This window comes from Pseudomonas sputi (assembly GCF_021603585.1).
GTDB lineage: Bacteria > Pseudomonadota > Gammaproteobacteria > Pseudomonadales > Pseudomonadaceae > Aquipseudomonas > Aquipseudomonas sputi.
This window is the reverse complement of record NZ_BQHI01000010.1, coordinates 1-56,008: the sequence shown is the minus strand read 5'-3', so window position 1 is coordinate 56,008 and position 56,008 is coordinate 1. Positions and strand designations below refer to the sequence as shown.

General features: G+C 58.9%; 57 protein-coding genes, 1 tRNA gene and 1 pseudogene (1 of these 59 cut by a window edge). 38 read left to right on the top strand and 21 right to left on the bottom strand.

Features of this window, described 5'->3' with window-relative positions:
• The 6 genes from L6D81_RS15985 to L6D81_RS29515 form a co-directional block, all read left to right on the top strand.
• Positions 1-128: the final stretch of a hypothetical protein gene (locus L6D81_RS15985; RefSeq protein WP_236180892.1), read on the top strand. Its footprint begins 190 nt before the window's first position; the window shows 128 of its 318 coding nt (coding positions 191-318); its start codon lies off the left edge, out of view; its stop codon occupies positions 126-128.
• Positions 129-306: 178 nt separating this feature from the next.
• Positions 307-708 carry a hypothetical protein gene (locus tag L6D81_RS15980; RefSeq protein ID WP_236180890.1) on the top strand — a complete coding sequence of 134 codons (402 nt, stop codon included), beginning with the start codon at positions 307-309 and terminating at the stop codon, positions 706-708.
• A gap of 203 nt (positions 709-911) precedes the next feature.
• On the top strand, positions 912-2,111 hold the full coding sequence (locus L6D81_RS15975; protein WP_236180888.1) for a glycosyltransferase family 4 protein: 1,200 nt from the start codon (positions 912-914) through the stop codon (positions 2,109-2,111).
• Positions 2,112-2,157: 46 nt separating this feature from the next.
• Positions 2,158-3,018, top strand: a complete 861-nt coding sequence (locus L6D81_RS15970; RefSeq protein ID WP_236180886.1) for a hypothetical protein — start codon at positions 2,158-2,160, stop codon at positions 3,016-3,018.
• Positions 3,019-3,020: 2 nt separating this feature from the next.
• The gene (locus tag L6D81_RS15965; RefSeq protein WP_236180883.1) at positions 3,021-3,635 is read left to right on the top strand and encodes a hypothetical protein; all 615 of its coding nucleotides are present in this window, start codon (positions 3,021-3,023) and stop codon (positions 3,633-3,635) included.
• Entirely contained in the window at positions 3,628-8,430 is a 4,803-nt protein-coding gene (locus tag L6D81_RS29515) for a calcium-binding protein (protein WP_276574214.1), read from the top strand. The genes L6D81_RS15965 and L6D81_RS29515 overlap by 8 nt, the downstream gene beginning before the upstream one ends.
• 77 nt (positions 8,431-8,507) lie before the next feature.
• Here L6D81_RS29515 and L6D81_RS15940 read toward each other — a convergent pair whose 3' ends face one another.
• Positions 8,508-9,620 (bottom strand): enoyl-CoA hydratase/isomerase family protein, encoded by a 1,113-nt coding sequence (locus L6D81_RS15940; RefSeq protein WP_236180881.1) that lies wholly within the window; start codon positions 9,618-9,620, stop codon positions 8,508-8,510.
• 132 nt (positions 9,621-9,752) lie between these two features.
• On the opposite strand from L6D81_RS15940, the gene ung reads away from it, so the two are divergent.
• Positions 9,753-10,448 (top strand): uracil-DNA glycosylase, encoded by a 696-nt coding sequence (gene ung / locus L6D81_RS15935; RefSeq protein ID WP_064384152.1) that lies wholly within the window; start codon positions 9,753-9,755, stop codon positions 10,446-10,448.
• Positions 10,449-10,516: 68 nt separating this feature from the next.
• Here the strand turns inward: ung and L6D81_RS15930 are convergent, their stop codons facing one another.
• The 4 genes from L6D81_RS15930 to L6D81_RS15915 are packed head-to-tail and all read right to left on the bottom strand — an operon-like array spanning position 10,517 to position 14,555.
• Complete coding sequence (locus L6D81_RS15930) at positions 10,517-11,554, bottom strand: AbrB family transcriptional regulator (protein WP_236180879.1); 1,038 nt, start codon at positions 11,552-11,554, stop codon at positions 10,517-10,519.
• On the bottom strand, positions 11,547-13,061 hold the full coding sequence (locus L6D81_RS15925) for a tripartite tricarboxylate transporter permease (RefSeq protein WP_236180877.1): 1,515 nt from the start codon (positions 13,059-13,061) through the stop codon (positions 11,547-11,549). The genes L6D81_RS15930 and L6D81_RS15925 overlap by 8 nt, the downstream gene beginning before the upstream one ends.
• A 1-nt stretch (position 13,062) precedes the next feature.
• A complete protein-coding gene (locus L6D81_RS15920) occupies positions 13,063-13,521 on the bottom strand; it encodes a tripartite tricarboxylate transporter TctB family protein (protein WP_236180875.1) in 459 nt (152 codons plus the stop codon).
• 56 nt (positions 13,522-13,577) lie between these two features.
• A complete protein-coding gene (locus L6D81_RS15915; protein ID WP_236180873.1) occupies positions 13,578-14,555 on the bottom strand; it encodes a Bug family tripartite tricarboxylate transporter substrate binding protein in 978 nt (325 codons plus the stop codon).
• Between L6D81_RS15915 and L6D81_RS15910 the strand changes: the two genes are divergently transcribed.
• The 3 genes from L6D81_RS15910 to L6D81_RS15900 all read left to right on the top strand — a co-directional run bounded on the left by L6D81_RS15910 (position 14,554) and on the right by L6D81_RS15900 (position 17,054).
• Positions 14,554-14,811 (top strand): hypothetical protein, encoded by a 258-nt coding sequence (locus tag L6D81_RS15910; RefSeq protein ID WP_236180870.1) that lies wholly within the window; start codon positions 14,554-14,556, stop codon positions 14,809-14,811. The genes L6D81_RS15915 and L6D81_RS15910 overlap by 2 nt on opposite strands.
• 193 nt (positions 14,812-15,004) lie before the next feature.
• On the top strand, positions 15,005-15,676 hold the full coding sequence (locus L6D81_RS15905; protein WP_085683189.1) for a response regulator: 672 nt from the start codon (positions 15,005-15,007) through the stop codon (positions 15,674-15,676).
• Positions 15,669-17,054, top strand: coding sequence for a sensor histidine kinase (locus L6D81_RS15900; protein WP_236180868.1), 1,386 nt, complete (start codon positions 15,669-15,671; stop codon positions 17,052-17,054). Before L6D81_RS15905 ends, L6D81_RS15900 begins: the two co-directional genes overlap by 8 nt.
• Here the strand turns inward: L6D81_RS15900 and L6D81_RS15895 are convergent, their stop codons facing one another.
• Both L6D81_RS15895 and ygfZ read right to left on the bottom strand, forming a co-directional pair.
• A complete protein-coding gene (locus L6D81_RS15895; protein WP_236180861.1) occupies positions 17,055-17,876 on the bottom strand; it encodes an HDOD domain-containing protein in 822 nt (273 codons plus the stop codon).
• A gap of 35 nt (positions 17,877-17,911) precedes the next feature.
• Positions 17,912-18,853, bottom strand: a complete 942-nt coding sequence (gene ygfZ / locus L6D81_RS15890) for a CAF17-like 4Fe-4S cluster assembly/insertion protein YgfZ (protein WP_236180859.1) — start codon at positions 18,851-18,853, stop codon at positions 17,912-17,914.
• Between the two features lie 149 nt (positions 18,854-19,002).
• Between ygfZ and L6D81_RS15885 the strand changes: the two genes are divergently transcribed.
• Complete coding sequence (locus L6D81_RS15885) at positions 19,003-19,257, top strand: FAD assembly factor SdhE (protein WP_007957989.1); 255 nt, start codon at positions 19,003-19,005, stop codon at positions 19,255-19,257.
• Positions 19,241-19,693, top strand: a complete 453-nt coding sequence (locus L6D81_RS15880; RefSeq protein WP_236180857.1) for a protein YgfX — start codon at positions 19,241-19,243, stop codon at positions 19,691-19,693. The genes L6D81_RS15885 and L6D81_RS15880 overlap by 17 nt, the downstream gene beginning before the upstream one ends.
• On the opposite strand, the gene nadB is transcribed toward L6D81_RS15880, so the two are convergent.
• A complete protein-coding gene (gene nadB, locus L6D81_RS15875) occupies positions 19,662-21,278 on the bottom strand; it encodes an L-aspartate oxidase (protein ID WP_236180855.1) in 1,617 nt (538 codons plus the stop codon). The two genes, L6D81_RS15880 and nadB, sit on opposite strands and share 32 nt — an antisense overlap.
• A 557-nt stretch (positions 21,279-21,835) precedes the next feature.
• On the opposite strand from nadB, the gene rpoE reads away from it, so the two are divergent.
• The 4 genes from rpoE (at position 21,836) to L6D81_RS15855 (ending at position 25,662) form a co-directional block, all read left to right on the top strand.
• Entirely contained in the window at positions 21,836-22,417 is a 582-nt protein-coding gene (gene rpoE, locus L6D81_RS15870) for an RNA polymerase sigma factor RpoE/AlgU (RefSeq protein WP_003172477.1), read from the top strand.
• Between the two features lie 31 nt (positions 22,418-22,448).
• A complete protein-coding gene (locus L6D81_RS15865; protein WP_236180853.1) occupies positions 22,449-23,036 on the top strand; it encodes a sigma-E factor negative regulatory protein in 588 nt (195 codons plus the stop codon).
• Positions 23,037-23,044: 8 nt separating this feature from the next.
• Positions 23,045-24,007 carry a MucB/RseB C-terminal domain-containing protein gene (locus L6D81_RS15860; protein ID WP_236180851.1) on the top strand — a complete coding sequence of 321 codons (963 nt, stop codon included), beginning with the start codon at positions 23,045-23,047 and terminating at the stop codon, positions 24,005-24,007.
• Between the two features lie 284 nt (positions 24,008-24,291).
• Positions 24,292-25,662 carry a DegQ family serine endoprotease gene (locus L6D81_RS15855; protein WP_236181085.1) on the top strand — a complete coding sequence of 457 codons (1,371 nt, stop codon included), beginning with the start codon at positions 24,292-24,294 and terminating at the stop codon, positions 25,660-25,662.
• Between the two features lie 78 nt (positions 25,663-25,740).
• Here the strand turns inward: L6D81_RS15855 and L6D81_RS15850 are convergent, their stop codons facing one another.
• Entirely contained in the window at positions 25,741-27,174 is a 1,434-nt protein-coding gene (locus L6D81_RS15850; protein WP_236180849.1) for a M48 family metalloprotease, read from the bottom strand.
• A 97-nt stretch (positions 27,175-27,271) separates the two neighbouring features.
• Here L6D81_RS15850 and L6D81_RS15845 point away from each other — a divergent pair, with 97 nt between their 5' ends.
• The gene (locus L6D81_RS15845) at positions 27,272-27,511 is read left to right on the top strand and encodes a sulfurtransferase TusA family protein (RefSeq protein ID WP_236180848.1); all 240 of its coding nucleotides are present in this window, start codon (positions 27,272-27,274) and stop codon (positions 27,509-27,511) included.
• Between the two features lie 32 nt (positions 27,512-27,543).
• Positions 27,544-28,614, top strand: coding sequence for an AI-2E family transporter (locus tag L6D81_RS15840; RefSeq protein ID WP_039772670.1), 1,071 nt, complete (start codon positions 27,544-27,546; stop codon positions 28,612-28,614).
• 34 nt (positions 28,615-28,648) lie between these two features.
• Here the strand turns inward: L6D81_RS15840 and L6D81_RS15835 are convergent, their stop codons facing one another.
• Complete coding sequence (locus tag L6D81_RS15835) at positions 28,649-29,122, bottom strand: peroxiredoxin (RefSeq protein ID WP_236180846.1); 474 nt, start codon at positions 29,120-29,122, stop codon at positions 28,649-28,651.
• Positions 29,123-29,132: 10 nt separating this feature from the next.
• Positions 29,133-29,693, bottom strand: a complete 561-nt coding sequence (locus tag L6D81_RS15830) for a glycine cleavage system transcriptional repressor (protein ID WP_007958014.1) — start codon at positions 29,691-29,693, stop codon at positions 29,133-29,135.
• A 313-nt stretch (positions 29,694-30,006) separates the two neighbouring features.
• Here L6D81_RS15830 and dapA point away from each other — a divergent pair, with 313 nt between their 5' ends.
• From dapA to L6D81_RS15800, 6 genes are all read left to right on the top strand, one after another.
• Positions 30,007-30,885 (top strand): 4-hydroxy-tetrahydrodipicolinate synthase, encoded by an 879-nt coding sequence (dapA, locus tag L6D81_RS15825; protein ID WP_236180844.1) that lies wholly within the window; start codon positions 30,007-30,009, stop codon positions 30,883-30,885.
• Between the two features lie 17 nt (positions 30,886-30,902).
• On the top strand, positions 30,903-32,018 hold the full coding sequence (gene bamC, locus L6D81_RS15820; protein WP_011332910.1) for an outer membrane protein assembly factor BamC: 1,116 nt from the start codon (positions 30,903-30,905) through the stop codon (positions 32,016-32,018).
• Between the two features lie 4 nt (positions 32,019-32,022).
• Positions 32,023-32,784 (top strand): MBL fold metallo-hydrolase, encoded by a 762-nt coding sequence (locus tag L6D81_RS15815; protein ID WP_011332911.1) that lies wholly within the window; start codon positions 32,023-32,025, stop codon positions 32,782-32,784.
• Between the two features lie 28 nt (positions 32,785-32,812).
• Positions 32,813-33,526, top strand: coding sequence for a phosphoribosylaminoimidazolesuccinocarboxamide synthase (purC, locus tag L6D81_RS15810; RefSeq protein WP_007958019.1), 714 nt, complete (start codon positions 32,813-32,815; stop codon positions 33,524-33,526).
• A gap of 84 nt (positions 33,527-33,610) precedes the next feature.
• Positions 33,611-33,700 (top strand) — tRNA-Ser (locus L6D81_RS15805).
• Positions 33,701-33,948: 248 nt separating this feature from the next.
• A complete protein-coding gene (locus L6D81_RS15800; protein WP_236180842.1) occupies positions 33,949-34,500 on the top strand; it encodes a YfbU family protein in 552 nt (183 codons plus the stop codon).
• 39 nt (positions 34,501-34,539) lie between these two features.
• Here L6D81_RS15800 and L6D81_RS15795 read toward each other — a convergent pair whose 3' ends face one another.
• Together L6D81_RS15795 and L6D81_RS15790 are read right to left on the bottom strand one after the other, a co-directional pair.
• The gene (locus L6D81_RS15795) at positions 34,540-34,842 is read right to left on the bottom strand and encodes a tyrosine-type recombinase/integrase (RefSeq protein ID WP_476748321.1); all 303 of its coding nucleotides are present in this window, start codon (positions 34,840-34,842) and stop codon (positions 34,540-34,542) included.
• 149 nt (positions 34,843-34,991) lie between these two features.
• Positions 34,992-35,282 carry a DUF3077 domain-containing protein gene (locus L6D81_RS15790; RefSeq protein ID WP_236180840.1) on the bottom strand — a complete coding sequence of 97 codons (291 nt, stop codon included), beginning with the start codon at positions 35,280-35,282 and terminating at the stop codon, positions 34,992-34,994.
• Positions 35,283-35,767: 485 nt separating this feature from the next.
• Here L6D81_RS15790 and L6D81_RS15785 point away from each other — a divergent pair.
• A pseudogene (locus L6D81_RS15785) lies at positions 35,768-35,977 on the top strand (type II toxin-antitoxin system HicB family antitoxin); the annotation flags it as partial.
• A 53-nt stretch (positions 35,978-36,030) separates the two neighbouring features.
• Here L6D81_RS15785 and L6D81_RS15780 read toward each other — a convergent pair.
• Both L6D81_RS15780 and L6D81_RS15775 read right to left on the bottom strand, forming a co-directional pair.
• Entirely contained in the window at positions 36,031-36,927 is an 897-nt protein-coding gene (locus tag L6D81_RS15780) for a DUF2950 domain-containing protein (protein WP_236180838.1), read from the bottom strand.
• Positions 36,924-38,324 (bottom strand): DUF3300 domain-containing protein, encoded by a 1,401-nt coding sequence (locus L6D81_RS15775; RefSeq protein WP_236180836.1) that lies wholly within the window; start codon positions 38,322-38,324, stop codon positions 36,924-36,926. Before L6D81_RS15775 ends, L6D81_RS15780 begins: the two co-directional genes overlap by 4 nt.
• Positions 38,325-38,582: 258 nt before the next feature.
• Here L6D81_RS15775 and ppk2 point away from each other — a divergent pair, with 258 nt between their 5' ends.
• Positions 38,583-39,407: a polyphosphate kinase 2 gene (ppk2, locus tag L6D81_RS15770; protein ID WP_236180834.1), complete on the top strand. Its 825-nt coding sequence runs from the start codon at positions 38,583-38,585 to the stop codon at positions 39,405-39,407.
• 60 nt (positions 39,408-39,467) lie between these two features.
• Here the strand turns inward: ppk2 and L6D81_RS15765 are convergent, their stop codons facing one another.
• Positions 39,468-39,659, bottom strand: coding sequence for a YegP family protein (locus L6D81_RS15765; RefSeq protein WP_064383113.1), 192 nt, complete (start codon positions 39,657-39,659; stop codon positions 39,468-39,470).
• A 276-nt stretch (positions 39,660-39,935) separates the two neighbouring features.
• Between L6D81_RS15765 and L6D81_RS15760 the strand changes: the two genes are divergently transcribed.
• From L6D81_RS15760 to L6D81_RS15735, 6 genes are all read left to right on the top strand, one after another.
• Entirely contained in the window at positions 39,936-40,904 is a 969-nt protein-coding gene (locus L6D81_RS15760) for a glycosyltransferase family 2 protein (protein ID WP_236180832.1), read from the top strand.
• 3 nt (positions 40,905-40,907) lie between these two features.
• Positions 40,908-41,618: a class I SAM-dependent methyltransferase gene (locus L6D81_RS15755; protein WP_236180830.1), complete on the top strand. Its 711-nt coding sequence runs from the start codon at positions 40,908-40,910 to the stop codon at positions 41,616-41,618.
• Complete coding sequence (locus L6D81_RS15750) at positions 41,615-42,001, top strand: GtrA family protein (RefSeq protein ID WP_236180829.1); 387 nt, start codon at positions 41,615-41,617, stop codon at positions 41,999-42,001. The genes L6D81_RS15755 and L6D81_RS15750 overlap by 4 nt, the downstream gene beginning before the upstream one ends.
• A complete protein-coding gene (locus L6D81_RS15745) occupies positions 41,998-44,094 on the top strand; it encodes a DUF6311 domain-containing protein (RefSeq protein ID WP_236180827.1) in 2,097 nt (698 codons plus the stop codon). Before L6D81_RS15750 ends, L6D81_RS15745 begins: the two co-directional genes overlap by 4 nt.
• A gap of 72 nt (positions 44,095-44,166) precedes the next feature.
• Positions 44,167-45,093 (top strand): LysR substrate-binding domain-containing protein, encoded by a 927-nt coding sequence (locus tag L6D81_RS15740; protein WP_236180826.1) that lies wholly within the window; start codon positions 44,167-44,169, stop codon positions 45,091-45,093.
• 57 nt (positions 45,094-45,150) lie between these two features.
• A complete protein-coding gene (locus L6D81_RS15735) occupies positions 45,151-45,516 on the top strand; it encodes a 5-carboxymethyl-2-hydroxymuconate Delta-isomerase (protein ID WP_236180824.1) in 366 nt (121 codons plus the stop codon).
• A gap of 3 nt (positions 45,517-45,519) precedes the next feature.
• Here the strand turns inward: L6D81_RS15735 and L6D81_RS15730 are convergent, their stop codons facing one another.
• The gene (locus L6D81_RS15730; protein ID WP_236180822.1) at positions 45,520-46,455 is read right to left on the bottom strand and encodes a LysR family transcriptional regulator; all 936 of its coding nucleotides are present in this window, start codon (positions 46,453-46,455) and stop codon (positions 45,520-45,522) included.
• Between the two features lie 198 nt (positions 46,456-46,653).
• Entirely contained in the window at positions 46,654-47,838 is a 1,185-nt protein-coding gene (locus L6D81_RS15725) for a cyanate transporter (protein ID WP_236180815.1), read from the bottom strand.
• 297 nt (positions 47,839-48,135) lie between these two features.
• Between L6D81_RS15725 and L6D81_RS15720 the strand changes: the two genes are divergently transcribed.
• The 4 genes from L6D81_RS15720 (at position 48,136) to L6D81_RS15705 (ending at position 52,378) form a co-directional block, all read left to right on the top strand.
• A complete protein-coding gene (locus tag L6D81_RS15720; protein ID WP_236180813.1) occupies positions 48,136-49,785 on the top strand; it encodes a phosphoethanolamine transferase in 1,650 nt (549 codons plus the stop codon).
• A gap of 130 nt (positions 49,786-49,915) precedes the next feature.
• Positions 49,916-51,049: a ribonuclease D gene (gene rnd, locus L6D81_RS15715; protein WP_007958043.1), complete on the top strand. Its 1,134-nt coding sequence runs from the start codon at positions 49,916-49,918 to the stop codon at positions 51,047-51,049.
• Entirely contained in the window at positions 51,046-51,339 is a 294-nt protein-coding gene (locus L6D81_RS15710; RefSeq protein ID WP_007958052.1) for a YcgL domain-containing protein, read from the top strand. Before rnd ends, L6D81_RS15710 begins: the two co-directional genes overlap by 4 nt.
• Positions 51,340-51,445: 106 nt before the next feature.
• Complete coding sequence (locus L6D81_RS15705) at positions 51,446-52,378, top strand: D-2-hydroxyacid dehydrogenase (protein ID WP_236180811.1); 933 nt, start codon at positions 51,446-51,448, stop codon at positions 52,376-52,378.
• A 50-nt stretch (positions 52,379-52,428) separates the two neighbouring features.
• Here L6D81_RS15705 and L6D81_RS15700 read toward each other — a convergent pair whose 3' ends face one another.
• Positions 52,429-53,022: a nitroreductase family protein gene (locus L6D81_RS15700; RefSeq protein ID WP_236180809.1), complete on the bottom strand. Its 594-nt coding sequence runs from the start codon at positions 53,020-53,022 to the stop codon at positions 52,429-52,431.
• Positions 53,023-53,301: 279 nt separating this feature from the next.
• Between L6D81_RS15700 and L6D81_RS15695 the strand changes: the two genes are divergently transcribed.
• Both L6D81_RS15695 and L6D81_RS15690 read left to right on the top strand, forming a co-directional pair.
• Positions 53,302-53,751, top strand: coding sequence for a YcgN family cysteine cluster protein (locus tag L6D81_RS15695; RefSeq protein ID WP_236180807.1), 450 nt, complete (start codon positions 53,302-53,304; stop codon positions 53,749-53,751).
• A 20-nt stretch (positions 53,752-53,771) separates the two neighbouring features.
• Positions 53,772-55,001 carry a hypothetical protein gene (locus L6D81_RS15690; RefSeq protein WP_236180806.1) on the top strand — a complete coding sequence of 410 codons (1,230 nt, stop codon included), beginning with the start codon at positions 53,772-53,774 and terminating at the stop codon, positions 54,999-55,001.
• 3 nt (positions 55,002-55,004) lie between these two features.
• Here the strand turns inward: L6D81_RS15690 and L6D81_RS15685 are convergent, their stop codons facing one another.
• Both L6D81_RS15685 and L6D81_RS15680 read right to left on the bottom strand, forming a co-directional pair.
• Positions 55,005-55,382 (bottom strand): YgaP family membrane protein, encoded by a 378-nt coding sequence (locus tag L6D81_RS15685; RefSeq protein ID WP_134022975.1) that lies wholly within the window; start codon positions 55,380-55,382, stop codon positions 55,005-55,007.
• Between the two features lie 81 nt (positions 55,383-55,463).
• The gene (locus L6D81_RS15680; RefSeq protein ID WP_007958066.1) at positions 55,464-55,934 is read right to left on the bottom strand and encodes an RNA methyltransferase; all 471 of its coding nucleotides are present in this window, start codon (positions 55,932-55,934) and stop codon (positions 55,464-55,466) included.
• Between the last annotated feature and the right edge of the window lie 74 nt (positions 55,935-56,008).

The window sequence follows — 56,008 nt, the reverse complement described above, 5'->3', positions numbered from 1 at the left end:
ATTACTACGGTGGTTATTACGGTCCGCGTTACTACGGTGGCGCCCGCTATTACTACGGCGGCCATGGCTATCGCGGTGGTTACGGACGGGGTTATCACGGCGGCGGATACCATGGCCGGCACCATTAATCAGCGGCTGAATGACGGCGTTTTTGCATGAACAAGGTTTCATGAATCACTTGTTTCAAGTTGTTGCAGAAACGCACCGGATGCCGAAATCGCTGTCAGATATTTCGTCAGTCGCCGAATGAAAGACTGACGCCTGCCAGCGTCGCTGGTGTGGCTACCCGCGGTCCAGGAGGCCGCCATGTATCGCCGAATTCTTCTGTTTACCGTGATGCTTTTTTCCCTTGGCGGATGCGTCCCTTATTCCTACGGAGATGGCTACTACAGCTCAGAGGTCTACACATCGCAGGCACCTTCGTATTACAGCGGTGGCACTTATTACACCGGCGGCAGCACGTATTATTCGGCGCCGCGCTACTACCAGCCAGCACCGCGCTATTACCAACCGGCTCCACGCTACTACTCGGCGCCTCGTTACTACCAACCGGCCCCGCGCTATCACGAGAACCGTCGCTGGCACGGTCATGATCGCGGACGCTGGGATGACCATCGTCGCGGTGGCTGGGATGACCGCCGGGGTCGTGGCCACTACGACCGTCACAGTGGACGTGGCGACTACAACCGACACGGCAACCGCTGGTAACCCCCCGCAAAAAAGCGGCGCATTGAGCGCCGCTTTTTTTGTGCCTGTTTTTTATGTTGGTGTGAATTGCACCATCTCCTAGGAGGTTCTCGGAACCCTCCTACAGTTTTATTTCTGACCATTTGTTAGCGTTTGTATGCACATGTTGACGTTGAAAAACTTCAATTTCATGGAGGTGTATAAGCGCGGGTTATTGCTCAGATATGAATCTTCTTATCATTCATCAGAATTTTCCCGGTCAGTTTCGTCATGTGGCGTTGGAAGCATTGCGCAGGCGTCTTGGCGTCATTGCAATTGGACGCGATACAGCGCCAGGTATTGCCGGGGTAAAGTTATTTCGATATCGACCCTCAAGGAAGATGATTAATGGCGTTCATAACTATTTGTACAGATACGAAGAGGCTGTTTCGGACGGGCAACAAGTTCAACGAATATTGAAGAGGATCAGTCAGGCAGGCTTTCGGCCTGACGTAGTTCTCGCTCATCCTGGGTGGGGTGAATCGCTATTCGTCAAAGATGTGTATCCCGATGTACCTCTGGTTCATTTCTGTGAGTACTATTACCGAGCGCACGGGGCCGACTCTGGTTTTGATCCTGAATTTTCCAGTGCGATGGACGCGACTTCAAGGCTTAGAGTCTTGAACTCGATGCATCTCCTGAATGTTGAACAGTGTGATGCCGGGATTGCACCTACACAATGGCAGCGCGGTCTTTTTCCTAAAACATATCAGTCTAAAATTCGTGTCATTCACGAAGGCATTGTTCAATTTGCCGAATCAGAAAAGGTCGAGTCTGTAACGCTGCCGAGTGGGCGCGTGATAAGAGCAGGTCAGCCTATTGTGACTTATGTCGCCAGAAACCTCGAACCTTACCGAGGCTTTCATAGTTTTATGAGATCCATTCCCTATATTCAGGAAAAGTGCCCGAGCGCGCAGGTCATTGTAGTGGGTGGGGACAATGTCAGTTATGGGCGGATGCCCATTGGATACCCGAACTGGCGAAGCAAGATGGTCGCGGAGGTGGATGTTGATATTTCCAATGTTCACTTTGTTGGGAAGTTGCCTTGTCAAACATACAGGTCGGTTCTGAGTCTTTCAAAGGCTCACGTGTATTTGACATATCCGTTTGTTTTGTCTTGGTCTCTGTTGGAAGCCATGGCATCTGGCTGTGTTGTCATAGGTTCAAATACCGCTCCCGTGCAGGAAGTTATCGAAGATGGAATCAGCGGGATACTTGTTGATTTTTTTGACGCTGAAGAAATCGCCACGGCAGTGTGCAGGGTTTTAACGTCTTTCGGTAGTTTTGAGTCTATGAAGGATGCGGCGAGGTTGAAGGCAAGCGAATTCGATGTGGTTAAAGGAGTAAGCGGTTACTTTGAAGTGTTTAAGGAGTTGATGAGGTGAGTTGTTTAGAGTGATGTGATTGGTCATTTTAAAATGGAGATTTGAAATGCTTAAGATGTCTCGCAAGGAAGTTTTCCGCCAGTGCAGAAGGGGAATTAAATATGGCGTGTTACTAGCGATCTGTTACTGGGTCGTTGATTTCTGTATCCGATGGGAGGAGGCCGCAGAAGCGCGGGAGATTTATCAGAAGAAACAAGGGGAATGCAGCAGGAAGCTGGCGGGTATGGAGCAGATCCCGATACTTGGCGGCAGCCTGCTGGATCGTACAAGGATTCCCGGGTTCTATTTTGGATCGACTTTAAGGAGCGACGGTTCCTGTATTGCCGATCTTCTTGATGGGTCATTCTGGTGGACGGGAAAAGAACTGGTTCCTGTGTATGAAACTCTTGGGGTAGAACCACCCACCAGCTGGACGCATTTCCACGTTACCGCCAGGCTTTTCACAAGAAGGGATACCACGGCACCGCACAACATGGGCGGGCGGCATGTGAATTGGCCGGATGAACTGATTGTTAAGCTGAAAAATTATCCAGGCCTGGAACTTTGGCTTACCGCGCCACCACCCAGTATTAAAAATGAATTCTCTGTTGTAACTTTTGTTATGCAGGACTGGCGCCGGCGTGATGGAACGCCACGGAGGATAAATTGTAATGGTTTGAATTCGCCAGAATCTAAAGCTTCGGCCAGTGGTTTGAGTAAAGCATATCTTTTGAAAATGAATAAGGAGCAGTTGGAGAATTTGGAGTTTGGGAGTTTACGTACGTATTGTACGGTCGAGTTGCACCATTTCGACTTTGCAGGTGGGGATGCTCGCATACATTTGGGTACCGAGGGCTTGCGGGGTGCTCCAGAAGCGCTTAAGGCTGTCAGCGACTATCTTTCACATTCAATTATTACAGGGAAGTGAATATGAGCTATATGTTCAGTGATTTGGAAAAGTCGGAAATTTTGCAGGCTGCAAATATTTGTGAGGGAATGAAATTCAATGTCGAGGAGGAAAAGTATATTGCGATGGCAGTGGAGGGGCGAAGCTGTGCTGTACTTTATCGCACATTGTCGAATATTTTGGGTGAGAAATTTTTAGACGGTTCTGCGTTCGATGAGAACGTAATGGGAATTTTTAAAGATGCCAAACTCTGGCTCGATGTAGCAATTGATGCAAATGGCGGGGTGGGCGCTTACTCTACGTTGATCCGAGCCTACACCCTGCGGCAGGGGGAGTTGAGGCTAAATAAAAAGTTTAGCGATTTCAAGATGCAAGAGTCATCTAATCAGGTGGCTGTCAATCTCATGAATACGCTGATAAAAGGCTCCGTTGAACATGATTTGGCTCCATGGACTGTGCCCTCCATAAGCCAAATTGCAGAAATCGATGCGAGCGCTATTGGTAAAGTATTATTTCGTGAAGATGTTGGTGACATTGATACAGCTACCAGTCGTAATGCGGGATGGTCTGGAACAATCGGCTTCAGCCTGTTGGGTGGAGAAAAACCCTATGAAACCTGGCGGGTCGAATATGGTTGAAAGCCTGTTTTCAGTCCTGCCCGAACAAATAAATATCGCTCTTGCCAGTGGCAGCATCAATCCGCTGATTCAGCATGTGGTGAAAGGTACGCCCATCTCACCCATTGTCAGCCTGATATTGCGATATAACCTGAATGGTTTCTTTGACATGCTCAGGCGAACCTACGACGGAAACTCGGCCGCCACGCCTACCACCGATGAAACCTTCGCCTCCAACGCCTACACCTTTTTCTCCGCACTTTCTCCGTCTCAATCGCAAAGCATCGTTACCAGTACCATTGGCGAGTATGGCAGTGCCAAGGACTGGGCAACGTTGGCCAGTCAGGCAACGCCCATCGGCGCCGCGTTACGCAATTCCCTCAAGCAGCTAAGTGAAATCGTGATTGAGCGGGCCGACGGTTTTTCCGGACCCGGCCTGGAGCTTTACGACCCCGAAACGGGGGAAGGCTTCATCACTGAACAGTGGCTTGCCGATCGCTCTGAAATGCTGGCCCGGCTGATTTCCCGAACCAATGGATCGTTCGGTCGAAACACTGTCCAGACCTTTTCCTATTCGGATTTGGCTTCTGGCAAACAGGCCTCGATGAATACAGGTGTCTTGAACCCTCTGGTCATGTTTGGTGATGACGGCGGTCGATCATTTGGTGGCGGAACGAATACCGATCATCTTTACGGCGGTGGTGGCAACGATTCCATCAGCGGACTGTCCGGTAATGACTTTATCCAGGGGGCTCGCGGTAACGACCTTTTGAGTGGAGGCGATGGGAATGACGCGTTGCACGGGATGGTTGGTGATGATGTTTTGGTGGGTGGAAAGGGCAACGACTCTCTGATTGGAGGGGCGGGTAACGATCGGTATGAGTTCTCCAGCGGAGATGGAATAGACGAGATTATCGAGGCGGACATTGATGGCGCGTTGTTGATAAATGGAGTTGCTATCCCGCCTCTCGAACGCAGTGCTCCGCTCAGCAATATCTGGTTTACGAAGGATCGAGCCATTACCTTGACGCTCATTGAAGATCTGGCTGAAACCACGCTGAACATTAAATACGGACTGAGTGATCTCATCGTCATAAAGAACTTTAAGCCGGGGATGCTCGGCATTGATCTTCCTGATTACCAGGACCAGGCGTTCCCCGCTCCCGATCTGGTCCTTCAAGGCGACTGGAAAGTCAAAGATTCCGACCCGGATGTTCGTGGGGATCAGCCTTCCTATGATGAGTTGGGCAACGCCTTGCTTTTGCCTAATGTTAAACAGAGGAACAAAGCCGACCTGCTCTACGGATCACCGAAAGATGACCTCATCGTTGGTCTTGGCGGGTCTGATCGATTGTTCGGCAAAGAAGGCAACGATCGTTTATTCGGCGACAAGCAGTCGTCTCTTGAAAAAGCCTTTGCCGATGCCACAAAAGGAAAGGCCAGCCGTGGCGACTGGCTGGATGGTGGGCAGGGTGATGACCTGCTTGTCGGCACTGCATCGCGAGACGTGCTGCTCGGCGGCAACGGTCGAGACACGCTGATTGGAGGAGCAGGTGATGACAATTTGTCCGGTGATCAAACAACCGGAGCACATGAGCAAAATTGGACAATCAAGCGCATCGACGTTCCACTCAGTGATGGCGTCATCAGCATGCGTAGCGTCTTTGACAAAATTTCATTAAATAGTCCCACCGAGGGCAGTGACGACATCCTCTATGGGCAGGGTGGCCGAGATTTTATTATCGGTGGCTGGGGAGATGACCTGCTCGATGGCGGAAGTGACGACGACACGCTGTGCGGCGAAGAGGGTAATGACACGCTGGCTGGCGGGAGTGGCAATGACACATTGCTGGGAGACAACCTGGATTGGGGTGGCGGTCTCGACAGTCGCCATCATGGCAACGATTTGTTGGCGGGTGGCAGTGGCGATGACTCCCTTGCCGGAAACGGTGGTAGCGACGTGTTGTACGGCGGCAGCGGCAATGATGTGCTGAAAGGTGATGACGAGGTGCTGCGAGGCGTTTCGGGTGATGCCGTAGACTTTTTAGGAAGTGATTTTCTGGATGGCGGTGAGGGAAATGACACCCTTTGGGGCGGCGGTGCCGGTGATTCGCTTTTCGGTGGCAGCGGTAACGACGAATTGGTCGGTGATTACCATGAACACCCGATTCGTTATCACGGTGATGATTATCTCGATGGCGGTGCGGGTGACGACACACTCCGTGGATTGGGTGGCTCCGACACACTGGTAGGCGGATCAGGTGCAGATGCTCTGGATGGCGATGAGCCCAACTTGAAAGCGGGCGGAACCAACGATGATCACATTCAAGGTAATTCAGGAAACGATACGCTCTGGGGTGGTTTGGGCGCCGATACGCTCTTGGGCGGTGCCGATGATGACTTTTTGATGGGGGACTACGGGCAAACATCCGAAGCAGAACATGGCGCCGATTATCTTGACGGCGGTTCAGGCAACGACACTTTGCTGGGCGGTGGCGGAAACGACACGCTGGTTGGCGGGGAGGGAGTCGATTATCTGCGCGGCGGCCCTGGCGATAACGTGTTTGAGGGTGGTGCCGGCAACGATTATCTGGAAGGGATGCAGGGTAACGATGTTTTCTACTTCGGAGTGGGTGATGGACTGGATGTTGTTACCGATACAGGTGGCAACAACGTCGTAAGTTTTGGCGATGGATTTTCTGCGGAGAACTTACAAGCCAAGATCGTTAATCTTGATGCGGGCACGGCGTTGCGGCTGTCGAATGGTATTGGTGACGCGCTTCTGATTCTTCACCATGAAAAGTGGGCAGGTTCGACGTTCAGGTTCAGCGACGGCGTGATCCTGAATTTCCAGGATGTAATCAAATTAACGGTGCAACCGGTAGATGTAGGAGATCCGTCCGCGACAATTGCTACGGTGCCCGATGCCGGAAAAATGCAGGACATTGAGAGCGAAGCAGTCGTCCAGACACTGCCCGATGACTTAGCCGCTTCTACTGAGAGGCAAGGCAGTGAAACCAGTCGTCACATCGACTGGGATAGCCTTTTTCTTTTGGAACTGAAAGCAAAGCGCTCAGCGGACAGGCAGGCATCAGGATTTGCACTGAACGATCAGGGTGTTTGGGTTAGAAGTCATATTGCTACCGACGAAAGTGGCTATGCCATCAGCGCCGAACTGATCCATGAGGACGTTGAAGCCGGAGTCTTTTCCAATACACCTGAGTGGATGGGGGCGATTGCCGCAGACGCCGTGGTGAGTGAAAGGCAGTCAATTTCTGAAACGAAAACCACGTTCAAGTTTGTAAAAGCTGAAACTGCGCAATTACCGAAACAAAAGCCAAAATATTACCCGTCTGGCTCCAGTTATTCGGGGTTCTCGTTCAACGTGGGTGATGCTGTAGTCGAAGATATAGACCACTCGGGCGCCATTAAGGGGTGGTACGTGTACCCCGCTGGCAGTTTTGAAAATCATGAAACTGTTCGTAAAGCGTTTCGCTGGAGCTCTACTACCCAAACGATCAAGCATAAAGTTGTTCATGGTAATGACGCTGGCGGCAGGGTAAATCTCGAAGTGGGAAATCTCTTTCATGGCGGTGCAGGAGATGACTTGGTGGTTACCTATGCTGGTTCAGTGCTTGAGTACGGCGGGGTGAACGACAGGATCCCAGGCGCATTTTTATCGGCTGGCGCAGGCAGCGACACACTGCTTGGCTCCGCGGGGGCCGATTATTTGATCAGTGGACCGGGAGAAGATTGGCTTTACGGTGAAAACGGCCCCGACACTTACATAGTTCAAGCGCAGGATGGTGCAACCACCATTATTGCGGACGTGCTTAACCCTGTTTTTTCGAGTCCTGAGGTTGGCGCTTCCGGGTGGAGTGAAGAGTTTGGGGCGCTTGATATTGATACAGTCGTTCTTCCGGAAGAGGCGAAACCAGATAAGTTGAAGCTAACCTGGGGCGCTGTGTTGGTTGAGACGGTAAATATCGAACTCTCACCCGCCCCACCACGTAGCGCTCATCGTCAACCGCCTCGGGCCCAGATGTTGTACACCACACTCGATATCGAATGGGGCGGAACTCAAAAAGTACGAATCGTTTTGCCCAATCCGGATGACATCGGTGGTTCCGGTATTGAACGGGTGAGGTTTTCTGACGGGTCGAGCATCAGTTTTAAAGATCTCGTTAGCCGATTAGGCATCGCCCCCGATACCTATCATCACGGCATCAACGTTCAGGACGCTACTCAGGTTAAGTCCTTTCGAGACAACCGTTTTCTCCCCCTCGTGGGCGGTCGTGGTAATGACACCCTCAGAGGCGCTGGTGAAATAAGAGGGATGCAAGGCGATGATCTGCTTTGCGGTGGCTCTGGCGATGATGTGCTTTACGGTGGGCAGGGCAATGACACTTTGTCCGGTGGCGGGGGTAATGATGTGTATAAATATGATGGTCTCGGACGAGATCTGGTAGTCAATGCCGGTGGCGGAACTGACGGTATAGACTTTTCAGAAGTCGGACTGTCCATTGACCATCTAAAGTTCCACCGTGAACAGGATGATCTCGTCATCGTAGTCAGTTATGGCATGTCTCCAAAGATTCGTGTCTCCGAACACTTTTCAGGAGGCGATGCCGCTATCAGCTTCATCAGCGTTCAAGGAGAAGAGGGAGCTGTTGAAAATTACACGGCGAATCAACTCGCTGAGCTTTTGCACCCTCTACCTCCGTTGCGGGACGTAGAGGATATCTTGCCGAGAAATGATGAAGAGGCGTTGCGGGCAATGAAGGAAATAATCGCGTTTTACGAGTTGAATGTTTGATCGCAGATAGTTTTGCAACTGGCTCAAACTTCCCGCGACAGAGCTCAAGAGACTGCCATCGCGGGCAATTATCGGTTTTAGTATTGCGACAGATCCGCCAACGGATGCCGCCCCTCCCAGACCTTGTGAAAATGCGCCTCGACCACCGCGTCCGGCACCCGGGCGATGTCCGGCCAGTGCCAGTGCGGTTTGTGATCCTTGTCGATCAGCCGCGCCCGGACCCCTTCGCTGAATTCCGGATGCCGGCAGCAATTGAGGCTCAGGGTGTATTCCATCTGAAAGACTTCGGCCAGCGACAAATGGCGGGCGCGGATGATCTGTTCCCAGACCAGATGCGCAGTAAGCGGCGAACCTTCACTCATGGTTTTCGCGGCACGGGCCATCAACAGGTCGCTGCTGTCGCGATGCAGGCTGATGGCTTTCCAGGCGCAGATCACGTCGCTGACATCCAGCCATTCATCGATCTGCTGCCGACGCGGCAGCCATTGCGCCTCAGGCATTTGCGCCACGGCTTCCTGCTGCAGCGCCTTGAGCAGGCTGTTGAGCTGCATGGCGGTCTGTTCCTGCCAGTTCAGCTGCAACAAACCGTCGATCAGTTCCTGCTGCTGTTCGTCGAGCAGGAAACGGTCGGCCAAGTCCAGATCGATCGCATCGCGACCGTTCATGTGTGCGCCGGTCAAGCCAAGGAACAAACCGAGCTTGCCCGGCAGCCGCGACAGAAACCAACTGGCGCCGACATCCGGGTACAGGCCAATGCTGATTTCCGGCATCGCCAGACGACTGCTCGGCGTGACGATCCGGATGCTCGCGCCTTGCAAGAGGCCCATGCCGCCGCCGAGTACATAACCATGGCCCCAGCAGATCAAGGGTTTCGGGTAGGTGTGCAGGCTGTAATCCAGGCGATATTCCGCGTTGAAAAACTGCGCGGCCAGCGGCGGCACCTCGCCGGGATGCGCTCGGCAGGCTTCCACCAGGCTGCGCACTTCGCCGCCGGCACAGAAGGCCTTGGCGCCGTTGCCGCGCAGCAGCACGCAGACGATTTGCGGATCCTTGGCCCAGGTGTTCAGTTTGTCGCTCAGGGCGTGGATCATCGGCAGGGACAGCGCATTGAGCGACTTTTCGGCGTCCAGCGTGGCCACGCCGATGCGCGCGCCGTCGGTGCCGGTGAGTTCTTCGAAGTGCAGATTCATCGTGACCTCGATTGGGAATTTGAACGATCAGTATGATCGCTGTGTGGGAAAGTGCCGGATCTGCGTCAGATCAATTGACAAGCGTGGTCGGCTTTCCTAGGGTTCGCCCCATTGTTTTTGCCGGGTGTGACCATGACTGCTGACGACCGTATCAAACTCGAACCGAGCTGGAAGGAGGCACTGCGTGCCGAATTCGACCAGCCCTACATGGCAGAGTTGCGCACTTTTCTGCAGCAGGAGCGGGCGGCCGGCAAGGAAATCTATCCGCCAGGCCCGATGATCTTCAACGCGCTGAACTCGACGCCGCTGGACAAGGTGAAAGTGGTCATCCTCGGCCAGGATCCGTACCACGGCCCGGGCCAGGCCCACGGCTTGTGCTTCTCGGTGCAGCCGGGCGTACCGGCGCCGCCCTCGCTGGTCAACATCTATAAAGAGTTGAAGCGCGACCTGAACATCGACATCCCCAACCACGGCTATCTGCAGAGCTGGGCCGACCAGGGCGTGCTGATGCTCAACACCACCATGACCGTCGAACGCGCCAACGCCAATGCGCACAAGGACAAGGGCTGGCAGTTCTTCACGGATCGGATCATTGAGGTGGTCAGCCAGAAACAACCGCATCTGGTGTTCATGCTCTGGGGCGCCCATGCGCAGAGCAAGCAGAAGCTGATCGATGCCACCAAGCATCTGGTGCTGACCTCGGTGCACCCGTCGCCGCTGTCGGCCTATCGCGGCTTCCTCGGTTGCGGGCACTTCAGCCGCACCAACAAATTCCTGGAGCAGAATGGCGAAGCGCCGATCGAGTGGCGCCTTCCGTCGGTGGTCTGACGTTCAGGGCTGGCGGTTAATCTCGTTCCCACGTCGAACCGTCTGCGTGGGAACGATCAATAACCGGCTCAGGCTTCGGGATTACGGTTCCAGTATTTGAACAACGGTTCCGCCAGAAACAACACGAACAGCAACCGCATCACCTGCATCGCCGTCACCAGCGGTACCGACAGTTGCAGGGTTTCTGCCGTCAGGCTCATCTCGGCAATCCCGCCGGGCATCATGCCCAGGGTCAGCGAGCGCAGGTCCAGATGGGTCAGCGCACTCAATCCCAACGCCGCCAGTGTCGCGATCAACATGGTCAGCGCCGTGCCGATCAACGTGCGCCCCATGAACGACGGGGCGCGGCGGAAGAACTGTCGGTTGAAGTGACAACCCAGCCCACTGCCGATCAACCACTGGCCGATCTGACTGCCGCCATTGGGCAAACTGATGTGCAGATCCCAGCCGATGCTCACCGCTGCGCTGACCAGCAGCGGGCCGAACAGCCAAGGGTTGGGTTGACGCAGGCGTTGCCAGAGCCAGGCGAGCAGGCCGCCCGCCGGAAAAAGAATCGCCAGCCAGCGCCAGTCGACGCTGCCGGCGTGTGAAATCGGGGTGCCGTCACCCAGCAGATACTTGAACGCCGCCGGTACACACAACACCACCACCAACACCCGCAGACTCTGCCCGGCCGCGACATGGCTTAGCAGCGCGCCGTTGCGGGCGCCGAGGTTGACCATCTCGCCGGAGCCGCCCGGCATGCTGGAGAAGAAAGCGGTGGCGCGATCTTCGCCGGTACGGCGCATCAGCCACACGCCGACTACCGCCGACAGGCTGGTGACCAGTGCGCCGAAGAAGATCAGGCCGAAATGACTCAGCACCTGCTCTATCACCAGTGGGGTGAAGTGCAGGCCGATACCGATGCCGACGATCCACTGGCCGCACTTGCGGCCGCCAGGGATTTCGGTCAATTGCCACGGGGTCAGGCAGCGCACCAGGATGATCGCCAGCAACGAGCCGACCATCCACGGCAGTGGCCAGCCGATCTGGCTGGCGATGTAACCGCCAAGCAGACCGACCAGCGGGGTTCCCCACCAGGTTTTGAGGGAGAACCGATCAGGCATCGGCAATGGCGCGTTGCGCGGCCGAGCGTTTGCGCCAGATGCGGATGATCGGCATCAGCAGCATGATCGCCGTCAGAATCCAGCAACCGAACGTGATCGGGCTCGACCAGAGGATTTCCAGGGCTCCGTTGGAGATCGACAGCGCCCGGCGCAGGTTCTGTTCCATCAGACCGCCGAGGATGAAGCCCAGCAGCAGTGGCGACAGCGGGAAGTCCAGCTTGCGCAGGATGTAACCGAAGATGCCGATGCCAATCATCAGGAACAGATCGAAGGTCGTCGCGTGCACGGCATAAACGCCGATCCCGGTAATGATCGCAATGATCGGCACCAGCGCCCAGTTAGGCACGGCGAGGATGCGGGTGAAGAGGCGGATCATCGGGATGTTGAGGATCACCAGCATGACGTTGGCGATGAACAGCGAAGCGATCAGGCCCCAGACGATGTCGGGTTGTTGCTGGAACAGCAACGGCCCCGGCGTGATGTTGTACAGCGACAGGGCTCCGATCATCACCGCTGTGGTACCCGAACCCGGAACGCCGAGGGTCAGCATCGGCACCAGTGCGCCGCACGCCGCTCCGCCGATAGCGGTTTCCGGTGCCGCCAGTCCACGGGCATCGCCCTGACCGAATTTACCGCTGGCACCGGCAATGCGCTTCTCGGTCATGTACGCCACGGCACTGGCGAGTGTCGCGCCGGCACCCGGCAACACGCCCATGATGAAACCGAGCACGCCACAACGGACGTTCACCACGAACACCGAAGCCGCTTCCTTGAAGTTGAACATCATCCGGCCGGTGGCTTTAACCACCTCCTGGCCGTGGTGGGTTTTCTCGAGCAGCAGGAGGATTTCGCTGATCGAGAACAGGCCCAGCACCAGCACCACAAACTGTATGCCGTCGGTCAGGTGAATGTTGTCACCGGTGAAGCGGTACACGCCGCTGTTGGCGTCGATGCCAACGGTCGACAGAAACAGGCCGATCAATGCCGCGATAAAGGTTTTCAGCGGACGGTCACCGGCCATGCCGCCGAGACAGACAATCGCGAACACCATCAGTACGAAATATTCCGCGGGGCCGAAGGCAATCGCCCATTTCGCCAGCAGCGGAGCGAACAGCACCATGCCGCAGGTGGCGATGAACGCGCCGATGAACGAGCTCCAGGCCGACAACGACAGCGCCACACCGGCCAGGCCTTTGCGGGCCATCGGGTAACCGTCGAGGGTGGTCATCACGGTGGAGGCTTCGCCAGGGATGTTCAGCAGAATCGAGCTGATCCGGCCACCGTATTCGCAGCCCAGATACACCGCTGCCAACAGGATCAATGCCGACTCCGGCGGCAGGCCGAGAGCAAACGCGATCGGGATCAGCAGCGCTACGCCGTTGATCGGACCGAGCCCCGGCAGCAGGCCGACGACCGTGCCGATCAGCGTGCCGCACAGTGCGGTCACCAGGTTGTAAGGGCTCAGTGCAACGCCGAAGCCCTGTCCCAAATAGCCAAGAGTATCCATATCAGTTCTCCAGAACGTCGAGCAGGCCGAGGGGCAGCGGAACGTCCATCAAACGGTCGAACAGCAGGTAAAGACCAACGGCCATCAGGCTGATGATCACCACGCTCGGCAACCAGCGGCCGCCATACAGTCGGGCCATCGGTACGCCGGTGATGATGCTGGCGACGATGAAGCCAAGGGGTTCGAAAGTGCCGGCGAACACGAGCAACAGGGCCACGCAGATGCCGATTTTGGTCAGGGTTTCGCGGTCCAGTGGCGGCTCGTCTTCGCTGTGCTTGATGGGCGCTGGACGAAAAACCATGTACAGCAGCGCCAGGCCCATCAGGCCGAGCATCAGCAACGGAAATGCCCGTGGCCCCACCGGTTCGTAGGAAAACGCCGCCTGATATGGCCACGCCATCAGTGCCAGGCCGGCACAGGCCAGCAACAGCACCGAGGCAAAAATGCGTTGAATAAGCATGAGGGAACTCCTGCCATGGCCCCGGTGAGAGGGCCATGGACGCTAGACAGAGACGATCACTGAATCAGGCCGAACTCTTTGGCCAGCACCTTGTAGTCCGCCACTTGTTTCTTGACGTAGGTGTCCAGCTCGGGACCGGTCATGGCAAACGGGAACAGCTCACGCTGATCGCGCAGCTTGGCGAAGTCTTCCGAGGCCAGCAGTTTGTCGAAGGAGTCTTTCCACCAGGCGTAGTCTTCGTCGCTGACTTTCGGCCCGAGGTAGAAACCGCGCACCACGGGCCAGATGATGTCGTAGCCTTGCTCGCGAGCGGTCGGGATGTCCTTCATTTCCGGCTCGTCCAGGCGTTTTTCGGCAAACACCGCCAGCAGGCGCATGTCACCGCTCTGGATATGCGGCATGGAGTCGGAGATGTCGGTACTGCCGACCTGGATGTGGCCGCCGAGCAGGGCGGTGGCGATCTCGCCGCCCCCTTCGAGGGCGACGTAACGCAGGTCGCGCGGGTTGATCCCGGCGGCTTTTGCGATCAGTGCGGTCTGCATCCAGTCCTGGCTGCCGACGGTACCGCCGGAGCCGATGACCACGGAGCTCGGATCTTTCTTCAGCGCCTGCACGAGATCATCGAGGGTTTTGTAGGGCGAATCGCTTTTCACCGCGATGGCGCCATAGCTGGTGCCAACCGCTGCCAGCCAGCGCACGTTGGTTTCATCGAACCGGCCGAACTTGCCCTGGGCCAGGTTCAACAGCGAACCGCTGGACCACGCCACCAGTGTGCCGGCGTCGGCCGGACGCTGGGCCACGACGGCGTTGTACGCCACCGCGCCGACGCCGCCGGGCATGTAAGTCACGCGCATCGGCTTGGTCAGCAGCTTTTCATTGACCAGCGCGCTTTGCGCCAGTTTGCAGGTCAGGTCGAAGCCGCCACCGGGGGAGGCCGGGGCGATGCATTCGGGGCGTTTCGGTTCGGCCATCAGTTGGCCGGCGAACAGCACGCAACCGGCGGCGAGGGCGAAACGGCGCAGGGATCGGTTCATGAGTGTCTCCACGGGAGTTGTTGTTTTTGGGGATGTTCAGGTGCGGCAGTTTCGCGCGCGCAGGCTAACAGGCTCAGACCCGGACGGGTTGAGCGCCGCGCAGCCGACGATGGCGCTGACAAGCGAAAACGGGGAAATACGAGAAAAAGAATGGAACGGGTCAACCTGGAGCTGTGTGGACAGCATGGTGCAGTACCTCGTTATTGTTCTTATTGGCGAAAACGCATCGTGGCGTTTTTCGAGAGCTACGTTTTGAAGCTACGGTGTATGGACAGACCAAACGGCGAAGGTCGGCAGTCGGGACCTTCGGTGAAGCGACTCTAACGCCCCAAGCTTTCGCTAACCTTTCAGTATTCTTTCGCGTGTTTTCGGGCTTCACAGTGGCGGTTGCGGCTGTAAACTCCGCCGCAAAGAATGGCGTCGGCCATCCCTGAATGAGGTAGAGATCCATGCGTGTCCTGCTCGTCGAAGACCATTTGCCGCTGGCCGAAAGCGTCGCCCAGGCGCTCAAGAGCACCGGTCTGACCGTGGATGTGTTGCACGATGGCGTGGCTGCCGACCTGGCCCTGGGCAGCGAGGAATACGCGGTGGCGATCCTCGATGTCGGCCTGCCGCGCATGGACGGCTTTGAAGTGCTGGCGCGCCTGCGGGCCCGGGGCAAGAACCTGCCGGTGCTGATGCTGACCGCCCGCAGTGACGTCAAGGATCGGGTCCATGGGCTCAATCTCGGCGCCGATGATTACCTGGCCAAGCCGTTCGAGCTCACCGAGCTGGAGGCGCGGGTCAAGGCGCTGCTGCGCCGTAGCGTGCTCGGTGGCGAACGTCAGCAGCGTTGCGGTGTGCTGGCCTATGACCTCGACACTCGACGCTTTACCCTCGGCGAAGAATTGCTGACGTTGACCTCTCGCGAACAGGCAGTGCTCGAAGCGCTGATTGCCCGTCCGGGGCGGGTGATGAGCAAGGAACAACTGGCTGCGCAGGTGTTCGGTCTCGACGAAGAGGCAAGCCCCGACGCTATCGAAATCTACGTGCATCGCCTGCGCAAGAAGCTCGACGGTCATTCGGTGGCCATCGTGACCTTTCGGGGCCTGGGCTATCTGCTGGAAAGCCGCGATGCATAAGCCCAGCAGCCTGCGCTGGCGCTTGCTGTGGAACCTCGCGCTGTTGCTGGTGGTGTTGATGCTCGCCAGTGGATTGAGCGCCTACTGGAACGGTCGCGAAGCCGCCGACACCGCCTACGACCGCACGCTGCTGGCCTCGGCGCGGACCATCGCCGCCGGTCTGTCGCAGCGCGATGGCAGTCTCAGTGCCGACGTGCCTTATGTGGCGCTCGATACGTTTGCTTACGACAGTGCGGGTCGCATCTATTACCAGGTCAATGACATCAACCAGAAGTTGATTTCCGGCTATGAAAACCTGCCGGGCCCGCCGCCCGGCACGCCGAGAACCGACAGTTATCCCGCCCTGGCGCGCTTTTACGACGCGAAGTATCAGGGGCAGAACGTGCGTGTGGTGAGTCTGCTCAAAGCGGTCAGCGAGCCGAACATGAACGGTATGGCGGAAATCCGCGTTGCTGAAACCGATGAGGCGCGCGTCAGCATGGCCCGCAGTCTGGCCGCCGATACCTTGCTGCGGCTGGGCATGTTGGCGATTGGCGCGTTGTTGCTGGTGTGGTTTGCGGTGAGTGCCGCGCTGCGGCCGATCGAACGTCTGCGCACGGCAGTGGAAGAGCGTCAGCCCGATGACCTGCGTCCGTTGCCGTTGGTCGAAGTGCAACACGAGTTGTGGCCACTGGTACGGGCGCTCAATCACTTTACCGAGCGTTTGCGCGGCCAGTTCGAGCGCCAGGCGCAATTCATCGCCGATGCGGCCCACGAACTGCGCACGCCACTGGCGGCGCTCAAGGCGCGTCTTGAGTTGGGCCTGCGTTCAAACGAGCCGCAGACCTGGCGTGACACGCTGGAGTCCTCGGCACATAGCACGGATCGCCTGACCCATTTGGCCAACCAGTTGCTGTCGCTGGCTCGCGTAGAAAACGGCGCCCGGGCGATCGCCGAGGGCGGTGCGCAGTTGCTCGATCTGAGTCAGTTGGCCCGCGAACTGGGCATGGCCATGGCGCCGTTGGCCCACGCTCGCGGGGTCGCCTTGGCGCTGGAGGCGGACGAGCCGGTTTGGCTGCGCGGCGAGCCGACATTGCTCAACGAATTGCTGAGCAATCTGGTGGACAACGCGCTGGCCCACACGCCACCGGGCGGCAACGTGATTCTGCGGGTCACGGCGCCGGCGGTGCTGGAGGTTGAAGACGATGGGCCGGGCATTCCACTGGAAGAGCGGGATCGGGTGTTCGAACGCTTTTACCGGCGTAACCAGCAGGTCGCCGGTTCGGGGCTGGGGTTGGCCATTGTCGGGGAAATCTGCCGCGCGCATCTGGCGCAGATCAGTCTGCATGATGGTGAGCAGGCAGGTTTGAAGGTGCGGGTGAGTTTTATCGCCGGTTGATCAATAGAACATCGACCGCGATTCTTCCAGATCGGCGCACAACGCCTTGTTGTCCGGGTCGATGCCGAGTTTGCGGAACGCCGGCACGCTGAACGGATCGATGCGCGCCAGCGGATGGTCGGTGTCCTTGTGGCAATACAGGCTGGCCACTTGCACGATGTCGACGTAATCGATCTGCTGCGATTCGCGCTTGAGGTCCTGATACAACCCCGGCAACTCCACCAGACGCTCGGGAAATTCCCAGACCCGCAGCAATTTGTCGCCAAGCAACGGGTGAATGTGGTCGATCACATGGTTGAGGCTGACTGGATCGGACAGCAATTCGTAGTGGTCTTCGGCATAGGTCAGGATCGGCAGTACGCCGATCTGATGAACCAGTCCGCCGAGCGCGGCCTGATCGGGCTTGAGCTGAGTGTGGCGGCGGCACAGGGCGTAGCTGACGCCGGCGATTTCCAGGCTCTTGCGCCAGACTTCGCGCATCTTCTGTTCGACCACATCGGAGCGGGCGTGGAAGATCTGCTCCATCACCAGACCGATCGCCAGGTTGCTGCTGTAGTTGACGCCCAGCCGGGTGATGGCGGTGTGCAGGTCGGTGACTTCCTGAGTCGCGCGCAACAGCGGGCTGTTGACCACTTTGATCAGGCGCGCCGACAGCGCCGTGTCGCGGCCGATCACTTTGCTCAGGTCGCTGACGCTGATGTCCGGATCTTCGGCGGCCTTGCGAATCTGCAGGGCCACTTCCGGTAACGTTGGCAGAACCAGGTCATCGTTATCGATGGCCTCAACCAAATCCTGTTGGACCTTATCCGCCAGCTCACTCATGTCGTTTCTCTAGGGTGTTGCAACAAATGCTGCGATCAGCGCTGGATTTCGCGGTCGCGATCCAGTTCGTATGGCAGGTCGAGCAAGTGCAGCGCCGGACCTTCGGCCGAGCCCAGATGCAAGTCGCCCGCTTCGGCAGCTTCGGCCTGCAACACCGCCAGCAGTTCAATATTCTTTTCGCTGTGGGCGGCCAGCACCACTTCGCCGATGGAACTGCCGTGGCTCGGGGCGAACAGCGGGGTGCCGGGCTCCGGCAATTCACTGGCGTCCAGTTGCACGCGGTACAGGCGGCGCTTGAGTTTGCCCAGGTACTGCATGCGCGCGACGATTTCCTGGCCGGTGTAACAGCCTTTCTTGAAGCTCACGCCGCCGACGGCCTGGAGATTGAGCATCTGCGGGATGAACAGCTCACGGGTGGACGGCATGACCTGACCGATACCGGCGCGGATCTGGCCCAGCAGCCATTGATTGAGTTCGCCTTCGCTCAACTGCGCGGACAGTTTGCCTTTGACGGGCTCGGCCTGATCGGCGGGCACCCAGAGTTCGGCACGGTCAGGGGAGACGCGAATCGCGATCAGCCCTTCGTGGCGGGCCACGCTGTCGGCTTCTGCCGGTAGTTCCAGACCCAGGTTGCTCAGCGCCGTATCGCCATGATCGAGGCCGAAACGCACCCATGAGGCGCTTTCGTCGGTCAGTTTCGATTTGGAGAACACCGCGTACTTTTTCAGGTCCGCCAGTTGTGGCTCCAGCAGCTCGACGGCCATCGCCAGCAGCACACCGTCGCCTTCAAGCACGATGCGGAAACTCGACTGCATTCGGCCTTTCTGCGTGCAGCGGGCGCCGAGGCTGGCCTGGGTTTCGCTCAGGTAATTGATGTTGCAGGTCAGCTGGCCTTGCAGGAATTTGCCGGCATCCGCGCCGCGGACCGCGAGAACGCCTTCATGAGACAGGGTGCAGAAAAAAGCAGAATCGGCCATGGGTCATCGCAGGGTAAATAGACTGGGGCACATCATAAGGGGGTGGTGTTGAAATGGGTAGTTCATAAAGGATCGATGGTGCCCGACCAAAGCCGACTGTTCGGGCCGCTTCGGGCCTGTATACTTGCGGCCTATTTGAGGAGGGCTCCATGGTCGAACAAGTTGAACTGAATCGCCTCTTTTGGCACAGCCGTCGCGGCATGCTGGAACTCGACGTGTTGCTGGTGCCGTTCGTGAAAGAGGTCTACGCCAATCTGAACGAGGTGGATCGCGCGCTCTATGTCCGCCTGCTCGAGTGCGAGGATCAGGACATGTTCGGCTGGTTCATGGAGCGCAGCGAATCGGAAGATCCCGAGCTGCAACGCATGGTTCGCATGATTCTGGATCGTGTCCAGCCCAAGTAACACGTTCGAATGCCGCTGGCATGCCTCACGGCAGTTGCTGGCGGCGTATCTGCTGGCCCAGGCATTCGCGCTGGGTACTCTGCTTATATTGTCGATTCCGTTCTGGGCTTCTCTGCTCGGGGCATTTGCGTGTCTCGGCCATGCGGCGTGGGTGTTGCCGCGGCAGATCCTGTTGAGTCATTCCAAGGCATTTTGCCGATTGCGCCGGGACGCCGATGGCTGGCAATTGTGGAACCGGGCCGATGGCTGGCAAGCGGTGCAATTGCGTCCGGACAGCCTGGCGCTGCCACTGATCGTGGTGCTGCGCTTTCGATTGCGCGGTGAGCGGCGGGTCAGGTCGATCTGTGTGCCGCGGGATGCGCAGGCGGCGGATCTGCACCGACGCCTGCGGGTTCGCCTGAAGTTCAGCCGACGTAGGTGGGCGGCACCAGAATAGTGTCGAGCGCTTCGGGCAGCAGGTCCGGGTAGTCGAGGGTGTAATGCAGACCTCGGCTCTCCTTGCGCTCCATGGCCGAGCGGATCATCAGTTCCGCTACCTGCGCCAGGTTGCGCAACTCGATCAGGTCACGGCTGACTTTATAGTTGCTGTAGAACTCGTCGATTTCGTCCAGCAGCAGACGCACCCGATGCTGTGCCCGTTGCAGGCGCTTGTTGGTGCGCACGATGCCCACATAGTCCCACATGAAACGCCGCAATTCGTCCCAGTTGTGGGCGATGATCACGTCTTCATCGGAGTCAGTCACCTGGCTGGCGTCCCAGGCGGGCAGCGCGCGCGGGATCGCGACGTCGGGCAGTTGTTCGAGAATATCCGCCGCTGCCGAGCGGGCGTAGACGAAGCATTCGAGCAGCGAGTTGCTGGCCATGCGGTTGGCCCCGTGCAGGCCGGTGAAGCTGGTTTCGCCGATGGCGTACAGACCGGGTACGTCGGTGCGGCCCTGCTGGTCGACCATCACGCCGCCGCAGGTATAGTGCGCGGCCGGTACGACCGGGATCGGTTGTTTGGTGATGTCGATGCCGAATCCGAGGCAGCGCTCGTAGACGGTCGGGAAGTGCGTCTTGATGAACGCTTCGGGTTTGTGGCTGATGTCGAGGTAGACGCAATCGACGCCCAGACGCTTCATTTCGTGGTCGATGGCGCGGGCGACGATGTCCCGTGGCGCCAGTTCGGCGCGCGGATCGAAGCGTTGCATGAAGCGCTCGCCGTTCGGCAGCTTCAAATGGGCGCCTTCGCCGCGCAGGGCTTCGGTTACCAAAAAACTCTTGGCTTGCGGGTGATAGAGGCAAGTGGGGTGGAACTGGTTGAACTCCAGGTTCGCCACCCGGCAGCCCGAACGCCAGGCCATGGCGATGCCATCACCACAGGCCCCGTCGGGGTTGCTCGTATAGAGATAGACTTTGGCTGCACCGCCGGACGCCAGAATTACGAAGCGTGCTCCGAAGGTGTCGACTTCCCCGCTTGTACGGTTGAGCACATAGGCACCCAGGCAGCGTTCGCCTTCCAGACCCAGTCGACGCTCGGTGATCAGATCGACCGCCACTCGCTGTTCCAGCAGTTCGATGTTCGGCCGCTCTTTGGCTTGAGCCAGCAGGGTCGTGAAGATTGCGGCGCCGGTGGCGTCGGCGGCGTGGATGATTCGTCGGTGGCTGTGGCCGCCTTCGCGGGTCAGGTGGAATTCGAAGCCGCCGTCTTCAGTACCGGACTGTTCGTCTCGCGTGAACGGCACGCCTTGGTCGATCAGCCACTGGATCGCTTCTTTACTGTGCTCTACGGTGAAACGCACCGCGTCTTCGTGGCACAGTCCGCCGCCGGCATTCAAGGTGTCATCGACATGGGATTCGACGGTGTCGGTGTCATCCAGCACGGCCGCGACGCCACCTTGCGCCCAATAGGTCGAGCCGTTGGCGAGATCGCCTTTGCTCAGGACGGCGATGCGCAAGTGACCGGGCAGGGTCAGCGCGAGACTCAAACCGGCAGCGCCGCTGCCAATCACCAGAACATCGTGTTGAAACTGTTGGCTCATTTCAGGATTCCGCTCAAAGCGACCCGGGTCGGGGTTGGCGCAGGACAGGCGGATGGGCGAGTCCAGACAGCCACACAGCCCACTAGTATATAGAGGGGTGGGGCGGCACAATAGCCGGGCCGATATGGCATTGTGAGACTACCGTGATGGAAAAATACGAACGCTTTGTCGGAAGTTTTTTCGGTGGTGTTGGGAAAAAGCGACTGTATCGCAGATGAAACAGGCTTTTTCCTCTCACGGTTGCACAATGTCGGCGCGGCACGTCTATAAATATTTGGAACTTTTGCCAGAGGCCCAAGATCAATAGACAGTTGCCCGAAACAAGGGACAGTGTCGGCTTCAATGCGGAACCTGCGGTTGGGTTCTTGCCGGCGAGCCGATGACAAGATTATTCGCGCAGCCGGTTCATCCCGCGCTGCGTTTTTCGTGCGTGCCAAATCAGAGCCCGCAGGAAACTTGCTTGGAGGGGGAGAACTTTTGCGAAAAGCCCGAGTCTATGTTTGCAAGTCCGGTCGTTTGGTCATGCAAGCCTCCTTCGAGTTTATCGAGGAGTGTTCATGCTAACCCAGGAAGAGGATCAGCAGCTGGTCGAACGCGTTCAGCGTGGCGACAAGCGAGCTTTCGATCTGCTGGTGCTGAAGTATCAGCACAAAATTCTCGGGTTGATCGTGCGTTTTGTGCACGACACCCATGAAGCCCAGGACGTCGCACAAGAAGCCTTTATCAAGGCGTATCGAGCGCTTGGAAATTTCCGCGGTGACAGTGCGTTTTATACGTGGCTGTACCGTATCGCCATTAACACGGCGAAGAACTATCTGGTTTCACGCGGCCGTCGGCCGCCGGATAGTGATGTAAGTTCCGAGGATGCAGAGTTCTATGACGGCGATCACGGCCTGAAAGATCTCGAGTCTCCTGAACGGGCATTACTGCGGGATGAGATCGAAGGCACCGTCCATCGAACCATTCAGCAACTGCCAGAGGATTTGCGCACAGCATTAACTTTGCGCGAATTCGATGGTCTGAGTTACGAGGACATCGCGAGCGTCATGCAATGTCCGGTTGGTACCGTGCGCTCCCGGATTTTCCGCGCCCGGGAGGCCATCGACAAAGCCCTGCAGCCGTTGTTGCAGGAAAACTAAAGACAGCGGCGACAGCCAAGAGAGGAACGCCATGAGTCGTGAAGCCCTGCAGGAATCGCTGTCCGCAGTGATGGATAACGAAGCGGACGAACTGGAATTGCGTCGAGTGCTCAATGCACTGGACGATGTTGAAACCCGTGAAACCTGGGCTCGTTACCAGATCGCTCGGGCAGCCATGCACAAGGATCTGTTGCTTCCACGTCTGGATCTCGCTTCGGCGGTTTCTGCTGCGCTGGAAGATGAAGCCACCCCTGCCAAAGTGTCTCGTGGCCCATGGCGCAGCCTCGGTCGTCTGGCCGTAGCCGCTTCGGTGACCGTTGCCGTACTGGCGGGTGTTCGTCTGTACAACCAGGACGAAATCGCCGGCGTCGAGCTTGCTCAGCAATCCAATCAACCAGTCCTGGCCACACCTCAGGTCAAAGGCCCGGCGGTATTGGCAGGCTATAGTGAGAGTTCGGAAGCTACTGGCCCAATGGCCAATGGCGTATTGCAAGGTCAGCCAGGCTGGCACGATCAGCGTCTGCCAGGTTACCTGCGTCAACACGCTCAACAGGCTGCCTTGAAAGGCACCGAGAGCGCGCTGCCTTATGCACGTGCAGCAAGCCTGGAAAACCGTTAAGGGGGATCATGCGCGCCATACCTCTACTTTCGCTTCTGCTCAGCGGCTGGTTCATTGTGCCAGCCCACGCCGACGAGGCTCAGGACTGGTTGACCCGCCTGGGCCAGGCCGAGCAGCAGCAAAGCTTTCACGGCACATTCGTTTACGAGCGTAACGGTAGTTTTTCTACCCATAACATCTGGCATCGCGTCCAGAATGGCCAGGTTCGCGAACGTTTGCTTCAGCTCGACGGATCGGCTCAGGAAGTCGTGCGCATTGATGGACATACCCAATGTATCAGCGGCACCCTGATTGCGGGCCTGGGGGATTCACCCAATTCCGCCGCTCGCCCTCTCGATCCTCAAAAGCTCAAGAACTGGTATGAGCTTGCCGTCATTGGCAAGTCACGTGTTGCCGGGCGTGAAGCGGTGATAGTAGCGCTGACACCGCGCGATCAGCACCGCTATGGTTTCGAACTGCATCTGGATAAGGAAACGGGCTTGCCGCTCAAGTCGCTGCTGTTGAACGACAAGGGGCAGTTGCTCGAGAGATTCCAGTTCGCGCGGCTGGATACCTCTGGAGTTCCATCCGATAAAGATCTGCAAGCCGACTCCGATTGCAAGGCGGTCACGCTCGACAGCGACAAGGCTTCTGCGGTCAAGGCTGCACAGGTCTGGCGTTCTGACTGGTTACCTCCCGGCTTCGAACTCACCAGCAGTTCCTCGCACAAGGATCCGGAGACCAAGACTCAGGTCAACAGCCTGATGTATGACGATGGACTTGCCCGATTCTCTGTATTCCTGGAGCCGCTAAACGGCGCAACCGTCACCGATACCCGGACTCAGCTAGGTCCGACCGTGGCCGTATCCCGCCGCCTGACAACGCCTCAAGGCGAAATGATGGTGACGGTAGTGGGTGAGATCCCAATCGGGACCGCCGAACGGATTGCCCTGTCGATGCGCAACGATGGCGCTGCAACCAGCAAGCAGTGAGCGGATTTCAGCGATCTCCACTTCGTCTTCGAGACGTGAAATGTTTGCTGAGCATTTTCATTTGCAAAATACCCGAAAATTTTTTATAGGTCAGAGCCTCTCGGCTCTGGCCTTGTTTGTTGTTCCCGGAACAAAAATGCCGGCCTGTGGTTTCCGGTGTTCCTTGCTCCATATCGCTTAACCCTGCTCGTCGTAACGGGAGCTGTATGTCGATACCAAGCTTGAAGTCTTATCTCTCCATTTTCGCCACGGTGCTGGTGCTCGGTCAGGCTGTTCCTGCAGCCATGGCGGCTGAAGCGGTCAGCCCGGCCAGCCTGCCTGATTTCACCCAACTGGTCGAACAGGCCTCGCCTGCGGTGGTGAATATCAGTACCACGCAAAAGCTGCCGGATCGCAAAGTGAACCAGCAGATGCCTGACCTTGAAGGCTTGCCACCGATGCTGCGCGAGTTCTTCGAACGCGGCATGCCGCCACAACAGCGTTCTCCGCGTGGTGATCGCCAGCGTGAAGCGCAATCCCTGGGTTCGGGCTTCATCATTTCGCCGGATGGCTACATTCTGACCAACAACCACGTGATCGCCGATGCCGACGAAATCCTCGTGCGTCTGGCAGATCGCAGTGAAATGAAGGCCAAGCTGATCGGCACCGACCCGCGCTCCGATGTGGCGCTTCTGAAAATCGAAGGCAAGGATCTGCCAGTGCTGAAGCTTGGCAAATCCCAGGATCTGAAAGCCGGTCAGTGGGTGGTCGCAATCGGTTCGCCATTCGGCTTTGACCACACCGTGACCCAAGGCATCGTCAGTGCCGTCGGCCGTAGCCTGCCGAACGAAAACTACGTGCCGTTCATCCAGACCGACGTACCGATTAACCCGGGCAACTCCGGTGGCCCGTTGTTCAACCTGAACGGTGAAGTGGTCGGGATCAACTCGCAGATCTACACCCGTTCCGGTGGCTTCATGGGCGTGTCGTTCGCTATTCCGATCGACGTGGCCATGGACGTTTCCAATCAGTTGAAAAACGGTGGCAAGGTCAGTCGTGGCTGGTTGGGCGTCGTTATCCAGGAAGTGAACAAGGATCTGGCCGAGTCGTTCGGTCTGGACAAACCGGCCGGTGCTCTGGTTGCACAGATTCAGGATGACGGCCCGGCTGCCAAGGGCGGCCTGCAAGTGGGTGACGTGATCCTGAGCATGAACGGTCAGCCGATCGTCATGTCCGCTGACCTGCCACATCTGGTGGGTGCGTTGAAGGCTGGCGCCAAAGCCAATCTTGAAGTGATTCGCGACGGCAAGCGCAAGAATGTCGAGCTGACAGTCGGCGCCATTCCAGATGAAGACAAGGAGCTGGATGCCCTGCCTAAATCCGGTGCCGAGACCAACAGCAATCGCCTGGGGGTATCGGTCGCCGAACTGACCGCCGAGCAGAAGAAAACCTACGACCTCAAAGGTGGTGTGGTGATCAAGGAAGTGCAGGACGGTCCTGCGGCCCTGATCGGTCTGCAACCGGGCGACATCATCACGCACCTGAACAATCAGGCCATTGGTTCTTCCAAGGAGTTTGCCGAGATCGCCAAGGCGCTGCCGAAGAACCGTTCGGTGTCGATGCGCGTTCTGCGTCAGGGCCGAGCCAGCTTCATCACCTTCAAACTGGCTGAATGATCCAGTTGTCTAAGAAGTAAAAAGAACCGCCTCGAAAGAGGCGGTTTTTTTGCGTCCGGAATTTGTCTCGGCGTGGGCTTAACCCATCATGTCCTTGACCATGCGCTCTTGCTCCATCAGTTCGCGCTGACGGGCGTCGATACGTGACGACAGCGGGAAGTTGCTGCCCGCCTTACGCTTGGCAAAATCCAGTTGCTGAATCGCCTGGCGGTAATCGCCGACCAATGCGAAATACTCGGCACGGGCCTGATGCAGGCCAATGATGTTGCCGGACAGTCCGCGAGTCTCTGCGACCTGATACCACACGTCCGGATCGTCCGGACGCGATTTCAACAAACCCTCCAGCGCCTTCTCCGCATCGGCGGTGCGGTTCTGTTTCAGCAACAGATCGACGCGCACCTGATTCAGCGGGTAATTGCCAGGATACTGACTGAGCATCCGGTCAACCCGGGACTGGGCATCAGCCAGCTTGTTGTTGGTGATGTCCAGATCAATCTGCGCCAGGTTGTAGATGATCACGTTCGGCGATTTGGCCAGCAGTTGCGTGAGATTCTCCCGCGCCTCGTTCAGCTGGCCGCCCTTGATCTGGGCAATTGCCAGGCCGTAGCGAGCCACGTCGTTTTTCGGGTTTTCATCCAGCTGAGCGCGGAAGCGTTTGGCGCCAAGGCCGGGCGTTTCTTCGTAGGTCAACTGCACCCGTGCACGGATCAACTGATAGCGCTTGCTGTCTTCGATGCCGCCGGGTTTAGCCTGCTCGGCGCGGTTGCGGGTGTCGGCAATACGCGATTCGGTGACCGGGTGAGTCAGCAGGAATTCCGGCGGTTTGGCGTCAAAACGGTATTGGCGCATCAAGCGCTCGAACATGGTCGGCATCGAGCGCGGATCGTATCCGGCCTTTTCCAGGTTGAGGATGCCGATACGGTCGGCTTCCTGTTCGTTCTGCCGCGAGAAACGCCGTTGCTCCTGGATCGCCGCGGCCTGGGTGCCGGCAATCGCTGCAATCCCGGCATCGCCTGCGCCTGCCGCAGCGATCACGATGCCGGCCAGCAGCGCCGCCATCATCGGCACCTGCATCCGCTGAGAAGCCTCGACACCGCGGGCGAAGTGGCGCTGGGACAAGTGAGCCAGTTCGTGGGCCAGTACCGAAGCATATTCGCCCTCGGTCTGGGCGTTGAGGAACAGACCGCCGTTGACCCCGACAATCCCGCCCGGTGCCGCAAAGGCGTTGAGCTGCGGGCTGTTGATCAGAATGAACTCCAGGCGTCGGTCGTTGACCTGACTGGTTTCCACCAGCTTGTAGACGCTGGACTCGACGTAGTCCTTGAGCTGTGGATCGTTGAGCTGCGAAACCTGGCTGCGCAGCAATGCCAGCCAGGCGCGACCCAGTTGATATTCCTGTTGTGGCGAGACGATGGCAGAGCTGGCGTCACCGAGTGACGGCAGGTCGTCGGCGAAGCCCGGTGAGGCGAGCAGGCAAGCGAGCGTCAGCAGGGTAGGGCGCAGAAATGTCATGCACAAAGCCTTAGTCGACAAAGACCTTACTGTAGCCGGACACCGGGCTTGCGACCAGATATTCTAGGCAGCCTGACCACCTGATCCGGAGTGACGCATGACCGACGCTGTAGCCCATGACTGTGAACTGGACGCCAGTGGCCTGAATTGTCCATTGCCGTTGCTCAAGGCCAAGATGGAACTGAACAAGCTGCCCAGCGGCGCAGTTCTCAAGGTGATCGCCACTGATGCGGGCTCGCAACGTGACTTTCGCACCTTTGCCAAATTGGCCGGTCATACGCTGCTGTGCGAAGAAGACGAGGCGGGTGTCTACCGTTACTGGCTGAAAAAAGCCTGAAACCGACCGCGTAAATGTCCTAAGGAAAATTGATGTTCAAAGTGTTGCGCGACTGGATTCAGCGCTACTTCTCCGATGAGGAGGCGGTGGTGCTGGCGGTGCTGCTGTTTCTCGCCTTCACCGCGGTACTGACGCTGGGCGGAATGCTCGCGCCGGTGCTGGCCGGGATGGTGCTGGCGTACCTGATGCAGGGGCTGGTGCTCACGCTCGAACGTCTGCGCGTGCCCGGTGGCGCGGCGGTCGGTCTGGTGTTTGCGCTGTTCATGGGCGTGCTGATGGTGTTTATCGTCGTGGTGCTGCCGCTGCTATGGCATCAGTTGATCACCCTGTTCAACGAGCTGCCGGGGATGCTCGCCAAATGGCAATCGCTGCTGTTGTTGCTGCCGGAGCGCTATCCGCATCTGGTTTCCGACGAGCAGGTGCTGCAAGCCATCGAAGCGGCGCGAGGCGAGATCGGCAAGTTCGGCCAGTGGGCGTTGACGTTCTCGTTGTCGAGCCTGCCGCTGCTGGTGAACATCATGATCTACCTGGTGCTGGTGCCGATCCTGGTGTTCTTCTTCCTCAAGGATCGGGCAATGATCGGCGAGTGGGTGCGCGGCTATTTGCCACGAGAGCGGGCGCTGATCACTCGGGTCGCCGAGGAAATGAACCGGCAGATCGCTAACTACATTCGCGGCAAGGTCATCGAGATCGTGATTTGTGGGGGCGTGACCTACATCGCGTTCGTCGCCCTCGGATTGAACTACGCAGCGCTGTTGGCGTTACTGGTGGGCGTGTCGGTGGTGGTGCCGTATGTCGGCGCCGTGGTGGTAACCGTGCCGGTGCTGCTGATTGCGCTGTTTCAGTGGGGCTGGAGCGATCAGTTCATCTATTTGATGGCGGTCTACGGCATTATTCAGACGCTGGATGGCAACGTGCTGGTGCCGTTGCTGTTCTCCGAGGCGGTCAACCTGCACCCGGTGGCAATCATCTGCGCGGTGCTGTTGTTCGGCGGGTTGTGGGGATTCTGGGGCGTGTTCTTCGCGATTCCGCTGGCGACGCTGTTCAAGGCTGTGCTTGATGCCTGGCCGCGCAAGGAACCGGTGGTGGCGCCGCTGCTTTGAGAATGAATCGGCGCCCGCAAGGGCGCCGACAGCATCAGGCCTTGTTCAGCGCTTGAGCGGCAGCCAGCACGGCATCGACATGTCCTGGCACTTTCACACCGCGCCATTCCTGGCGCAGTACGCCGTTCTTGTCGATCAGGAAGGTGCTGCGATCAACGCCCAGGTATTCCTTGCCATAGAGCTTTTTCAGCTTGATCACGTCGAACAGCTGGCAGACGGCTTCGTCCTTGTCGCTGATCAGCTCGAACGGAAACGCCTGCTTGCACTTGAAGTTCTCGTGGGACTTCAGGCTGTCGCGGGAGATACCAAAGATTTCCGTGTTGGCAGCCTTGAACGCTGCGTACTGATCGCGAAAGCCCTGGCCTTCGGTCGTGCAGCCCGGGGTGCTGTCCTTCGGATAGAAGTAGATCACCACTTGCTTGCCCTTGAGGGCCGACAGGCTGACAGTCTGCCCGCTGGTGGCAGGTGCTTCGAAATCCGTAACCGGTTGGTCGATGACAACGGCCATGAAAGCTTCCTTACATTGGGTTCTGTGGGCGCCACGGTTCGATCAGTGCATCCAGGTTCATGGCGTCGGCGAAATCCAGGAACTGGTCGCGCAGCCAGCTGATCTGGGTGCCGGCAGGCAGGGTCACGGTGAATGTAGCGTTGAGCATGGTGCCGCCGGTCTGCGGTGCCTGATAGGTATCGCAGGTCAGGTTTTCCAGCTCGACGTTGTGATCCATGAAGAACTGGCACAGCTCGTTGATGATGTCCGGACGGTATGCCGAAGACACGTAAGCCACGTACGGCAAGGCTTGCGGACGATTTTCCAGGGCGGCGCTGCGCACCACGTTGACGGTGAACGCGTGACGCTTGGCCAGCACCGGCAGGCTGCCCTCAAGGCGGGCCAGGGCATCCCAGCTGCCGGAGACTTCGAGCACCAGCGCGCTGCACTCGCCGTGGCGGGTCAGGCGCGAGGTGACGACCGCGCAGCGGTTTTCATGGCTGGCGCGGCACAGGACGTTGGTCAGCTCCATGGGATTGGCGCCGAGGGCACTGATGACAAGGAATTGTTCGCGAACTGTGGGGGTGGACATGCAGCATTCCTAAAGCGATGAGCGGTCGGTAGGGAGAGGGCGTTGATGGCCGGGGCAATGCCTGTCCGGAAGACCCGATTCGTGTGGCGCTACGGCTCCATGAACAAGCAAGCGTACGGCAACGACACTGGAACGGGGTCTGGGAGGCCGAAACGGGAGACTGGAACCCGGCGTACAAGCTGATCAGTACCGATCAAAGTCTGAAGGGTAGCGAAAAGCGGCGCCAAGGGGAATGGCGGCACAGTACTTCGCTTGTGCAAGCATCTTGGCGCCAGTACCATTACCGCTCTCTTTTTCCGGCAGGAGCGGTTTCATGATTGCGGGCAGTATGGTGGCACTGGTCACACCCATGGATGCACAAGGGCGTCTTGACTGGGACAGCCTCAGCAAACTCGTGGACTTCCATCTCAAGAACGGCACCCATGCCATTGTCGCGGTCGGCACCACCGGCGAGTCGGCAACCCTTGATGTAGAAGAACACATCGCCGTCATCAAAGCCGTGGTCAAACAGGTTGCCGGTCGCATTCCGGTGATCGCCGGTACCGGCGCCAACTCGACCCGCGAAGCCGTCGAGCTGACCCGCAACGCCAAGGAAGCCGGCGCCGATGCCTGCCTGCTGGTCGTTCCGTACTACAACAAGCCTACTCAGGAAGGCCTGTACCAGCACTTCAAGCACATCGCCGAAGCGGTCGACATCCCACAGCTTCTTTACAACGTTCCTGGCCGCACCTCCTGCGACATGCAGGCCGAGACCGTGATCCGCCTGTCCACCGTGCCGAACATCATCGGCATCAAGGAAGCGACCGGCGACCTGAAACGCGCCAAGGCGATCATCGACGGCGTGAGCAAGGACTTCATCGTGCTGTCCGGCGATGATCCGACCGCCGTCGAGCTGATCCTGCTGGGCGGCAAGGGCAACATCTCCGTCACCGCCAACGTCGCCCCGCGCGAAATGGCCGACCTGTGCGAGGCTGCGCTCAAGGGCGACGCCGAGACCGCACGGGCCATCAACGAAAAACTGATGCCGCTGCACAAAGACCTGTTCATTGAAGCCAACCCGATTCCGGTGAAGTGGGCTTTGGTCGAAATGGGCCTGATGCATGAAGGCATCCGCCTGCCGCTGACCTGGCTGAGCGCTCCTTGTCATGAAACGCTGCGCTCGGCCCTGCGCCAGTGCAACGTCCTGGTTTAATTGAGGAAGTACAACGCATGAAGCGAATGGCCGGACTTTCCGCACTTGCCTTGATTATCTCCAGCACCAGCGGCTGCGGATGGATCTGGGGCCCGGAAGGTTATTTCCGTGACCGTGGTAGCGACTACCTGGAAGCGCAACAGACTGCACCGATGCAACTGCCACCGGACGTCAGCACCTCCAAGCGTCTGGATCCGCTGCTGCCGATCCCGCGCAACGTGGCCGACGACACCGCCAAGGGTGAGTACATCGTTCCGCGTCCTCAACCACTGTCGACCGTGGCCGACGCCAGCGACTACTCGCTGCAGAAGAGCGGTGATTCGCGTTGGGTCATGGCCCAGCACCCGCCGGCCGAAGTCTGGCCAGTGGCGGTGCAATACTTCCAGGACAACGGTTTCCGTCTGGATGAACAGCGCCCGCAAACCGGCGAATTCACCACCACTTGGCAGCATTCCGACGAACTGTCCGCCGCCATGGCCAAGCGCCTGAGCGCCGCCGGCGTCAGCACCGACAGCGAAACCCGCGTGCGGGTACGCATCGAGCCGGGCGTGCAGCGCAACACCAGTGAAGTCTATGTGGTCAGCGCCGAGCGTCCTGCCGGCAGCACCGCCAATGTCGATTTCACCAACCGTTCGGTCAACACTGGCCTGGACGCTGCGCTGGTCGACGACATGCTCGCAAGCATGAGCCGTACCTCCGAGAAGGGTGGTTCGGTGTCGATGCTGGCTTCGCGTGATTTCGATACCCCGAGCCGTGTCAGCCTGAGTGAAGACGGCAGCGGCAACCCGGTACTGAACGTCGGTACGGACCTGGATCGTGCCTGGTCGAGCGTCGGTCGTGCGCTGGAACAGGGCGAATGGCGCGTTGAAGACATCAACCGCAGCCTGGGTCTCTACTACATCAACTTGTCCGAAAAGGCCGAGAAGAAAGACGAGAAGCCTGGTTTCTTCAGCAGCCTGTTCGGCAGCGCGCCGACCAAGGAAGAAGTTGAAGCCCGCGCCGAGCGTTATCAGGTTCGCCTGAGCAAGGTCGGCGAGAACGTTCAGGTGACCGTCGAGAAAAACATCAACACCGTTGCGCCGGCCGATGTGGCCCGCAAAGTGTTGAGCGTGATTCAGGACAACCTGGGCTGATCCAATGCGTTTTGCCGTTCTCGGCAGCGGTAGCCAAGGGAACGGCACGCTGATCGCCAGTGCTGATACGTATGTACTGGTGGATTGTGGTTTTTCCCTGCGGGAAACCGAAAAACGCCTGTTGCGCCTGGGTGTGAACCCGGCGCAACTGAGCGCGATACTCGTAACCCACGAACATGCCGACCACGTGCATGGCGTGGGTTTGCTGTCTCGGCGCTACAATCTGCCTGTCTACCTCAGTCGTGGCACACTGCGCGGGATGCGCAAACCGATTGAACCTGCCGGTTTCGTGACCGGTGGCGAGCAACTGCAGATCGGTGCTCTGAACATCGGGGTCATTGCCGTGGCCCATGATGCGCAGGAACCGACCCAGTACGTATTCAGCGATCAAGAGCAGCGGCGCTTCGGCCTGCTGACCGACCTGGGTTCCTACTGCGAGCGGGTGCTGGACGGCTATCGGGACCTCGATGCGTTGATGATCGAGTCCAACCATTGTCGCGACATGCTGGCCCGTGGTCATTACCCGTACTTTCTCAAGCAGCGGGTCGGCGGCGAGCTGGGACATTTGAACAACCATCAGGCGGCATTCCTGGTGGCCGAGTTGGGCTGGCAAGGCCTGCAACACCTGGTCCTGGCCCATCTGAGCAGCAAGAACAACCTGCCGCAGCTGGCCCGGCAATGTTTTGTCGACACCCTTGGGTGCGACCCGGACTGGCTGCAACTGGCCGATCAAGATTCAGGGCTCGACTGGCGCCACATCGCCTAGCCCATCTACTTAGCAAGCGGAGCCCATCATGGAAAAACGTGAAGAACTCTACCGCGGCAAAGCCAAATCGGTTTACAAGACCGACGACGCTGACCGCTTGATCCTGCTGTTTCGCAACGACACTTCGGCGTTCGACGGCAAGCGCATCGAGCAGCTCGACCGCAAAGGCATGGTGAACAACAAGTTCAACGCCTTCATCATGCAGAAACTCGAAGCGGCCGGTATTCCGACCCAGTTCGACAAACTGCTGGCCGACAACGAAGTGCTGGTGAAAAAACTCGACATGATCCCGGTCGAGTGCGTCGTGCGTAACTACGCCGCCGGCAGCCTGGTCAAGCGTCTGGGCGTCGAGGAGGGCATGAAGCTCAACCCGTACACCTTCGAACTGTTCCTGAAGGACGACGCCAAGGGCGACCCGTTCATCAACGAATCCCACGTCGTCGCCTTCGGCTGGGGCACCGCCGAGCAACTGGCGCGCATGAAAGAACTGTCGCTCAAGGTCAACGAAGTCCTGAGCAAACTGTTCGACGACGCAGGCCTGCTGCTGGTGGACTTCAAGCTTGAATTCGGTGTGTTCAGCGACGGCTCCATCGTCCTGGGCGACGAATTCAGCCCGGACGGCTGCCGTCTGTGGGACAAGGACACCAAGAAGAAGATGGACAAGGACCGCTTCCGCCAGGGCCTCGGTGACGTCATCGAAGCCTACGAAGAAGTCGCCAACCGTCTGGGCGTACCGCTTTAATCGACGCAAGCATCTGATAGCACGGAAAAAATTTCGTCTGGGGGTTTCCCATTCAGCGAAAGTGTTGTTATGATGCGCGCCGTTGGAGAGATGCCAGAGTGGCCGAATGGGACGGATTCGAAATCCGTTGTACCTTCACCGGTACCTAGGGTTCGAATCCCTATCTCTCCGCCATTATTGAACAAGACGAAGCCCCCGTAATCATTGATGATTACGGGGGCTTTTTCGTTCATAGCGTTTCAGTTAGGGCATTTTTAGGGCAGGAAACGCTGCTCCTACACCGCTTAGGGCCGGCGTTTTGCATTTCTGAAAGGTTGCGTTTGCATTTGAGCCGGGCTAGGTGGCCGTTTGTCACTATGCTTGGTTTGGATCCCTTTTTTGGATGAGGTGAATCCAGCGCATCCACTCACAGAGGCAAGGAAATGCAACCTACAGTGATTGAACAGCTCACAGTGCACATGCTTTGCGCGATCTACAAAAAGCTCGGGATCGAAGATAGCTTTGATCCAGATCTCGTAAGCAGCGCCATAGCATCCAATGACCTATGGGTTCTTGATTGGGCTTACGATATTAAAGATGAGCAAAGTCATAACCCGTCGTACGTTACGGCCGTCGTTGATACCCTGGATATGTATTCGTTTCTTCGAGATAGCTTCGAAAGACTTTCTCCTGCTGATCAAGCGATAGTTGAAGGAGAGGTACCTAACGCGGCTTCCCAAATTCAATTCCATGGCTATGACGGCAATAACGAACTTGACCACAGACGAGCTGCTCGTTACCTGGTTAATGATCTGGATCGATTCGAAACGATGAAGGATGTCGCTACATTGAACTCGCACAGCCCGGTAGTCGAAATGTATGCGCGGATGTATGAAGTATTTGAACCGATACGTGCGCAACTCGGACGACGCCTGATGGAGCCGCATGAGATTGTTGCTGTATTGCAGGCAGCAGTTCATCCAAGTAACCGCTGAAGCTAAAACGGATCATGCCCACGTTGCGTGGGCATGTCGTTAGTTCTCCCGAAAGCCAAGCATTTTTGACACTATTCCAGCCATGCTCTTGGTGTCCTTCGGTATCCATCTGCCGTAGTGCTTTCTCACCATTGTTGTATCGGCATGTCCAAGCTGTCTGGCCACCCATTCGACCGGCACATAGCTAGAAAGCATTTGGCTGGCGAAAGTGTGGCGGCACTGATTAGCACCTCGGTGGCGTACATCGGCCTTTCTCAGATGCGCAGTGAACCAATTGCTCAAGGTCTTACCGCTCCATAGCAACCCGCTGGTGGAACTGCGGAAAAGAAACCTGACTTTCATCTTCTTGGAAATGGGGACGTATTTATTTTGACTCTGGCGCTAGGGATAGTTTCCTTCTCTTTCCATGTCATTGCTCTTGAAAGCCCCGTAGCTGAGCAGCAGTGGGGCGTTTTCGTTTTTTGCTGGATGACCGATCAGGGAAGTAATCGTTATTTTTCCGTTCTCAGCGTTTTCGCAGACCTCGGCGAAACCACCTTCATCACATCATCAACAACCGCCTTACCCATCTCCGTCAGGAAATGCGCTGCCCAGGCATATCGGTCTGTTTCTCGAATGAACGCTGCATCCTCTGCAAGTGCTTTGGCAAGGGCCAACAGGTCAGAGGCTTGTGACAACGCTTCGCTAATGGGAACGCCAGCGCTAACGCTGAATAGTGGGTTGTCTGAGCAGTAGAGAAACGGTGTGGAGCCGATAGTTTTTTCTTCTGTTTTGTCAGTCATTCTTCACCTCCGTATGTACTCGACATGAAGAGAGGTAAAGCGGGGAGGGGAGATTTTCGTAATCGGTTGTTGGTGTGCATTTTTCAGTTCCCTTGATTTTTGAGCTGCCGCATCCGATACCAAGCGAATGGGGTGGCAGCTATGCGCGGGTTGGTAAACCGGGGAATCAAGGAAACCGGCACGGCCGAAGCCGTCCCACGCACAGCCGCCATAAAACAGAACTACAGACGAGTATCGACCGTAATTGTATGGGGACGCTGGTGCGCCTTATTCCGTCGGGTTACCAAGCCCGGCCGCTGAATGTGCAGCGACGTCTTGAGAATATCCCGCCGAAAGAAAGGCCAACAAGGCAGCAACCGGCCGTAATGCACAGCTACAGCCCATTCACACGCAACTCGCGGATTCTGCCTACAAGCTCGTTTTGAGTCACCTGATTATTCTTGTCGGCGTGATGCTCAAACCCGATAGCGACGAGGAAGTACCCTATGAACGTGATGGGCTACAACGGCTTCAGCGCCCGCGTTGAGTACAGCGACGAGGATGGTCTGTTTATCGGTCATATCGCGGGAATAAGGGATGTCGTGGGGTTTCATGGCGAGTCGATCAACGAGCTCCGCAAGGCATTCGAAGAAGCCGTCACAGACTATCTGGAAACCTGCGCCCGACTTGGGGCGAATAAACGAAAGCCCCGTAGCTGAGAAGCCACGGGGCTTTTTCGTTTCTGATCCAACGCAATTCGACACCGCAACTACTTCTGCCCCAGATCCACCACCTCCCAACTATCATCCGGATCGAACCGCGTCATCGCCTTCGCCACCTTCTCTCCATCCGGCCCGAGATCCTTCTGAAACACCTGGCCCTCATGGCTGATCATGAAGCTCATCACCCCGGTGTCGGCATATTTCGCTGGCCACGCGATCAAGGCGAACCCGCGACTCATCTTGTCTCCAATCAGATAGCTGTAAGCGCCGCCCGGGGCTGACGGGCCTTGGGCGTCGAGGATGCGGAAGTGGTAGCCGTGCCAGTCTTCGTCGTTGATGGCCTGGCCGAAGGCGGGGCCGAGGGGGCTGATCTGGTTGGTGTCGTCTTCTGGCCAATAGAGGCCGTCGTGTTTGCCGGGGGAACTGAAGATTTTCTGTGCGTATTCGAGGGCGCCGTCGCCGTCGCGGTCTTGCGAGGCGTAGTCCATTTGTGCATCGTGGTAGGCCAGCGCCGATTGCACGGCCGCCAGTTCGTTACGGCCGATGCGGCGGGCGCGGATTTCGACCTTTGCGGCGTTCATGTCGAAGCGCCAACCGGTTTTGTCTTTGATGAGGGGGATGGGCAGCGTCCAGTGATCGGGCCCGACGGAGAGCACAGCCTTGCTGTCACCGGTCTTTTCCAGAGTGTGCTGTTCGCGGTATTGCTGCAGGAAGGCATCGACATCGCTGCGCTGCACGCCTTCACGGGGGATGAAACTGTGCCATTCCTCGCCCAGCAGTTCGGTCAGGCGTTTTTGGTCGGCGTGTTGCGTACCGAGGGCTTCGACGAAGGCCTCAGCGGCTTTTTCCGGGGTTGGAAATACTTGCTGGGCCAAGGTGAGGCTCGAAAATGCGAGGCCGGCCGAGAGCATCAGGCAGCTCCTGAACAGAGAATGAATGTTCATCGACGGCCACCTCCTCTCTGACGCATGCCCCCGCCGGATGGCCGGCTGATCTGATGTCCGGCGGCGCGTGAGACGTTGGGACGTTGCGCGGAGATCTGGCTGGCCCGGCCACGGTTAGCCTGTAGTCGGGTCTGTGACGGGGAGCGCGCGCCGGCGAAGGCGTTGTTCCGTGCGCTGCCTGCTGCGGGTCGGGCTTGAGATGCACGGGGATCACGTTGATTTAAGCCTGGCTGCCGCGCTTCCCGCGTGTTGCCTTGAGCGCGGTCGGCGACTCTGGGTCTGTCTGCACCACCTTGAATGCGGTTGCCGGCATGGGTGGATTGCGCTTCGCGGACTTGATTGCGGGCTTCCCGATTGCTGGTGGCGGGACGTTCGATACCGGCCCTGTCCATCGAACTGCGGGCCCTTTCCCGAGCCTGCGCCCGCTGCGCGTTGTCGCCGCGATAGGCATCACGCTGAGCCGCGCCGTCCAGTTGCCGGCCAAACTGCGCGCGGCTGCGGTTGTCACGATAAGGCACGCCATCGCGATGCAGGGTGTTGTGCTGCCACTTGTTCTGGTTGTTGGTGATCCGGTTATTGACGTTGATGTTGTTGTAACGGTTCACATCGATGTCGATGTCGTTATGGCCCCAGTCGCAGTTACCCCACAACGAAGCAACGACAGCCACGCCCGTACCGAAGGCCAGTCCGGCCACGAGTGCCTGACCCGGGTAGTAAGCGGGCGGCGGCGGGTAATACACCGGCGGCGAGGCCGGATAAGGCCAGGTGCCATAAGTGGTCGTCGGGTTATAGGTCGGGACGTAGACCACCTGCGGATCGGCGGGCTGAATGATGATGGTCGTGTTGTCGGCAGGCTTGGTTGTCCCGGCAGAGATGGGCGGCGTTACGTTCTGCACTGTCACATTCTGATATTGATTGCTCTGCAGATTGCCCGCCGCCTGGGCCTGACGCCGCAAACGCTGAACGCCGGCCATGAGTTCGTCAGGCTGGGCCAGAAAGGCATCCCCCAGCCGTTGTACCCAGACCGGATCCTGTCCCAGTGTCGCCAAGACCTGCGGGAACGCCACCAAGGCCTGCACGCTCGGATCCCACGTCTGGCTGGCCACTTGCTTGACCGCATCATCGCCCTTGGCGTCCGGATGAGCCTTGGACCAGGTCGCGGCTTCGGCGACTTCTCCCGGATAAGTGGCGGCCATCAGCACTTGTGCGAGCAGGGGGTCGGGATACAGGGCAATCGACGCGAGCATCTGGTCGAGCTGCTCCGTGGTAAACACGGCATCTTTGGCCGGAGCGGTGGTAGCCGCCGGGGCCGCAGGCGCATCGGCGGCCTGCAACAAGAGCGGTGCAGCGCTCAAGGCGAGCATGAGCGACGCGGCACGCAAGAGCGATCTGTGCATGACCTCTTCCCCACATCCAGATGGCAGGTTTGCAACACGCGAGGCATCAACGGCCGACATCGGACGCTGCGCCGTCATGGAGAATGGTTGGCGATTGGCGTTCCGTCAAAAACTGCACGGTTTTTTTCGCAATAAGCACGTTGCCTGAGCGTTACCGCCCCGTTTGCTTGCGTTTTGCGATAAATGACTAAACTTTCCGGTTCCAGGCCATGCAATCCCAAAGAGCCTGGCTGTCGCTCCAACCCGAGAGGTCTGGTCATGGCAAAGGGAAAGAAGAAAGACTCGCCCCGAGTAAAACCTGACGAACATACAAAACTGTCAAACAAGGACTACCTTGCCGAACTGCGCCGCCTGCATGTCGAACTGGTGAAAATGCAGGAATGGGTCAAGGCCGAAGGCATCAAGATCTGCATCATCTTCGAAGGCCGTGACGGTGCGGGCAAGGGCGGCACCATCAAGGCGCTGACCGAGCGGGTCAGCCCGCGGGTGTTTCGCGTCATCGCGTTGCCGGCGCCGACCGATCGCGAGAAGAGCCAGATGTACCTGCAGCGTTATCTGCCGCATTTGCCGGCGGCTGGCGAAGTGGTGATCTTCGATCGCAGTTGGTACAACCGTGCTGGTGTCGAGCGGGTGATGGGCTTTTGCACGGACAAACAGGTCGACAAGTTTCTCAAGTCCGTGCCGCTGGTGGAGCGAGCGGTCGTCGGTTCGGGGGTGATCCTGCTCAAGTACTGGCTGAATGTCAGCCAGGAAGAACAGACCCGGCGGCTGGAGGCGCGAATTGTCGACGGGCGCAAGATTTGGAAACTGTCGCCGATGGACCTCAAGTCCTACAGTCGCTGGTATGACTACTCCCGGGCGCGGGACGAAATGATCGAGGCGACCGACACCGATTACGCACCGTGGCTTGTGGCCAACTCGAACGACAAGCGCCGGGCGCGGCTCAATATCATCTCCGACCTGCTCAGTCGCATCCCCTACAAAGAAGTGCCGCGTGAGAAGGTGACATTACCCAAACGGCAGAAACCGGGCGGTTATAAAGAGTCGGATTATCCGTTCAGGCACATTCCCGAAAGGTTCTAAAGCCAGATCAGAAGTCGCCGGAACTGCCAGCACAGGCAGTCCGGCGTTTTGATCGAATCTTCAGATTTCCTTGACCGGCGTATCCCCCTGCACGCCCTTGATCAACTCGATCACATGCAGGCAGTCCGCCTTGTTCACATACGACTCGCCACTGGCGACGGTCTCGTGATTCCCCGCCCTTAATCTCCAGCGCCATTGGCCCTTGCCGGTGCTCGGGGTGCCTTTGGATTGCCTGTAAATCTCGAAATACATTCAGTTCGCTCCATGCGATTTATGTGCGACAGCCTGTGTGACGCCTCGACGCAAGCCTAGCTGAGCGCGGCTTTTTGGCTATCGCGGATTTGTTTCCAATCGTTCGTGAATGTTTCTGGAAGGCCCGGGCCAGAGCGCAGGGATCGTCCTCCGGATTGGCCGGAACGCCGTTGTTTCACCCTTGCATGACGTTCCGGGCTGCTGCTTAATACGGGACGGCTCATGGCGCTGAACAGTGTTCGGCGACCGACAATCACTATAAGAAAGAGCAGTCCATTGACCCATCCGCACGGAACGCAACACGCGGGCCCGGTGACGTTGTCGCTGGTAGTGCCCGTATTCAATGAAGAGGACAGCCTCGACGGCTTTCTCCTGCGCATTCGACAGGTGTTCGCGCAAGAGACGCTGATCGAACTGGAACTGGTGTTCGTCAATGACGGCAGTTCCGATACGACGCTGGAGCGCTTGCTGCATTGCCAGCAGAGCGATTCGCGCATCCGCATCGTCGATCTGAGCCGCAATTTCGGCAAGGAGGCGGCGCTGTCCGCTGGTTTGCAGACGGCCACCGGGCAAGTCGTGGTGCCAATCGATGTCGATCTGCAGGATCCGCCCGAGGTCATCCTGCAAATGATCGAGCGCTGGCGCGAAGGTTTTGAAGTGGTGCTTGGCCACCGCATCAGCCGGCGCAACGACTCCTGGGCCAAGCAGACTTCCGCCAGTTGGTTCTATCGGCTGCACAACAAAATTGCCGAACAGTCATTGCCGGAAAACGTCGGTGATTTTCGGCTGATGGATCGCTGCGTGGTCGACGCGCTGCTGACGCTGCCCGAATCCCGACGCTTCATGAAAGGTTTGTTCGCCTGGGTCGGCTTTCGCACCACCCAGGTCGAATACGAGCGCCCGGAACGGGCGGCGGGGCAGAGCAAGTTCAATGGCTGGCGGCTGTGGAATTTCGCGCTGGAGGGCATCACCAGTTTCAGCACCGAACCGTTGCGGATCTGGACGTATCTGGGGGCGCTGGTCTCTCTGGTGTCGTTCGCCTTTGCGATGTTCATTGTGGTGCGCACGCTGATTCACGGCGTTGACTTGCCCGGTTACGCCTCGCTGATGGTTGCCGTGACGTTTCTCGGCGGTTTGCAGTTGATCGGCATCGGCGTGCTCGGCGAGTATCTGGGCCGCACTTATATCGAAGCGAAGCGCCGGCCGGTTTTCCTGGTGCGCCGCATCTACGAATCCAAGGACTGACAGATGGACCTCAAGGAAACCGACATCCTCGGCGACAGCATCGGCGAACATTGGTACTACTGCTCCAAAGCGGCCGCCACCCGCCGCTTGCTGGGTGAAGCACCGATCAAACGAATTCTCGATGTCGGCGCCGGTTCAGGGTTCTTCTCCCATCATTTGTTGACCCACACGACAGCGCGCGAAGCGTGGTGCGTGGACATCAGCTACCCGGCTGACTCCAGCGCCACCACCGCCGGAAAACCGGTGCATTACCGCCGCTCTATCGACAGCGTGGACGCAGATCTGGTGCTGCTGATGGATGTGCTGGAGCACGTCGATGACGACCTCGGCCTGCTCAAGTCCTACGTCGATAAAGTGCCGTCCGGCAGTCGCTTCCTGATGACCGTGCCGGCGTTCCAGTTCATGTGGAGCGGTCACGATGACTTCCTCGAACACAAGCGTCGCTACACCCTGACGCAGTTCGAAAACCTGGCCGCCGATGCCGGGTTGCAGGTTGAACGGGGCGCCTACTATTTCGGCGCGGTGTTCCCCATTGCGCTTGCCTCCCGTCTGTTGCCTGGCACTGCCCATGGCTCGGCCCCTCGTTCGCAGCTCAAGCGCCATCATCCGCTGGTCAATTCCGTTCTGAAGACGCTGTGCCGACTTGAGCTGCCTTTGATGGGCACGAACCGTCTGGCGGGTTTGAGTGTGTTCGTGCTGGCGCGCAAACCGTGACGGCCACCGACAGATCCGCCTTGATTCAGCGCGGCTTGCGCTTTGCCGTGACCGGTCTGTTGGTCACCGCATTGCATGCGTTGGTGGCGGTGCTGTTCATCAACGTTGTCAGCCCGCTGCCTCCGTTGGCCAACGGTGTGGCTTTTATTGTGGCGACAGTGGTGTCCTATGTGATCAACACCACCTGGAGTTTTTCTGCCCGACTGCACGGCAAAACCTTGCTGCGTTTCATGCTGGTGTCGGCGGGTGGCTTTCTGTTGGCGATGTTCGTGGCCTGGGCAGCCCAGATAGCCGGGCTGCACTATCTCGCCGGCATCGGTGCCGTGGCGCTGACGATTCCGGCATTCACCTTCGTACTGCATAACTTCTGGACATATCGATGAAGGATTCACGGGAGCACCCGGCGCTTGCCCTGTTGCCGCTGCTGTTGGGTGTTCTGGTGTTTTTTCTGGTGGTCGGGCCGCAGGCGCTCAACCCACAGAACATCGCCTGGCTGCAGCAGGGCGATCCTGCAACGCATTATCTGGGCTGGGCGTTTTTCCGGCATTCGCCGTGGACTTTCCCGCTCGGGCTCAATCCGTCTTACGGGTTGGAATTGGGCAGTGCGATCATTTTTTCCGACTCCAATCCTTTGCTGGCGCTGCTGTTCAAACCTTTCAGTGCCTGGCTGCCGGACACCTTTCAGTATTTCGGATTGTGGCTGCTGGTCTGTTGTGTCCTGCAAGCCTGGTTCGGCTGGAAACTGATCGGGCTGATGACACCCCATTCCTTGATCCGACTGCTGGGCGCCGGGCTGCTGCTGTTCTCGCCAGCGATGTTCTTGCGCATGGGCGGGCATCTTTCTCTGGCGGGGCATTTCCTGATCCTGGCGGCGCTGTATCTCGCGCTGCTGCCGAACCTGAGTCGACGGCGCCTCGCCTGGGGAGCCTTGCTGGCGGTGACGGCATGGGTGCACGCCTACCTGCTGGCCATGGTCGCGCTGATCTGGGTGGCGGATCTGCTGGGCAAGACATTCAATCAGTCTTTGACCCGGCGTCAGGCTGTGATCGAAGGGGGCATGCTTTTCGCCCTGGTGAGCGTGTGTTGCTGGCAGGCCGGGTACTTCAGCATTGCCGATGGCGCGGCCTCCGGTGGGTTTGGTTTGTACCGGATGAATCTGCTGTCGCCCCTCGACCCGGCCGGCTGGTCATTGATCCTGCCCGATCTGCCGAAGGCTGACGGGGATTACGAAGGTTTCAACTACCTTGGCCTGGGCGTTCTCTTATTGGTGCCGCTGGCGCTGTTTGCCTGGTTTCGGAACCGCCAACCTTTTAACGATCAGGTGCGCGCACGTCCATGGCTGTTGATGGCCCTGTTCGGATTATGGCTGTTCGCGCTGTCGAATCAGATTGGCATCGGGGCGTTGAACCTCGATTATCCGCTGCCGAAAAGCCTCGTCGCGCTGGCCAATATCTTTCGTGCCTCGGGCCGGATGTTCTGGCCGGTTCTGTATATCTGCATTCTGGCTGCGATTTTTCTGGTGGTACGCGGTTATCGGCCGCCTGTCGCCATCGGTTTGCTCGCGGTGGCGCTGCTGATCCAGATCGTCGATACACGCAGCGGGTGGATGGGGCTGCGGCAGGGAAAAATGCTGGCATCTTCGGCGGTCTGGGACAGTCCGATGGCTGATCCATTCTGGACGAGTGCCGCTGCGCGTTATGCCAAGGTCCGCAGCCTGATGCCACAGAACCAGGGTGAGCGCTGGCAGATGATTGCCAGTTTCGCAGCGACCCACGGGCTGAAAACCGATGCGGTCTATCTGGGACGCATGAGCACTTCGGCGCTGGCGCGGGCACAGCACAAAGCACGCGCGATGCTCGACTCGGGGCAGTACGACGTGGATGCTCTGTACCTCTTGGACGACGATGCGCTGGTCGATGCCGCCAGAACCATCAACAGTGAAACCGATCTGCTGACGCGCGTGGACGGCGTCGTGGTGCTGGCGCCGGGCTGGAAACGCTGTGCGCAGTGCCTGTCCGTGCAGGATGAGGGGCGGCGGATGTCAATGATCCCCCTCAGTCGCCCGGGACAGGTGCTGGCCTTCAATTATCGAAACCGGCAACTGACCAGCGGCTGGTCGAAGCCGGAAAGCTGGGGGACGTGGACGGAAGGGCAACAGGCGAAAATCGAATTGCGGGTGTTGCCCCCGGTGCGTTCAATCGTGATCGACGCATTGGCATTCATCCAGCCCGGGCACCCCGGCCAGCGGGTGATCGTCAGTCTGAATGGTCAACAGGTACTGGAAACCCGTTTGACGCAGTTTCAAGGCAATCGCCTGGAAATCCCCATCAGCGCCCAGCTCGGTCAGCGCCTCGGGAGCGATGACCGGCTCGATATCGAATTGCGGTTGCCGGATGCCGTCAGTCCCCGACAACTGGGTATCAACGACGATTCGCGGATCATGGGGCTGGGGCTGAAGACGTTGACGGTGCAATGACGCAGCGTTTCGATGGACGCCGCCCCCACGGCCTTTCTACACTGCCGCCATCTGGGGATCGGGGGGCAATGGATGAACCGTAATGAACTACGCAAGGCCGACATCAACCTGATGGTAGTGTTCGAGACTTTGATGCTCGAACGCAACGTGACCCGGGCCGCCGAGAAACTGTTTCTCGGCCAGCCGACCATCAGCTCGGCGCTCAATCGCCTGCGCACCATGCTTAATGACCCGTTGTTCATCCGCGTCGGCCATCGCATGGAGCCGACCGCCCGCGCCGAAGACATTTATCGTCATCTCAAGCCCGCGCTCGATTCGCTGTCGGTGGCCCTGAGCCTGACCCGCGATTTCGACCCCGCCGTCAGCACCATGACCTTTCGCATCGGCCTGTCGGACGACGTTGAATTCGGCCTGCTGCCGCCGCTGTTGCGCGCCTTGCGCCAGGAGGCGCCGAGCGTGGTGTTCGTGGTGCAGCACGCCGATTACTGGCGGATTCCCGACTTGCTGGCGGCGGGCGACATCACCGTCGGCATCAGCCAGACCCGCGGCCTGCCGGCCAATGCCAAGCGCAAACTGCTACGGCACATCCAGCCGAGCATCCTGCGCGCCGACAAGTCCGACACGCCGCTGACCCTCGATGAATATTGCGCACGCCCCCATGTGCTGGTTTCCCACACCGCCAATGTCAGTGGCTATGCCGATGAGTGGCTGGCGGACATCGGTCGCACCCGCCAAGTGGTGTTGTCGGTGCCGCAGTACAGTTCGTTGCCGGCGCTGCTGGCCGGCACCAATCTGATCGCCAGCCTGCCGGACTACACCGCGGAGGCCATGGCCGCTTCCGGGCTGCTGTTCAAAGAGCCGTTCCCGTTCAAGACCCCGACCCTCGACCTGTCGATGGTCTGGCTCAGTCACGTCGACAGTGACCCGGCCGAGCGTTGGTTGCGTTCGCGGCTGGAGCAATTCATGAGTGAGCGACCGGTGATGGCGCCGCTGGCGTGAGTCAGGCGTTGCTGTGTTATATGTACGGCCTTTGTGCCAAACCACCGGAGCACCGATATGCCACACCTGCACCTCGAATACACCGCCAACCTGCCGCAACTGAACGCCGACGTGGCGTTGATCCGGCTCAACAACACCCTGGTGGGGTCAGGTCAGTTCGTCCAGGAGTTCGATATCAAAAGTCGTGCGACCAAGGTTGAGACCTTCAAGGTCGGCACCGCCATGAACGAGCGTGCCTTTGTGGCGGTAAGGCTGGCGCTGCTCAGCGGTCGTTCCCCGGAGATCAAGACGCAACTGTCGCAGAGCCTGCTGGCGGTGTTGCAGGAACTGTGCGAATGGCCGGCCGGGGTCGAGGTGCAGTTGAGCGTGGAACTGCTCGACATCGACCGTGGGTCCTACAACAAGACCGCCATTGGCGTGTAGGACTCAGGCGGCTTCCAGCTCCGCGCAGGTCTTGATGATCTGCTCGCGCAGCCAGAGGTTGGCGCTGTCCTGATCGACGTTGTGGCTCCACTGCATGTCGAGGGTGAATCCCGGCAGGCCATTCGGCGCCTCGCAGTGATTGAACACGGCGTCGTTGGTCAGCAAACGCTGGATCCGCCGGGGCAGGGTGAGGATGAAATCGGTGCCGGTGATCATCTTCAACGCCGCGCTGTAACTGTTGGAGCGGGCGACGATCTGGCGTTTCTGCGCCTGCCGCGCCAGCCAGCCATCGACCATGTTGGTGGTCGACGTCCAGGGTGTCGGGAACACATGCCGGCGTTCGGTGAAGGCTTGCAGGCTCAGGCGCGGCTCCAGCGGCGTGGCGCGTTTGTCAAACACGCAGACCAGGTCGTCTTCCAGCAGCATGCGTGATTTCAGGTCGGCGTGGCTGCGATGGAAGTGCGGGCCGAAGCAGATCACCAGATCGAGACTGCCATCACGCAATTCTTCGACTGGCACGTCGGTTTCGAACTTGTGCATGTTGACCATCACCGGCAAGTCATTGAAGTCGAAGCGCTTCAACATTCGCGGCAGAATCAATTGCTCGAAGTATTCCGGTGCGCAGATGTTGAAGGTCACCGGTTGCGCCATCGGGTCGAAGGTCGGGGCGCCGGCGTGGCAGAGGTTGATGCTTTCGAGGATTTTCTGCACATGGCCATACATGCTGCAGGCTTTGTAGGTCGGGCGCATGCCTGTGCGGGTGTTGACGAACAATTCGTCTTCGAAGCTGTTGCGCAGTTTTTTCAGGCAGTAACTGACGGTGGACTGGCTGACGAACAGCGCCTCCGAAACGTCGGTGACGCTGCTTTGCTCATACACGGCGACAAACACCATGAGATCCTGCATGTCGAGCTTTCTAAGCAAGTTACTGTTCAGCATCCGTTCTGTCTCGCTGTGCTCCTTGCGCCGAATCTGCGCAAACGTGTGCGCATGATCGTAACGGAACGATGGTGCCAGGAGAAAGCCCTGTAGGACTTTTCACGGTCACTTGTGGGACAGAAAGTTTTAGTAACACGACGTGCCCAATCAAACCCGGCAAAGATGGCCAGAAGCCTTTATCCAGACGGGTCGAATTGATCAGTCCATGTGCCGGGCGTAATGCCGCGGGTTGAAACGCAGCACCATCAGCAGCATCAGCGCCATCACTGCCGTCAGTGACCACCACGCCCACTCGAAGCTGCCCAGTCGATCGCGAACCAGTCCGGCCATCAAGGGCGACAGCCCGGCAATCAGGTAGCCGATACCTTGTACGAACGCGGTCAGCCCGCCGGCACGTTGCGGTTCGTCGAGGTGATCGAGGGACACGATGAGACTCATCGGGAACAGTCCGCCGATGCCCAGCCCGAGCAGGCAGGGCCACAGCAGGCTCAGGTGCTGCGGGCTGAGGATCAGACCCAGGAATCCGGCGATGATCAGACTGAGCAGGGCGCCAAGCACCTGGCGTCGGTCACGGCTGCGATTGGCGATGGCGGGCACCACCAGCCCGGAAATCACCTCCATGGCCGTCAGAAAACCCAGCATCAGGCCGGCATTTTGTTCGCTCCAGCCCTTTTCCACGTAGTACGGCGCCAGCCAGGCGAGCACGCAGGTGTAGGACGCGGTGCCGAGACCGAAGAAGATTGCCAGCAGCCAGGCGCGGGAATTCGTGAAGAAGGATTCTTTTCTGACAGCGGCCTGGTTGGTGTCCGGCGCCGTGGCGCGGGTTGTCCACCACACAGGAATGGCGAGCAGTGCCAGAACCGCCCAGACCGCCAGACCCGCCCGCCAGTTGCCGGTCTGCATCAGCACCCACGGTGCGAACGAAGCGGCCAGCGCCGCGCCGCCCATGATCGAGGTGACATAAAGGCCCATGCACAGCGCCACGTTGTCGGGAAACCGCGATTTGATCAGCACGGGCATCAAGGCCTGGATCAGTGCAATGCCGATCCCGGCCAGCACGGCGCTGGCGATCAATCCGCCGGCCGAGTCGAGAAACAAGCGCGACAGCGTTGCTACGCCAATGATCAACAACGACAGCAGCACCGTGCGCTGTTCACCGAGGCGCTGGCTGACCGCCATGCCGAAAAACATCGCCAGCCCCATCGCCATCACCGGTAGCAGGGTCAGCAACGCTGCGAGGCTGAAACTCAGCGCTATATCGCCGCGAATGGCCGAGAGCAAGGGCCCGACCGCCGCCATCGACGGGCGCAGGTTGAGGGCGACCAGGATGATGCCGAGCATCAGCCAGATGGCGGGGCGGGCAGTGGCGCGAACGTTTTCCATCTTCAGACCTTTGAACCAGAGGCTGTCGATTAGGCGGGCAGGCGAGCGGGGCGGCAAATCAGAAAGTCGGAAGCGCTATCGAGAAATTCGATACGCGACCTCGTCGCCCACAACTGAACCACAGCTGAACCATTCTCAAATACGCCGAAAGTTTCACGGTTATTTCTTGAGCCAACTAATCGTTGGCTTCTTTTTCACAAAAAATTGATGGTTGCCTGCTTAAAGTTTGTGTGGTCTGAGTCAATGAAATTTTCACAATTGACGACGGCACTTACTTCAAGGAAATCGCCCCTCGCCATGTTCAAGTTAAAAGCCGTACGCCCGGAATGGGTGACGTTGTTTGCCAGCGCCTTTCTTTTGACCGGATTCAATTTCGTGCTCTGGCAACACCTGTCCGACATCACCACTGCGGACGGCAAGGGCATTGCCATGCGCATTGCGTTCGGGGTGATGATCTTCGCGGCCTATAACATTGTGCTGACGTTGCTGGCGTTTCGACCCGTATTGAAACCGGTGTTGACGTTGTTGTTCATGGTCAGTGCCGGCGTGGCTTATTTCATGAGCCAATACGGGGTCATGATCGATGCCGGCATGTTTCGCAATTTTGCTGAAACCAATGCCACGGAAGTTCGCGATCTGCTGTCTTTGAAGTTGTTCGCTTATATCGTGTTTCTGGGTGTCTTGCCGTCGTGGTTGTTATGGAAAGTTCCAGTCAACTATCGTCGCTGGCATCGCGAGTTGTTAAGTAAAGTTGTAGTAAGTGTCGCGTCGGTCGCGGTTATTGGCGGCGTGGCGTTAGCCAACTATCAGGGTTTGTCCTCGCTGTTTCGCAATCACCATGAAATTCGCCTGATGCTGGTGCCGAGCAACTACATTGGCGCCTCGGCCGGTTATCTGCGTGAGCAAGTAGCTTCGGCGCAGCAACCGTTCGTCACGATCGGTGAAGACGCCCAGCGCAACGCCGCCGTGCAGAACCATCCGCGCAAATCCCTGACGGTGCTGGTGGTGGGGGAAAGTGCCCGGGCGGAAAACTTCGGCATCCTCGGTTATGACCGCGACACCACGCCGACACTGGACAAGGAAGCCGGCCTGATCGCCTTTACCGACGTGCATTCCTGCGGTACGGAAACCGCCGTGTCGGTGCCGTGCATGTTCTCCAACATGGGCCGCAAGGATTACGACGCCAGCAAGGCGAAGAATGAGGAAGGGCTGCTGGACGTGCTCAAGCGTGCCGGGATCGACGTGATCTGGCGCGACAATCAGTCCGGCTGCAAGGGCACCTGCGATCGCGTCACCCTGCAGGATGTCAGCAATCTGAAAGACCCGGCACTGTGCGCCAACAGCGAATGCCGCGACGAAATCCTCTTGCAAGGCCTGCAAAGCTTTATCGATCACCTGGACAAGGACACCGTGTTGGTCCTGCACCAGATGGGTAGCCACGGGCCGGAGTATTTCAAGCGTTATCCAAAGGAATACGAACACTTCACCCCGGTGTGTGAAAGCAACGCACTGAACAATTGCAGCCGCGAGAGCATCGTCAACGGCTACGACAATACGCTGGTGTACACCGACCATGTGCTGTCGAGCCTGATCGATGTGTTGCGCAGCAATCAGGACAAGGTCGATACCGCCATGCTTTACCTGTCCGACCACGGCGAATCCCTGGGCGAGTACAACCTGTTCCTCCACGGCACGCCGTACATGCTGGCGCCGGAGCAGCAAAAACACGTAGCGATGCTGGCCTGGTTCTCCGACAGCTATCAGAAGTCCTACTCGGTCGACACCCATTGCCTGCAAATGAGCCGCGACAAGCCGCTGAGCCAGGACAACCTGTTCCACTCGATGCTCGGTTTGCTGGAAGTGCAGAGCAAGGTCTACCAGCAGGATCTCGACCTGTTTGCCGGTTGCCGGGGCGCGGTGATCGACGGGGTGTTGGCCAAGGAGTGAGCCGGCAGACTCACTCTGTAAGACTATTCTTTCCCTCAGGCAGGAGATTTCATCAAGCTCTTGCCCTGTAGAGGCGCGGAAAGCGCCGGTGGCGATATATACTGCGCGCCATTCTTGAAGGGAGAGCCGTGTGGCCATCGATATTCACTGGATTCGCGACAACGATAGCCTCGCGCAGTTTTGCGCCGAGTGGCAGCAGCTGCCGTTCGTTGCCCTCGACACCGAATTCATGCGGGTCGACACCTTCTACCCGATTGCCGGCCTCTTGCAGGTCGGCGACGGCAAACGCGCCTACCTGATCGACCCGCTGACCATCAACGCCTGGCAACCCTTGGCTGCGTTGCTCGAAAACCCGGCGGTGCTCAAAGTCCTGCACGCCTGCAGCGAAGACCTTGAAGTCCTGCTGCGCCTGACCGGCAGCCTGCCGGCGCCGCTGTTCGACACCCAACTGGCCGCTGCCTACCTGAACCTCGGGTTTTCGATGGGCTATTCGCGTCTGGTGCAGGAAGTGCTTGGCATCGAACTGCCCAAGGGCGAAACCCGTTCCGACTGGTTGCAGCGTCCGTTGTCCGACACGCAAATCAGCTATGCCGCCGAAGACGCCGTGCATCTGGCGGAGGTTTTCGTACAACTGCGTCCGAAACTGTCCGACGACAAATTCGCCTGGGTGCTGGAGGACGGCGCCGAACTGGTCGCCAACCTGCGCCGCGAAACCGATCCGTACGAGGTCTATCGCGAGGCCAAACTGGCGTGGAAACTGTCCCGCGCCCAGCTGGCTGTACTGCGCGAACTGTGCGCCTGGCGTGAGCGCGAAGCCCGCGCCCGCGATCTGCCGCGCAATCGCATCGTCCGTGAACACTCGCTGTGGCCGCTGGCCCGGACCCAACCGGACAACCTCAGCGCGCTGGGCAAGATCGAAGACATGCACCCGCGTACCGTGCGTCAGGACGGCGAGTTTCTGCTTGATCTGATCAAGCGCTCTGGCAGTGTGGGGCCTGATCAATGGCCGCCAGCTGTGCCGGAGCCATTGCCGATCGAAGCCGCCGCGCTGATCAAACAGCTGCGCGCGCTCGGTCAGGCTGAAGCTGAACGTCTGGGCATCGCGCCGGAACTGATGCTGCGCAAGAAAACGCTCGAAGCCCTGGTCAAAAGCGGCTTCCCCGAGGGCCCTTACCAATTGCCTGATTCGCTGCGTGGCTGGCGCCGCGAATTGATGGGCCAGAAGCTGCTCGACAGCCTGGCCACCGCCGGAGAACAGCCTTGAAACGTATTTGTTCCATTTATCAAAGTTCGAAGAAAAGCGGCATGTACCTGTACGTGCTCAAGAGCGATGCGCTGGAGCGCGTGCCGGAAGGTCTGATGGCGGCGTTCGGCAAGGCGAAGCATTCCTTCGATCTGGTGCTGACGCCCGAGCGCAAGCTGGCCAGTGAAGACATCGCCGTGGTCCTGGAAAACCTCGAGAAGCAGGGCTATCACCTGCAAATGCCACCGGCCGAGGAAGAGTACATCGAGCACTTGCCCGAAGAGTTGCTGCGACGCAACGACCCGGTCTGACCTGCGAGGCCCTGTCCTGGGCCTCTTGTTACCCCTGGAACGGTTTTTACGGCGACGGCTGCCACGAAGTGGGCGGCCGCCTGCACGGTTTGCGAAAGGTTTGAAAATGCGCGTTCTGATTGCTGAACACGACCACGCGAAATACGCCCGACTGCTGAGTCAGGCGGCCCCGGAGCTTGAAGTGCTGACCAGCGGCGACTCCGCCGAGCTGGCCCGCCAGGCCGTCGATTGCCCGGTGTGGCTGGGCCAGCCGGATCTGCTGGCGACCCTGTTGCGTCAGGGCCACCAGCCACAATGGCTGCAATCGACCTGGGCCGGCATCACACCGCTGCTGGCCGACGGTTTGCGCCGCGATTACCGCCTGACCCGGGCGGTCGGGATTTTCGGCCAGGTGATGGCTGAATACGTGTTGACCTACATGCTCGGCCACGAGCGCGAAGTGCTGGCGCGGCTGGTCAGCCAGGTCGAGCGCAAATGGGACAACCGCACCGGCCAGAGCCTGGTCGGACGCAAAGTGCTGATCGTCGGCACCGGCGACATCGGCCAGAGCGTGGCGCAGTTCCTGCTGCCGTTCGGCGTCGAGTTGTACGGCATCGCCAGCAGCGCCCGCGAACAGGCGCCGTTTGTCGAAGTCGGTTCGATGGCGGACTTGCCACGGCTGGTGGGCGAAGCGGATTACGTGGTCAACCTGCTGCCCAACACCGAGCACACCCACGACATCTACGACGCTGCGCTGTTCAAGCAATTCAAGCCGACCGGGTTGTTCATCAACGCCGGACGCGGTGTGGCGGTGGTCGATGCGGATCTGGTCGAGGCGTTGAAAGAAGGCCATCTGGCCGGCGCGGTGATCGACGTCTGCCGTCAGGAACCGCTGCCGCAACGGCATCCGTTCTGGACCGCGTGGGGCTTGCTGCTGACCGGGCACAGCTCGGCGCCGACCTCGCCGCCGATGATGGTGCAGTTGTTTCTGGATAACTTGCGCGCGTATCAGGCGGGTGAAGCGTTGCGTGGGGAAGTGGATTTCGCACGCGGTTACTGACTATAGAGATCGTTCCCACGCTCTGCGTGGGAACGATCATCAAAAGGGGCTTAGAGGGTGAAGTCGCCTTCAGCCGCCAGTTCGCTCAGCGGACGACGCGGGCTCGGTACTTCTCGTGCTTGCAGGTAATCCGCCAGGGTGGCCTTGTCACCCAGCTTGCCCACCGCAACGGCGGCGTGCAACGCATAGCCTTCTGGAATGTTCAGCTCCTTGCGGGTCAGCTCCTGATCGAAGCCGGCCATGCCGTGGGTGTGCCAGCCGCTCAGGCTCGCTTGCAGCGCCAGATGGCCCCAGGCCGAACCGGTGTCGAAGGTGTGCCACAGCGCCGGGGTTTCTTCGGTGGCGCCCGGTGCGGTGAAGGTGGTTTTTGAAATCACGATCACCAGCGCCGATGCGTGCTGTGCCCAACTGCGGTTGAATTCATTGAGCAGGCCCAGGAAACGCTCCCAGTTCGGCGTGTCGCGCCGGGCGTAGAGAAAGCGCCATGGCTGCGAGTTGTACGCCGACGGCGCCCAGCGTGCGGCTTCGAAGAAGCTCAGCAGGGTTTCTTCCGGGATCGCTTCGCCGGTGAAGGCGCGGGGCGACCAGCGATCGGTGAACTGCGGGTGAATGGCGTATTCGGCAACGCGAGGGTTGGCACTCATCGAAAGATTCCTTGCTACGTTTGAGGACAGGTTGGAAGCGAAACCCGGCGGGATCAGTTGGGCTGAACGATGGGGTTGTGGCGCAAGCCTGCCGTTCACCGGGTGCGACGCGGTCGAGCGTTAATGGCATCCGGCAAAGGCCTGGTGTGACCGGCAAAGCTACTTGGCCGCGCAAAAACTGACAAGCCCTGCACAACCGGCAGTCGCCGGCGCTTGGAACACAGGGCCTTGGGCACTAGACTGGCGGCTTTTTCACCACCTGATGTTGATGCTTGAGCCATGGCCGCCAAAGTCGAACCGTTCTGGATGCGCAAAACCCTCGATCAACTCGATCACGAGGAATGGGAATCGCTGTGCGACGGCTGCGGCCTGTGCTGCCTGCAAAAGCTCGAGGATGAAGAAGACAACAGCGTCTATTACACGCGCATCGCCTGCAAACTGCTGGACCTCAAGACCTGTCAGTGCAGCGATTACCCGAACCGCATGCAGTTTGTCCCGGACTGCATCCAGCTCACCCCGGGCCAGGCCGAAGCGTTCAAATGGCTGCCGCCGACCTGCGGTTATCGGCTGGTCAGCGAAGGCAAGGACCTGCCGCTGTGGCATCACCTGGTCTGCGGTGATCGCGACGCGGTGCACCACGAACGGATCTCCCAGTCAGGGCGCATGCTCGCCGAAGGCAGCGTGCCGGAAGACGACTGGGAAGATCACCTGATTTTCCGCGCAGGTTAACGACTCACCAAGGAGCAGGCATGGCGACGGGATTGCGCCGGACGCTGATCGTCACGCTGCTGGCGCTCAGTGCGCCGGTGTGGGCGGCAAAGAAAGTCGATCTGGATTATCAGGTACGCCTGCTGCCGCAGAGCGATCAGGCCGAAGTGCGCCTGACCCTTGCCAAGGGCGAAGCGGTGCGCAGTCTGGATTTCGATCTTGGCGATGGCAGCCACTACAGCGAGTTCAAGGCCGACGGCCAGTGGCAACTGACACCGGGCAAACCGGCGCGCGGGATCTGGCGACCAGCGGCGGACAAAGCCAGCCTGACCTACCGCGTGCGCATCAGCCACGGCCGCAAGAACGGCAGCTTCGACACGCGCATGACGCCGACCTGGGCGTTGATGCGCGGCGATGAACTGGTGCCGCCGGCCAAGCTCGATCAACAGGACGGCATTGAGTTGATCGCGCGCCTGCACGTCCAATTGCCCGACGGTTGGAAAAGCGTCGAAACCGCCTGGCCGCGCATCGGCAAGAACACATTCCGCATCGATAATCCGTCACGCCTGTTCGACCGCCCGACTGGCTGGATGCTCGCCGGCCACCTCGGCAGCCGCCGCACCCGGCTGGGCGAAACCGAGGTCACCGTGGCCTCGCCGCAGGGGCAGGGTATGCGCCGGATGGACGTGCTGACGCTGCTGACGTTCGTCTGGCCGCAGGTGCAGGCGGTGTTTCCCCGCCATCCGAGCAAACTGTTGATCGTCGGCGCCAACGACCCGATGTGGCGTGGCAGCCTGGCGGCGCGGGAGTCGATCTACCTCAACACGCGGTTGCCGCTGGTCAGCGAAAGCGGCAGCAGTGCTCTGGTGCGCGAGCTGGCACAGGTGTTCGGGCGGATCAACGACGAACAGCGCAGCGACTGGATCAGCGAAGGGTTCGCCGAGTATTACGCCATTGAACTGGTGCGCCGTGCGGGCGGCATGAGCGACGAGCGTTATCAGAGTTTGCAGGCGAAACTGGCGAAGGACAGCCAGACAGTCACGACCCTGCGCGGCGAACAGATCAGTCCGGCGCAGGTGTCGAAAGCGGTGCTGCTGTTACAGGAACTGGATGGCGAGATTCGCCTGAAGACCCGCAACAAGCGCTCGCTGGATGATGTGCTGCGCGGGGCGATGCATCTGGGGACGGTGGACACCAAAGAGTTCGTGCAACTCGCCGAAAGCATTCTCGGCGAGTCGTCTCTGGTCCTCGATACCGCCTTACTTCGGTAGCGGTCAAACCCCGGCTTTCGGCGATTTCACCGAATCATTGCCGGTCACCGTGGCGGTGTTGGTCGCCGCTTCGGCATTGGCCTTGAGCTTGCTCAGCTCTTCACCGGCCCGCTCGATCTTTGCTCGCACGTTGTTCATGTCCTGACGGCTTTTCTCCAGCAGGCTTTTCACCGAACTGTGCCCGGTGATGCCGCGAGCCATGGCCACGCCGCCAATCGCCACCTGAATCAGCCCGAACACCCCACCACGACGCAGGCCCTTGCCGACCATGATCACGCCGCCGGCCAGCGAGCCGATGCGCTCCCAGCCTTCGACGTTCTGTTCGGAACGGCTCTGGAACGGGGTGGATTCGATACGTTCGACGCGTTTGAGCTCGGTCATGATCTTTCTCCAGGCAATGAGTGATGGATAAACAAGCTGACTGCGCAGGCCGTCAGCTCGTTCCATCGGATGTGCGGCGTTTCAGCGGAATTTCGGCCCGGAGCGGGTGTTCAGGCCTTTGGCCATGCGGTCGTAGAGCACAACGTTGACCGTGGCGGCGAGGTTCATGCAACCGGTGGTCGGGATGTACACGACGTCTTCGCACCAGTCGCGGATCTCCTGATCCAGCGAGCCGTCTTCGGGGCCGAAGATGTACAGGGCACGATCCGGGTGGGTGTATTCGGGCAGCGGGCGGGCGCCGTCGACCAGTTCCACGGCAACCGGGACGCAATTGAGCGGCAGGATCTTCTTCAGGTCGTCGATGCCGATCAGCGGGATGTCGTAGTGCACGCGCTTGGTGTCGGTGACGAAGTCGGCGGCGCGTTCATAGCGCTTGCCGGTGTAGAACACGGTCGATACGCCATAACAGCCTGCGGCGCGCATCACCGAACCGACGTTTTCCGGTGATTTGGGGTTATACAAACCAATGCAGCTGTACCGTTTGTCTGCCACGAGCGGGGTGCCTTCGGGAAAAAGAGGGCGATTATACGGGGATTGGGGGAGGGCGGGCAGATTCAGGACAGATC

Coding starts and splice junctions, on each gene's coding strand:
- L6D81_RS15980 (WP_236180890.1), top strand. CDS start 307: ATGTATCGCCGAATTCTTCTGTTTACCGTGATGCTTTTTTCCCTTGGC.
- L6D81_RS15975 (WP_236180888.1), top strand. CDS start 912: ATGAATCTTCTTATCATTCATCAGAATTTTCCCGGTCAGTTTCGTCAT.
- L6D81_RS15970 (WP_236180886.1), top strand. CDS start 2,158: ATGCTTAAGATGTCTCGCAAGGAAGTTTTCCGCCAGTGCAGAAGGGGA.
- L6D81_RS15965 (WP_236180883.1), top strand. CDS start 3,021: ATGAGCTATATGTTCAGTGATTTGGAAAAGTCGGAAATTTTGCAGGCT.
- L6D81_RS29515 (WP_276574214.1), top strand. CDS start 3,628: ATGGTTGAAAGCCTGTTTTCAGTCCTGCCCGAACAAATAAATATCGCT.
- L6D81_RS15940 (WP_236180881.1), bottom strand. CDS start 9,620: ATGAATCTGCACTTCGAAGAACTCACCGGCACCGACGGCGCGCGCATC.
- ung (WP_064384152.1), top strand. CDS start 9,753: ATGACTGCTGACGACCGTATCAAACTCGAACCGAGCTGGAAGGAGGCA.
- L6D81_RS15930 (WP_236180879.1), bottom strand. CDS start 11,554: ATGCCTGATCGGTTCTCCCTCAAAACCTGGTGGGGAACCCCGCTGGTC.
- L6D81_RS15925 (WP_236180877.1), bottom strand. CDS start 13,061: ATGGATACTCTTGGCTATTTGGGACAGGGCTTCGGCGTTGCACTGAGC.
- L6D81_RS15920 (WP_236180875.1), bottom strand. CDS start 13,521: ATGCTTATTCAACGCATTTTTGCCTCGGTGCTGTTGCTGGCCTGTGCC.
- L6D81_RS15910 (WP_236180870.1), top strand. CDS start 14,554: ATGAGTGTCTCCACGGGAGTTGTTGTTTTTGGGGATGTTCAGGTGCGG.
- L6D81_RS15915 (WP_236180873.1), bottom strand. CDS start 14,555: ATGAACCGATCCCTGCGCCGTTTCGCCCTCGCCGCCGGTTGCGTGCTG.
- L6D81_RS15905 (WP_085683189.1), top strand. CDS start 15,005: ATGCGTGTCCTGCTCGTCGAAGACCATTTGCCGCTGGCCGAAAGCGTC.
- L6D81_RS15900 (WP_236180868.1), top strand. CDS start 15,669: ATGCATAAGCCCAGCAGCCTGCGCTGGCGCTTGCTGTGGAACCTCGCG.
- L6D81_RS15895 (WP_236180861.1), bottom strand. CDS start 17,876: ATGAGTGAGCTGGCGGATAAGGTCCAACAGGATTTGGTTGAGGCCATC.
- ygfZ (WP_236180859.1), bottom strand. CDS start 18,853: ATGGCCGATTCTGCTTTTTTCTGCACCCTGTCTCATGAAGGCGTTCTC.
- L6D81_RS15885 (WP_007957989.1), top strand. CDS start 19,003: ATGGTCGAACAAGTTGAACTGAATCGCCTCTTTTGGCACAGCCGTCGC.
- nadB (WP_236180855.1), bottom strand. CDS start 21,278: ATGAGCCAACAGTTTCAACACGATGTTCTGGTGATTGGCAGCGGCGCT.
- rpoE (WP_003172477.1), top strand. CDS start 21,836: ATGCTAACCCAGGAAGAGGATCAGCAGCTGGTCGAACGCGTTCAGCGT.
- L6D81_RS15865 (WP_236180853.1), top strand. CDS start 22,449: ATGAGTCGTGAAGCCCTGCAGGAATCGCTGTCCGCAGTGATGGATAAC.
- L6D81_RS15860 (WP_236180851.1), top strand. CDS start 23,045: ATGCGCGCCATACCTCTACTTTCGCTTCTGCTCAGCGGCTGGTTCATT.
- L6D81_RS15855 (WP_236181085.1), top strand. CDS start 24,292: ATGGCGGCTGAAGCGGTCAGCCCGGCCAGCCTGCCTGATTTCACCCAA.
- L6D81_RS15850 (WP_236180849.1), bottom strand. CDS start 27,174: ATGACATTTCTGCGCCCTACCCTGCTGACGCTCGCTTGCCTGCTCGCC.
- L6D81_RS15845 (WP_236180848.1), top strand. CDS start 27,272: ATGACCGACGCTGTAGCCCATGACTGTGAACTGGACGCCAGTGGCCTG.
- L6D81_RS15840 (WP_039772670.1), top strand. CDS start 27,544: ATGTTCAAAGTGTTGCGCGACTGGATTCAGCGCTACTTCTCCGATGAG.
- L6D81_RS15835 (WP_236180846.1), bottom strand. CDS start 29,122: ATGGCCGTTGTCATCGACCAACCGGTTACGGATTTCGAAGCACCTGCC.
- L6D81_RS15830 (WP_007958014.1), bottom strand. CDS start 29,693: ATGTCCACCCCCACAGTTCGCGAACAATTCCTTGTCATCAGTGCCCTC.
- dapA (WP_236180844.1), top strand. CDS start 30,007: ATGATTGCGGGCAGTATGGTGGCACTGGTCACACCCATGGATGCACAA.
- bamC (WP_011332910.1), top strand. CDS start 30,903: ATGAAGCGAATGGCCGGACTTTCCGCACTTGCCTTGATTATCTCCAGC.
- L6D81_RS15815 (WP_011332911.1), top strand. CDS start 32,023: ATGCGTTTTGCCGTTCTCGGCAGCGGTAGCCAAGGGAACGGCACGCTG.
- purC (WP_007958019.1), top strand. CDS start 32,813: ATGGAAAAACGTGAAGAACTCTACCGCGGCAAAGCCAAATCGGTTTAC.
- L6D81_RS15800 (WP_236180842.1), top strand. CDS start 33,949: ATGCAACCTACAGTGATTGAACAGCTCACAGTGCACATGCTTTGCGCG.
- L6D81_RS15795 (WP_476748321.1), bottom strand. CDS start 34,842: ATGAAAGTCAGGTTTCTTTTCCGCAGTTCCACCAGCGGGTTGCTATGG.
- L6D81_RS15790 (WP_236180840.1), bottom strand. CDS start 35,282: ATGACTGACAAAACAGAAGAAAAAACTATCGGCTCCACACCGTTTCTC.
- L6D81_RS15780 (WP_236180838.1), bottom strand. CDS start 36,927: ATGAACATTCATTCTCTGTTCAGGAGCTGCCTGATGCTCTCGGCCGGC.
- L6D81_RS15775 (WP_236180836.1), bottom strand. CDS start 38,324: ATGCACAGATCGCTCTTGCGTGCCGCGTCGCTCATGCTCGCCTTGAGC.
- ppk2 (WP_236180834.1), top strand. CDS start 38,583: ATGGCAAAGGGAAAGAAGAAAGACTCGCCCCGAGTAAAACCTGACGAA.
- L6D81_RS15765 (WP_064383113.1), bottom strand. CDS start 39,659: ATGTATTTCGAGATTTACAGGCAATCCAAAGGCACCCCGAGCACCGGC.
- L6D81_RS15755 (WP_236180830.1), top strand. CDS start 40,908: ATGGACCTCAAGGAAACCGACATCCTCGGCGACAGCATCGGCGAACAT.
- L6D81_RS15745 (WP_236180827.1), top strand. CDS start 41,998: ATGAAGGATTCACGGGAGCACCCGGCGCTTGCCCTGTTGCCGCTGCTG.
- L6D81_RS15740 (WP_236180826.1), top strand. CDS start 44,167: ATGAACCGTAATGAACTACGCAAGGCCGACATCAACCTGATGGTAGTG.
- L6D81_RS15735 (WP_236180824.1), top strand. CDS start 45,151: ATGCCACACCTGCACCTCGAATACACCGCCAACCTGCCGCAACTGAAC.
- L6D81_RS15730 (WP_236180822.1), bottom strand. CDS start 46,455: ATGCTGAACAGTAACTTGCTTAGAAAGCTCGACATGCAGGATCTCATG.
- L6D81_RS15725 (WP_236180815.1), bottom strand. CDS start 47,838: ATGGAAAACGTTCGCGCCACTGCCCGCCCCGCCATCTGGCTGATGCTC.
- L6D81_RS15720 (WP_236180813.1), top strand. CDS start 48,136: ATGTTCAAGTTAAAAGCCGTACGCCCGGAATGGGTGACGTTGTTTGCC.
- L6D81_RS15705 (WP_236180811.1), top strand. CDS start 51,446: ATGCGCGTTCTGATTGCTGAACACGACCACGCGAAATACGCCCGACTG.
- L6D81_RS15700 (WP_236180809.1), bottom strand. CDS start 53,022: ATGAGTGCCAACCCTCGCGTTGCCGAATACGCCATTCACCCGCAGTTC.
- L6D81_RS15695 (WP_236180807.1), top strand. CDS start 53,302: ATGGCCGCCAAAGTCGAACCGTTCTGGATGCGCAAAACCCTCGATCAA.
- L6D81_RS15690 (WP_236180806.1), top strand. CDS start 53,772: ATGGCGACGGGATTGCGCCGGACGCTGATCGTCACGCTGCTGGCGCTC.
- L6D81_RS15685 (WP_134022975.1), bottom strand. CDS start 55,382: ATGACCGAGCTCAAACGCGTCGAACGTATCGAATCCACCCCGTTCCAG.